The 55,413-nt window shown below is 66.3% G+C and carries 56 protein-coding genes (1 of these 56 only partly in view); 22 read left to right on the top strand and 34 right to left on the bottom strand.

All coding sequences use genetic code 11. The annotated features are described in order from the left end of the window. The 3 genes from ASC93_RS27140 to ASC93_RS27130 all read right to left on the bottom strand — a co-directional run. Positions 1–594, bottom strand: partial view of an IgA Peptidase M64 gene (locus tag ASC93_RS27140; protein WP_056450105.1) — the start only. It extends 825 nt beyond the left edge of the window; 594 of the gene's 1,419 nt are visible here — the first part of the coding sequence; the start codon lies at positions 592–594; its stop codon lies beyond the left edge, outside the window. A gap of 17 nt (positions 595–611) precedes the next feature. Continuing rightward, positions 612–1,280: a hypothetical protein gene (locus tag ASC93_RS27135; RefSeq protein ID WP_056450175.1), complete on the bottom strand. Its 669-nt coding sequence runs from the start codon at positions 1,278–1,280 to the stop codon at positions 612–614. A gap of 82 nt (positions 1,281–1,362) precedes the next feature. Further along, a complete protein-coding gene (locus ASC93_RS27130; RefSeq protein WP_056450103.1) occupies positions 1,363–1,761 on the bottom strand; it encodes a rhodanese-like domain-containing protein in 399 nt (132 codons plus the stop codon). A gap of 89 nt (positions 1,762–1,850) precedes the next feature. Here ASC93_RS27130 and ftrA point away from each other — a divergent pair, with 89 nt between their 5' ends. Next, positions 1,851–2,813, top strand: coding sequence for a transcriptional regulator FtrA (gene ftrA / locus ASC93_RS27125; RefSeq protein WP_056450101.1), 963 nt, complete (start codon positions 1,851–1,853; stop codon positions 2,811–2,813). Between the two features lie 9 nt (positions 2,814–2,822). On the opposite strand, the gene ASC93_RS27120 is transcribed toward ftrA, so the two are convergent. After that, on the bottom strand, positions 2,823–4,040 hold the full coding sequence (locus ASC93_RS27120; protein WP_056450100.1) for a cyanophycinase: 1,218 nt from the start codon (positions 4,038–4,040) through the stop codon (positions 2,823–2,825). Between the two features lie 82 nt (positions 4,041–4,122). Further along, on the bottom strand, positions 4,123–4,566 hold the full coding sequence (locus ASC93_RS27115; RefSeq protein ID WP_056450098.1) for a GNAT family N-acetyltransferase: 444 nt from the start codon (positions 4,564–4,566) through the stop codon (positions 4,123–4,125). 314 nt (positions 4,567–4,880) lie between these two features. On the opposite strand from ASC93_RS27115, the gene argH reads away from it, so the two are divergent. The 3 genes from argH to ASC93_RS27100 are packed head-to-tail and all read left to right on the top strand — an operon-like array spanning position 4,881 to position 7,237. Next, the gene (argH, locus tag ASC93_RS27110; protein ID WP_056450096.1) at positions 4,881–6,278 is read left to right on the top strand and encodes an argininosuccinate lyase; all 1,398 of its coding nucleotides are present in this window, start codon (positions 4,881–4,883) and stop codon (positions 6,276–6,278) included. A 45-nt stretch (positions 6,279–6,323) separates the two neighbouring features. Continuing rightward, positions 6,324–6,569, top strand: a complete 246-nt coding sequence (locus ASC93_RS27105) for a hypothetical protein (protein ID WP_056450094.1) — start codon at positions 6,324–6,326, stop codon at positions 6,567–6,569. Continuing rightward, entirely contained in the window at positions 6,566–7,237 is a 672-nt protein-coding gene (locus ASC93_RS27100) for an HAD-IA family hydrolase (protein WP_056450093.1), read from the top strand. The genes ASC93_RS27105 and ASC93_RS27100 overlap by 4 nt, the downstream gene beginning before the upstream one ends. Positions 7,238–7,255: 18 nt before the next feature. On the opposite strand, the gene ASC93_RS27095 is transcribed toward ASC93_RS27100, so the two are convergent. The 13 genes from ASC93_RS27095 to paaA form a co-directional block, all read right to left on the bottom strand. Beyond that, positions 7,256–7,849 carry a cupin domain-containing protein gene (locus tag ASC93_RS27095; RefSeq protein WP_082548375.1) on the bottom strand — a complete coding sequence of 198 codons (594 nt, stop codon included), beginning with the start codon at positions 7,847–7,849 and terminating at the stop codon, positions 7,256–7,258. An 85-nt stretch (positions 7,850–7,934) separates the two neighbouring features. Beyond that, a complete protein-coding gene (gene paaZ / locus ASC93_RS27090; protein ID WP_056450091.1) occupies positions 7,935–9,980 on the bottom strand; it encodes a phenylacetic acid degradation bifunctional protein PaaZ in 2,046 nt (681 codons plus the stop codon). A gap of 162 nt (positions 9,981–10,142) precedes the next feature. Further along, positions 10,143–10,736, bottom strand: coding sequence for a phenylacetic acid degradation protein PaaY (gene paaY / locus ASC93_RS27085; RefSeq protein ID WP_056450089.1), 594 nt, complete (start codon positions 10,734–10,736; stop codon positions 10,143–10,145). Between the two features lie 11 nt (positions 10,737–10,747). Beyond that, on the bottom strand, positions 10,748–11,953 hold the full coding sequence (gene pcaF, locus ASC93_RS27080) for a 3-oxoadipyl-CoA thiolase (protein WP_056450087.1): 1,206 nt from the start codon (positions 11,951–11,953) through the stop codon (positions 10,748–10,750). Positions 11,954–11,965: 12 nt separating this feature from the next. Beyond that, complete coding sequence (gene paaK / locus ASC93_RS27075; RefSeq protein WP_056450080.1) at positions 11,966–13,279, bottom strand: phenylacetate--CoA ligase PaaK; 1,314 nt, start codon at positions 13,277–13,279, stop codon at positions 11,966–11,968. 16 nt (positions 13,280–13,295) lie between these two features. Next, positions 13,296–13,733 carry a hydroxyphenylacetyl-CoA thioesterase PaaI gene (paaI, locus tag ASC93_RS27070; RefSeq protein ID WP_056450079.1) on the bottom strand — a complete coding sequence of 146 codons (438 nt, stop codon included), beginning with the start codon at positions 13,731–13,733 and terminating at the stop codon, positions 13,296–13,298. After that, entirely contained in the window at positions 13,723–15,261 is a 1,539-nt protein-coding gene (gene paaH, locus ASC93_RS27065) for a 3-hydroxyacyl-CoA dehydrogenase PaaH (RefSeq protein WP_056450075.1), read from the bottom strand. The genes paaI and paaH overlap by 11 nt, the downstream gene beginning before the upstream one ends. A gap of 2 nt (positions 15,262–15,263) precedes the next feature. After that, the gene (gene paaG / locus ASC93_RS27060; RefSeq protein WP_056450072.1) at positions 15,264–16,055 is read right to left on the bottom strand and encodes a 2-(1,2-epoxy-1,2-dihydrophenyl)acetyl-CoA isomerase PaaG; all 792 of its coding nucleotides are present in this window, start codon (positions 16,053–16,055) and stop codon (positions 15,264–15,266) included. Between the two features lie 15 nt (positions 16,056–16,070). Further along, positions 16,071–17,150: a 1,2-phenylacetyl-CoA epoxidase subunit PaaE gene (gene paaE / locus ASC93_RS27055; protein ID WP_056450070.1), complete on the bottom strand. Its 1,080-nt coding sequence runs from the start codon at positions 17,148–17,150 to the stop codon at positions 16,071–16,073. 7 nt (positions 17,151–17,157) lie between these two features. Continuing rightward, positions 17,158–17,679, bottom strand: coding sequence for a 1,2-phenylacetyl-CoA epoxidase subunit PaaD (gene paaD / locus ASC93_RS27050; RefSeq protein WP_056450173.1), 522 nt, complete (start codon positions 17,677–17,679; stop codon positions 17,158–17,160). A gap of 5 nt (positions 17,680–17,684) precedes the next feature. After that, a complete protein-coding gene (gene paaC, locus ASC93_RS27045) occupies positions 17,685–18,437 on the bottom strand; it encodes a 1,2-phenylacetyl-CoA epoxidase subunit PaaC (protein WP_056450068.1) in 753 nt (250 codons plus the stop codon). Positions 18,438–18,448: 11 nt separating this feature from the next. After that, positions 18,449–18,733 carry a 1,2-phenylacetyl-CoA epoxidase subunit PaaB gene (gene paaB / locus ASC93_RS27040; protein WP_036170214.1) on the bottom strand — a complete coding sequence of 95 codons (285 nt, stop codon included), beginning with the start codon at positions 18,731–18,733 and terminating at the stop codon, positions 18,449–18,451. Between the two features lie 188 nt (positions 18,734–18,921). Further along, positions 18,922–19,911: a 1,2-phenylacetyl-CoA epoxidase subunit PaaA gene (gene paaA, locus ASC93_RS27035; RefSeq protein WP_056450065.1), complete on the bottom strand. Its 990-nt coding sequence runs from the start codon at positions 19,909–19,911 to the stop codon at positions 18,922–18,924. A gap of 103 nt (positions 19,912–20,014) precedes the next feature. Here paaA and paaX point away from each other — a divergent pair, with 103 nt between their 5' ends. After that, positions 20,015–20,947, top strand: coding sequence for a phenylacetic acid degradation operon negative regulatory protein PaaX (gene paaX / locus ASC93_RS27030; RefSeq protein WP_056450063.1), 933 nt, complete (start codon positions 20,015–20,017; stop codon positions 20,945–20,947). A gap of 41 nt (positions 20,948–20,988) precedes the next feature. Here the strand turns inward: paaX and ASC93_RS27025 are convergent, their stop codons facing one another. Then, a complete protein-coding gene (locus tag ASC93_RS27025) occupies positions 20,989–21,243 on the bottom strand; it encodes a DUF2442 domain-containing protein (protein WP_157202139.1) in 255 nt (84 codons plus the stop codon). 158 nt (positions 21,244–21,401) lie between these two features. Between ASC93_RS27025 and ASC93_RS27020 the strand changes: the two genes are divergently transcribed. After that, a complete protein-coding gene (locus ASC93_RS27020; RefSeq protein WP_056450056.1) occupies positions 21,402–22,538 on the top strand; it encodes a M14-type cytosolic carboxypeptidase in 1,137 nt (378 codons plus the stop codon). A 76-nt stretch (positions 22,539–22,614) separates the two neighbouring features. Here the strand turns inward: ASC93_RS27020 and nfsB are convergent, their stop codons facing one another. The 3 genes from nfsB to pmbA all read right to left on the bottom strand — a co-directional run bounded on the left by nfsB (position 22,615) and on the right by pmbA (position 25,793). Next, positions 22,615–23,268, bottom strand: coding sequence for an oxygen-insensitive NAD(P)H nitroreductase (gene nfsB, locus ASC93_RS27015; RefSeq protein WP_056450054.1), 654 nt, complete (start codon positions 23,266–23,268; stop codon positions 22,615–22,617). Positions 23,269–23,345: 77 nt separating this feature from the next. Then, positions 23,346–24,386: a DUF4214 domain-containing protein gene (locus ASC93_RS27010; protein ID WP_056450052.1), complete on the bottom strand. Its 1,041-nt coding sequence runs from the start codon at positions 24,384–24,386 to the stop codon at positions 23,346–23,348. Positions 24,387–24,440: 54 nt separating this feature from the next. Next, positions 24,441–25,793: a metalloprotease PmbA gene (gene pmbA, locus ASC93_RS27005; RefSeq protein WP_056450050.1), complete on the bottom strand. Its 1,353-nt coding sequence runs from the start codon at positions 25,791–25,793 to the stop codon at positions 24,441–24,443. Between the two features lie 95 nt (positions 25,794–25,888). Between pmbA and yjgA the strand changes: the two genes are divergently transcribed. From yjgA to ASC93_RS26990, 3 genes are read left to right on the top strand one after another with little or no spacing between them, the layout of a single operon-like run. Continuing rightward, positions 25,889–26,497: a ribosome biogenesis factor YjgA gene (gene yjgA, locus ASC93_RS27000; protein WP_056450048.1), complete on the top strand. Its 609-nt coding sequence runs from the start codon at positions 25,889–25,891 to the stop codon at positions 26,495–26,497. Then, positions 26,481–27,098: a molybdopterin adenylyltransferase gene (gene mog, locus ASC93_RS26995; protein ID WP_056450044.1), complete on the top strand. Its 618-nt coding sequence runs from the start codon at positions 26,481–26,483 to the stop codon at positions 27,096–27,098. The genes yjgA and mog overlap by 17 nt, the downstream gene beginning before the upstream one ends. 19 nt (positions 27,099–27,117) lie before the next feature. After that, positions 27,118–27,786 carry an alpha/beta hydrolase gene (locus ASC93_RS26990; protein WP_056450042.1) on the top strand — a complete coding sequence of 223 codons (669 nt, stop codon included), beginning with the start codon at positions 27,118–27,120 and terminating at the stop codon, positions 27,784–27,786. A gap of 75 nt (positions 27,787–27,861) precedes the next feature. On the opposite strand, the gene ASC93_RS26985 is transcribed toward ASC93_RS26990, so the two are convergent. After that, entirely contained in the window at positions 27,862–28,416 is a 555-nt protein-coding gene (locus ASC93_RS26985; protein ID WP_056450037.1) for a carboxymuconolactone decarboxylase family protein, read from the bottom strand. A 91-nt stretch (positions 28,417–28,507) separates the two neighbouring features. Here ASC93_RS26985 and ASC93_RS26980 point away from each other — a divergent pair, with 91 nt between their 5' ends. Beyond that, positions 28,508–29,842 carry an aspartate aminotransferase family protein gene (locus tag ASC93_RS26980; RefSeq protein WP_056450035.1) on the top strand — a complete coding sequence of 445 codons (1,335 nt, stop codon included), beginning with the start codon at positions 28,508–28,510 and terminating at the stop codon, positions 29,840–29,842. A gap of 93 nt (positions 29,843–29,935) precedes the next feature. On the opposite strand, the gene ASC93_RS26975 is transcribed toward ASC93_RS26980, so the two are convergent. From ASC93_RS26975 to ASC93_RS26965, 3 genes are read right to left on the bottom strand one after another with little or no spacing between them, the layout of a single operon-like run. Then, a complete protein-coding gene (locus tag ASC93_RS26975; protein WP_056450033.1) occupies positions 29,936–30,787 on the bottom strand; it encodes a fumarylacetoacetate hydrolase family protein in 852 nt (283 codons plus the stop codon). Beyond that, positions 30,756–32,063, bottom strand: a complete 1,308-nt coding sequence (locus ASC93_RS26970; RefSeq protein ID WP_056450030.1) for an MFS transporter — start codon at positions 32,061–32,063, stop codon at positions 30,756–30,758. The genes ASC93_RS26975 and ASC93_RS26970 overlap by 32 nt, the downstream gene beginning before the upstream one ends. A gap of 16 nt (positions 32,064–32,079) precedes the next feature. After that, positions 32,080–33,486, bottom strand: coding sequence for a KamA family radical SAM protein (locus ASC93_RS26965; RefSeq protein ID WP_056450027.1), 1,407 nt, complete (start codon positions 33,484–33,486; stop codon positions 32,080–32,082). A gap of 295 nt (positions 33,487–33,781) precedes the next feature. Here ASC93_RS26965 and ASC93_RS26960 point away from each other — a divergent pair, with 295 nt between their 5' ends. Both ASC93_RS26960 and ASC93_RS26955 read left to right on the top strand, forming a co-directional pair. Continuing rightward, a complete protein-coding gene (locus ASC93_RS26960) occupies positions 33,782–34,237 on the top strand; it encodes a cache domain-containing protein (RefSeq protein ID WP_056450025.1) in 456 nt (151 codons plus the stop codon). Between the two features lie 58 nt (positions 34,238–34,295). Then, positions 34,296–35,975 (top strand): methyl-accepting chemotaxis protein, encoded by a 1,680-nt coding sequence (locus ASC93_RS26955; protein WP_082548374.1) that lies wholly within the window; start codon positions 34,296–34,298, stop codon positions 35,973–35,975. A gap of 41 nt (positions 35,976–36,016) precedes the next feature. Here the strand turns inward: ASC93_RS26955 and ASC93_RS26950 are convergent, their stop codons facing one another. Continuing rightward, positions 36,017–36,586 (bottom strand): DNA-3-methyladenine glycosylase, encoded by a 570-nt coding sequence (locus ASC93_RS26950; protein WP_056450023.1) that lies wholly within the window; start codon positions 36,584–36,586, stop codon positions 36,017–36,019. A 153-nt stretch (positions 36,587–36,739) separates the two neighbouring features. Between ASC93_RS26950 and ASC93_RS26945 the strand changes: the two genes are divergently transcribed. Further along, positions 36,740–37,612: an HDOD domain-containing protein gene (locus ASC93_RS26945; protein ID WP_056450021.1), complete on the top strand. Its 873-nt coding sequence runs from the start codon at positions 36,740–36,742 to the stop codon at positions 37,610–37,612. 83 nt (positions 37,613–37,695) lie between these two features. Further along, positions 37,696–38,874, top strand: a complete 1,179-nt coding sequence (locus ASC93_RS26940) for a tetratricopeptide repeat protein (protein WP_056450020.1) — start codon at positions 37,696–37,698, stop codon at positions 38,872–38,874. 16 nt (positions 38,875–38,890) lie between these two features. Here the strand turns inward: ASC93_RS26940 and infA are convergent, their stop codons facing one another. Then, positions 38,891–39,154 carry a translation initiation factor IF-1 gene (infA, locus tag ASC93_RS26935; protein WP_056450019.1) on the bottom strand — a complete coding sequence of 88 codons (264 nt, stop codon included), beginning with the start codon at positions 39,152–39,154 and terminating at the stop codon, positions 38,891–38,893. Positions 39,155–39,503: 349 nt separating this feature from the next. Between infA and ASC93_RS26930 the strand changes: the two genes are divergently transcribed. The 3 genes from ASC93_RS26930 (at position 39,504) to ASC93_RS31170 (ending at position 43,822) form a co-directional block, all read left to right on the top strand. Next, positions 39,504–42,476: an EAL domain-containing protein gene (locus ASC93_RS26930; RefSeq protein ID WP_056450015.1), complete on the top strand. Its 2,973-nt coding sequence runs from the start codon at positions 39,504–39,506 to the stop codon at positions 42,474–42,476. Positions 42,477–42,600: 124 nt separating this feature from the next. Continuing rightward, a complete protein-coding gene (locus tag ASC93_RS26925) occupies positions 42,601–43,107 on the top strand; it encodes a hypothetical protein (RefSeq protein WP_056450013.1) in 507 nt (168 codons plus the stop codon). Between the two features lie 265 nt (positions 43,108–43,372). Continuing rightward, the gene (locus ASC93_RS31170; RefSeq protein ID WP_157202138.1) at positions 43,373–43,822 is read left to right on the top strand and encodes a hypothetical protein; all 450 of its coding nucleotides are present in this window, start codon (positions 43,373–43,375) and stop codon (positions 43,820–43,822) included. A 14-nt stretch (positions 43,823–43,836) separates the two neighbouring features. Here ASC93_RS31170 and ASC93_RS26915 read toward each other — a convergent pair whose 3' ends face one another. The 6 genes from ASC93_RS26915 to ASC93_RS26890 form a co-directional block, all read right to left on the bottom strand. After that, complete coding sequence (locus ASC93_RS26915) at positions 43,837–44,340, bottom strand: DNA-deoxyinosine glycosylase (protein ID WP_056450009.1); 504 nt, start codon at positions 44,338–44,340, stop codon at positions 43,837–43,839. Positions 44,341–44,436: 96 nt separating this feature from the next. Then, positions 44,437–45,951: an efflux transporter outer membrane subunit gene (locus ASC93_RS26910; protein WP_056450007.1), complete on the bottom strand. Its 1,515-nt coding sequence runs from the start codon at positions 45,949–45,951 to the stop codon at positions 44,437–44,439. A 1-nt stretch (position 45,952) separates the two neighbouring features. Continuing rightward, a complete protein-coding gene (locus ASC93_RS26905) occupies positions 45,953–49,168 on the bottom strand; it encodes an efflux RND transporter permease subunit (protein WP_056450005.1) in 3,216 nt (1,071 codons plus the stop codon). Positions 49,169–49,180: 12 nt separating this feature from the next. Next, positions 49,181–50,392, bottom strand: a complete 1,212-nt coding sequence (locus ASC93_RS26900) for an efflux RND transporter periplasmic adaptor subunit (RefSeq protein ID WP_056450003.1) — start codon at positions 50,390–50,392, stop codon at positions 49,181–49,183. A gap of 139 nt (positions 50,393–50,531) precedes the next feature. Continuing rightward, on the bottom strand, positions 50,532–51,392 hold the full coding sequence (locus ASC93_RS26895; protein ID WP_056450000.1) for an alpha/beta hydrolase: 861 nt from the start codon (positions 51,390–51,392) through the stop codon (positions 50,532–50,534). Then, positions 51,389–51,604: a hypothetical protein gene (locus tag ASC93_RS26890; RefSeq protein WP_056449998.1), complete on the bottom strand. Its 216-nt coding sequence runs from the start codon at positions 51,602–51,604 to the stop codon at positions 51,389–51,391. Before ASC93_RS26890 ends, ASC93_RS26895 begins: the two co-directional genes overlap by 4 nt. 185 nt (positions 51,605–51,789) lie before the next feature. On the opposite strand from ASC93_RS26890, the gene ASC93_RS26885 reads away from it, so the two are divergent. The 5 genes from ASC93_RS26885 to ASC93_RS26865 are packed head-to-tail and all read left to right on the top strand — an operon-like array spanning position 51,790 to position 55,197. Further along, positions 51,790–52,755 (top strand): LysR family transcriptional regulator, encoded by a 966-nt coding sequence (locus ASC93_RS26885; RefSeq protein WP_056449996.1) that lies wholly within the window; start codon positions 51,790–51,792, stop codon positions 52,753–52,755. 45 nt (positions 52,756–52,800) lie between these two features. Next, positions 52,801–53,238: a DUF962 domain-containing protein gene (locus tag ASC93_RS26880; protein ID WP_056449994.1), complete on the top strand. Its 438-nt coding sequence runs from the start codon at positions 52,801–52,803 to the stop codon at positions 53,236–53,238. 24 nt (positions 53,239–53,262) lie between these two features. Next, positions 53,263–53,718 carry a glycine zipper 2TM domain-containing protein gene (locus tag ASC93_RS26875; RefSeq protein ID WP_056450171.1) on the top strand — a complete coding sequence of 152 codons (456 nt, stop codon included), beginning with the start codon at positions 53,263–53,265 and terminating at the stop codon, positions 53,716–53,718. A gap of 49 nt (positions 53,719–53,767) precedes the next feature. Then, complete coding sequence (locus ASC93_RS26870) at positions 53,768–54,709, top strand: DMT family transporter (protein ID WP_056449992.1); 942 nt, start codon at positions 53,768–53,770, stop codon at positions 54,707–54,709. Beyond that, on the top strand, positions 54,706–55,197 hold the full coding sequence (locus ASC93_RS26865; RefSeq protein ID WP_056449990.1) for a GNAT family N-acetyltransferase: 492 nt from the start codon (positions 54,706–54,708) through the stop codon (positions 55,195–55,197). Before ASC93_RS26870 ends, ASC93_RS26865 begins: the two co-directional genes overlap by 4 nt. The last annotated feature ends 216 nt before the right edge of the window (positions 55,198–55,413 follow it).

The raw sequence follows: 55,413 nt of genomic DNA, 5'->3' as shown, positions 1-55,413 counted from the left end.
CAGGCGGCGCACGGCGGCCTCGAATTTCGGCATCTCGGCCTGCGTATAGCCGTCGCCCAGCACGAGCAGGTCGACCTTGTGCGGCGACGGGCCGCTGACCCGGATCGGAATCGGCTTTGCCGGCGCCGGTCCCTGCGCGCGCACGACGTCCTGCGCATCCGGGTCGACGTCGACGCTCCACGCGACGGAAAACTGGTTGCGCTCGTCGCGCTTCAGGATGCGCACGCGCACCGGGCGGTCCGGCTTCGGGAAGCGCACGGATTCGTGGAAGCCGCGGCTGAGTGTGTTGGCTTCCGCGGTCGACTTCCACTCGCCGAACACGGTGGAAAAGTCGCGCGAATACAGCAGGTCGCCCGTCTTCGCATCGGCCACCTCGACGCGGTTGTTGCCGCGGTTGGTGTCGTCGAACGGGCGCGCCATGTCGCCCGGCCACGGCAGCGGTTCGATCAGCACGCGCTCGATGGCGTACTGTTCGGACAGCGCGTTGCCACTGTGGATGTAGTCGAGGCGGACGGTGGCGGGCTGGGTTGCCTGGGCAAGGGCCAGCGCCGGGAAGGCCCAGGCGGCCAGCAGGCGCAGTATCGATCGGTACATGAGGTCTCGATTCTTCATCAATGCGCCGCGGCCACGGCATTGTCGGCCTTCGGCAGGTCCCTCAGCAAGCTTTGCAGATTGCCGTCGATGCTGGCATAGGCGCTGCGCACCTGGGTCAGCGCCTTGAGCATCTCGTGCGGCGTCGCCGTGCCGATTTCCAGGTCGCTCATCATGTCCGTCATGCGCGGACCGTCGACGAAATGCGTGCCGCCGCCGGTCGACAGCGCCTGCACGTCGCGGATATCGGCATAGGCCGTCACATAGCGTTGCAACTGCTCGTCGGCCATCCACGTGACGGCCTGGTTGGCCACGGCGGCATCCCACGCTTCGTGACGCAGCGACGGCACCGTGATGCTGAGAACGAGTCCCGGCTTCCAGTCCGTCTGGAAGCGCGCCATCAACGCATCGTCGGCCACCTTGTCGCGGATGCCCTGCAGCAGTTCGGAACGAACCTTCTTGACCTGCGCCAGATCGCGCTCGTTATGCGCGAGCACGTCGTTGATTTCCCTGGCGTTGGCCCGCAATTCGGCCTCGATCTTCTCGCTGGCCTCGTGGGCGAGCTGCCGATGGTCAAATGCCTGGAAGGTGTGCTCGAGCGCCAGGGCGGTCAGGATACTGATGACGATCATCACGTATTCGCCGCCGAATTCCTTCAGGCGCTTTGATTTCGGAACTTCGAAGTGCATGGTCATACCCTGCGAAAGAAATAAACGTGCAATCTAGCGCAGGTTTGGCTTACTGACAATCAACAAAACCTTGTCGTGCCGATCATGGCCCCGTCAACAACTCGAACCCCTCGTCGATCCATCCCGTGATACCGCCGATCATCAGCTTCACGGGGCGCCCCAGCTTCGCCAGCCGGTACGCCGCGCGGTGCGCACCATTGCAATGCGGGCCCGCGCAATAAACCACGAACAAGGTGTCCAGCGGATAATCGCGCAGCTTCGCCTCGACGATCTTCCCGTGTGGCATGTTGATCGCCTGCGGCACATGGCCGCGCGCATACAGGTCGGGGCTGCGCACGTCGAACAGGACAAAATCCTGGGTTCCACTGGCGATCGCATCGTACACGTCCCAGCAATCCGTCTCGAATTCGAAAGCGGTGCCGAAGTGGACCATCGCGCGCTCGCCGGATGCCGCGGGGATGGTGGATACGGATGAAGTCATGGGTCTCTCCTGTCAGTGAGCCGCCAGTGTCGCAGCGCCGGCACGCCAGCGACAGTACCTTGCGTGACAGAAATTGGTAACATTGCGCCATGTCCCATCACGTCTCCATCATTGCCTACGATGGCCTGTGCACTTTCGAATTCGCCTGCGCCATCGAGCTGTTCACCCTGGAGCGCCCGGAGCTGGACGTGCGCTGGTACAGCCATACGGTCTGCGCCATCGAGCCCGGCCCCCTGCGTGCCAGGGGCGGCCTGACCGTGCAGGTGCCGCACGGCCTCGACGCGCTTGCGCAGGCCGACACGATCGTGATTCCCGGCTGGCGCGATCTGGCGGATGCGCCGCCGGCGCCCCTCGTCGACGCCCTACGCGCGGCGCATGCACGGGGCGCGCGCATCTGCTCGATCTGCACGGGCGCGTACGTGCTTGCCTACGCCGGCCTGCTCGATGGCCTCGTGGCGACCACGCACTGGCACTACCTGGACGATATGCGCGCCCGCTTTCCCGGCGTCGCGATCGATCCCGACGCGCTGTACGTCGACGCCGGGCGCATCGTCACGTCGGCCGGTTCCGCGGCCGGCCTCGACATGCTGCTGCATCTGGTGCGGTCCGACTTCGGCGCGGACGTCGCCAACAAGGTCGCGCAACGCCTCGTGATCCCGGCCCACCGCGACGGCGACCAGGCGCAGCGCGTCGCGCGTCCTCTCCCCGACGCCGGTACGGACACCATCGCCCGCCTCATGGACCAGGTACGCGAAAACATCCGCGCCGACCATACGGTGGCCTCGATGGCGGCCGCCGCATGCCTCGGGACGCGCACGTTCCAGCGCAGGTTCAAGGAAAGGACAGGCCTGGCGCCGCTCGGCTGGCTCGTGCGCGAACGCATCGCCCTGGCCGCGCAATTGCTCGAGTCGCGGCCCCAGCTTGCCATCGATGCGATCGCGGATCTGGCCGGGCTCGGCTCGGCCGAATCGCTGCGGCGCCATTTCCGCGCGCACGGCCTGGCGCCGCCCGGGCGCTACCGCAAGCGCGGCGGCGAGCGGGCGCCGGCCTAGCTAGGCCGGCTATTTGTACTGATACAGCGGGCGGCGGATGAGGATGGGCCGGATGTCCAGCCGCATGTTGTAGATCGAATAGGTTTCCATGGATGCCGACTGGTAGCCGACGCTGTCGTCCGTGCGGGTGAAGCGGAATTCGAAGCCGAGATCGGGCTGGACGCCGTTCGGGCTGCCGAGCGTGATGCCGATGGCGTCCGGCTGGTCGCTGTCGATCAGCTTGCTCATCAGGTCGACGACGGTGCTGTTGCCGAGGATGTCGGCGGTGAACAGGGGCTCGCGGTAGTACGGCCGCGAGGGGTCGAGCTTGCCGTCGGCCTTGTCCTCGGACGGCGTGTATTCGTGCGTGGCGATGTTGAAGCGGTCGCCGTTGTCGAGGTAGCTGACGCGCACGTTGGTCACGTTGAACGCGCCTTCGTGCACGGTCGCATCCGCCAGGTCGAGCACGAGCGCGCCCTTGTAGCCGATCACCTCGACGTCGCGGCTGGGCAGCACGACCATCGCCGTGTCCTCGTCGATGCCCAGCCCCAGTTTGTAGCCCTTCTTGAGCATGGCGGGCAGCATGCGCGCGAAGCGGCCGCGCACGAGCAGGTGCTGGTCAATGAACACGTCGTCGCCGATGAAGCCGAGCCCGTCCATGATCTCCTGCCCCTCCGCCACGCCCAGCTTGAGCGTGGCCAAAACGGCCTTGGGCCGGCCGAACATCGTGCTGCTCATGATGGCGGCGCCCGCGCTGGAGCCGGCGATCACGCCGCCGCCGCGGTACATGTCCCACAGGGCATCGAGCACGCGGGTATTGCTGCCGTCCTCGTGGCGCAGGGCGCGGGTGATGCGGCTCTGGTCGCCGCCAGCGAAGAACGCGCCGTTCGCGCCGCGCACCGCTTCGGCCAGGCCCGGATCGTCGGCCGCGGCCTGGTAGTCGCTGCCGGACAGCTTGACGGCGACGGGTACGAAGAACGCCTTGGCGCCATAGCTGTCGAGGCGTTCGACGAGGCTCTTGCCGGACCGTTCGGGCATCCCCGACGCCGACGCGAACACGGCGATGCGCGCGCCCTTGCCGCCCGCCAGCTGGATGATGCGTTCCCACACGGGGCCATTCGCGGGACGCAGATTCCCGCCGATGATGACGAGGGATCCCTTGGGCGGCGCCGCGTCGACGGCGGCGCACCAGGGCGCGCCGGCCAGCAGCAGCACGGCCAGCAGAAGTCGCAGCGCGGAGCGAACCATAAAATCCTTCCCAGATTCAACATTGAACCGACGGACAGATCGTAAGACTGATTCTAGAGGACTGTCGCCGTGTTGAGTCCGGTCAGGAAAGATATATGTTCGGGTAGTAGCGCTCCATCAGGCTGTCCGGACGTTGCGACGGCGCGAATCCGAAGCGGGCAAACAGGCTGTGCGCGTCGCTCGTGTTGAGGGTGAAGCGCCGCAGCCGCTGCAGGCTCGGATGCTCCATCACGACGCGGATCAACTGCTTGGCATAGCCGCGTCCGCGGTACTCCGGAACGACGAAGACGTCGACCAGGTGGGCCACGGTCGCATAGTCGGTAACGACCCGCGCAAATGCGATCTGGCGATCGTCGAGGTAGCCGCCGAAGCACAGCGAATTCTCGATCGAGCGCTCGACCACGGGACGCGAGATACCCACGGCCCAGGTCGACTGCTCGCTGAGGAAGCGGTAGATCATCGGAATATCGAGCCGCGTCCGGTCGGTGCTGACCTGGAAACTGGAATCGTTGGTGGTTGAAATCATGGACACGCCGCACCGTCAATCTGGTAAAAAAACCAATTCTAGCCCCGTTCCGGTCCGCGCGGACGATTCGGTCAATCGTGCGTGCATGATCGGATCAGCGCCGGGGCAGATAGCGCCCCGGCAAGCGCAGCGATGCAACCTCGACGCGCCACGGCACGTTCACGATCCGCCGGCACTTGCCGTACCCTTGCCCGCATGGTCGTCTCCGATCGTTATGTTTATCAACGGAAAAGTCGACGGTGCCGATTCGCCGGGGGCGCGTCTGCACAGTTTATAATCAGGAATCCAAGAAAATCCCCTCACCGTCTCCCATCATGACTGAACAATTTGCCAAAAAAGCGGAAGCCTGGTCGGCTCGCTTCTCCGAACCCGTCTCCGACCTCGTCAAGCGCTACACCGCGTCCGTCTTCTTCGACAAGCGCCTGGCCCTGTTCGACATCCAGGGTTCGCTCGCCCACGCCGAGATGCTGGCCGCCCAGGGCATCATCAGCGCCGAGGACCGCGCCGAGATCGAACGCGGCATGGCCCAGATCCGCGGCGAAATCGAAGCCGGCAAGTTCGAGTGGCTGCTCGACCTGGAAGACGTGCACCTGAACATCGAAAAACGCCTGACGGAACTCGTCGGCGACGCCGGCAAGCGCCTGCACACGGGCCGCTCCCGCAATGACCAGGTCGCGACCGACATCCGCCTGTACCTGCGCGCCGCCATCGACGACATCCTGACCCTGCTGAAAGGCCTGCGCGGCGCCCTGACCGATCTGGCGGAACGCAACGCGGACACCATCATGCCGGGCTTTACGCACCTGCAGGTGGCGCAGCCGGTGACGTTCGGCCACCACCTGCTGGCCTATGTGGAGATGTTCGGCCGCGACGCCGAGCGCATGGCGGACACGCGCCGCCGCGTGAACCGCCTGCCGCTGGGTGCCGCCGCCCTGGCGGGCACCACCTTCCCCATCGACCGCCTGCGCGTGGCCAGGACCCTCGGCTTCGAGGACGTCTGCCACAACTCGCTCGACGCTGTATCTGATCGCGATTTCGCGATCGAGTTCACGGCCGCCGCATCGGTCTTGATGATGCACATCTCGCGCATGTCGGAAGAGCTGGTGACGTGGATGAGTCCGCGCGTGGGCTTCATCGACATCGCCGACCGCTTCTGCACCGGCTCGTCGATCATGCCGCAGAAAAAGAACCCGGACGTGCCGGAACTGGCGCGCGGCAAGACCGGCCGCGTCTACGGCCACCTGATGGGCCTGCTGACCCTGATGAAAGGCCAGCCGCTGGCCTACAACAAGGACAACCAGGAAGACAAGGAACCGTTGTTCGACACGGTCGACACCGTGCTGGACACCTTGCGCATCTTCACCGACATGGCGTCCGGCATCTCGGTGAAGCCCGAGAACATGCGCGCGGCCGCCCTGCAGGGGTATGCGACGGCGACCGACCTGGCCGACTACCTCGTCAAGAAGGGCCTGCCGTTCCGCGACGCCCACGAAGCCGTGGCGCATGCCGTGCGCGCGTGCGACGACGCCGGGTGCGACCTGTCGGAGATGTCGCTGGAGCGCCTGCGCGAGTTCTCGCCGCTGATCGAACAGGACGTGTTCGCCGTGCTGACGCTGGAAGGCTCGGTCGCGGCCCGCGACCACGTGGGCGGCACGGCGCCGAACCAGGTGCGTGCGGCCATCGCGCGCGTGCGGGGCCAGTTGGCGGAATAAAAATGGGTAGAATCCGACCGGACAACCGTTCGGTCGGAGGACGCCATGCAACGCTACGGCAACCAGAGTCGTGAATCCGGCGTCGTCGCCTACGACATCGACGCCGGCCGGATCGTCGTCCAGTTCAGGAACGGCGACCGCTATCTCTACACGGAAGACAGTGCCGGCGCGGCCAATATCGCCAGGATGCACGAGCTGGCCCGGGCCGGGCGCGGACTGTCGACCTTCATCAGCCAGCACGCGCACGACCGCTACGAACGCAAGATTACCACCCACCAGAACGATCCATGACCGCAACGCCCGACCTGCCCCAACGCGATTTTTCCGCCTTCCTGTTCGACATGGACGGCACCCTCCTCACTTCCATCAAGGCCGCCGAGCGCGTCTGGGGCGACTGGGCCGCCGGCCACGGGCTCGACGTGGCCGCCTTCCTGCCCACCATCCACGGCAAGCGCACCGAGGACACCATCCGCGCCCTGGAACTGCCCGGCGTCGATCCGGTGGCGGAAGCCGCGCGCATCACCCTGGCCGAGATCGAGGACGTGGCCGGGATCGAAGCCATCGAAGGCGCCGCCGCCTTCGTCGCCAGCCTGCCGGCACGGCGCTGGGCCATCGTCACCTCCGCGCCGCGGGCGCTGGCCGAAGCGCGCATCGCCGCGGCCGGCCTGCCGCGGCCGGCCGTGCTGGTGGCCGCCGAAGACGTCGAGCGGGGCAAGCCGGCGCCCGATCCCTTCCTGCTGGGTGCGCGCAAGCTCGGCGTGGAACCGAAGGACTGCCTCGTGTTCGAGGACACGCTGGCCGGCCTGCGCTCGGCCGCGGCGGCCGGCATGGCGAGCATCGTCGTGACGGTCACGCATGCGCATCCGCTCGAGACGGACGTGAGCGCGGTCCTCGACTATGCGGACCTGTGCGCCGCGACGACGGCGGACGGCCTGCTGCGCGTGCAGCGCCGCGCGTGACGGCGGAACAGCGGTTGGCTAGCGCGGTTCGTCCGGACTGACGCCGGCCTGCTCCCCGTGGTCGGCGCGGAACACGCGCGGCTCCAGCGTTTTTTCGTCCGTTTCGATGGCCGCGCCCTCGCCCGCGCCCGGCATGGCCGACGTGCGCGTGTCGCGCTTGGGATAGGGCGTACCGTCGCGGTGAAAATAGCTGTCGGTCTTGCCGCTGTAGACGAGGTCGATGTCCGGATACTGGGCCTGGTCCTCCTGGTTACGGGAGCCGACGCACAGGAACAGCGCATTGCCCCAGCCCCGGTTGATGAGCTGGTGGCCGTTCGGCCGCCCGGCCGGAAAGGCCGCGCAATCGCCCGCGCGCATCAAGGTTTCGCCTTCGTCCGTGACCAGCGTCAGTTCGCCGGACACGACCATCACGAATTCGTCCTCGTGGCTGTGCCAGTGGCGTTGCGCCGAGGCCGCGCCGGGCTGCAGTTCGACGAGGTTGGCGCCGAACTGGGTCAGGCCGCCGGCATCGCCCAGCGACTGCCGACTGCGGCCGTTGACGGCTTCGGCAAAGGGATCGGGATACCCGGTACCGGTCAGCACGGGAATACTGCTCAGGTCTAGCCGCGACATGGATCACTCCTTTCACGGAACGTCGAAAACCTGGCGACGGTTTTTCGAGGTCCCTTTCAGTTTCACGCGCGGCTTCGGACCCTCCTCAGCCGCGTTTTTGCACCAGCGTCAGGATATCGTAACTTGCGACGAGTTCGTCGTTCTGATTCGTTACCTGCACGTCCCACGCGACCACGCCCTGCCCGCGCCCCTGGTCGTCCGTACGGTTGCGGTCGACCTTGCGCTTGCACGTGAGGCGCGCGCGGATCGTGTCGCCGATCGCCACCGGCGCCACGAAACGCAGGTTGTCGAGGCCGTAGTTCGCCAGCACGGGACCCGGTGCCGGCGACACGAACAGGCCCGCCGCCGCCGACAGCACGAAATAGCCGTGCGCGATGCGCTTGCCGAACTGCGTGTCGCGCGCCGCGATCTCGTCGAAGTGCATGTAGAAATAATCGCCCGACACGCCGCCGAAGTTGACGATGTCGGCCTCGCTGACGGTCCGGCGGTGCGTCAGCAGCGAGTGGCCGATCTCCAGGTCTTCGAAATAGCGGCGGAACGGGTGCACGTCCGATTCCTTGACGGCCGCGCCGCGCACGTATTCTCCCGTGACTGCGGCCAGCATCGTCGGCGACCCTTGCACCGCCGCCCGCTGCAGGAAATGTTTGACCGCGCGGATACCGCCGAGTTCCTCGCCACCGCCGGCGCGGCCCGGACCGCCGTGCTTGAGCATCGGCAGCGGCGAGCCGTGGCCCGTCGAATCGACGGCCGCGACGCGGTCGAGGATGTGCACGCGGCCATGCGATGCCGCCGCGATGGGCACGGCGTGCGCCGCGATGGCCGGGTCCTTCGTGACCAGCGTCGTCACCAGACTGCCCTTGCCGCGCGCGGCCAGCGCCAGCGCCTCGTCGATGTCGCGGTAGGCCATCATCGTGCTGACGGGGCCGAAGGCCTCGATATCGTGCACGGCGTCGTTATCCATCCCGTTGCGGCACAACAGGAGCGTGGGCGCGAAGAAGGCGCCGGCCGCGGCGCCTTCGCCGACGGGATCGAACCCGTCGCGGGCGCTGAACAGCACCTCGTTGCCGCGCGCGAGCATCTCCACGCGTTCGCTGACGTCGCGCTGCTGGTCCAGCGACGCGAGCGCGCCCATGCGCACGCCCTCGACCTTCGGATTGCCCACGACGATCTTCGCGAGGCGCGCGCGCAGGCGCTCGCCGACGACGTCGACGAGGTGCCCGGGCACGATCACGCGGCGGATCGCGGTGCACTTCTGGCCCGCCTTGCCCGTCATCTCGCGCGCCACTTCCTTGACGAACAGGTCGAGCTCCTCGTCGTCCGGCGTGACGTCGGGCGCGAGGATGGCGGCGTTGAGCGAATCCGCCTCCGCCGTGAACGGCACGGATTCGCGGATCAGGTTCGCATTGCCGCGCAGCTTGGCGGCCGTGTCGGCCGAGCCGGTGAACGTGACCGCGTCGAAGCCGTTCAGGCGGTCCAGCAGGTCCCCCGTCGAACCGATGACGAGCTGCAGGCAGCCTTCCGGCAGCAGGTTCGATTCCATCATCATCTTCACGACCGCATGCGTGAGATAGCTGGTGGCGGTGGCCGGCTTGGCGATGCAGGGCATGGCGGCGAGGAAGCTCGGCGCGAATTTCTCCAGCAGGCCCCAGATCGGGAAATTGAAAGCGTTGATGTGCACGGCCACGCCGCCGCGCGGCACGAGGATGTGCGTGCCCGCGAAGCCGCCCCGCTTGCCGAGCGCCATGGCCGGGCCTTCGTGCAGCACGTTCGACGACGGCAGCTCGCGCCCGCCGATGCTGGCATACGCGTACAGGGTGCCGATGCCGCCTTCGACGTCGACCCAGCTGTCCGGCCGCGTGGCGCCCGTCAGGTGCGAGATATCGTACAGCTCTTCCTTGCGCTCCATCAGGTACGCGGCGAGGGCTTTCAGGCGCTGGGCGCGCTGCTGGAAATCCATCCGCATGAGCGCCTGCACGCCCGTCTTGCGGGCATACGCGACGGCCTCGCCGAAGTCGATCCTGTCGGCGTGCGTGTGGTAGATCAGCTGGTTGTCCAGGGCGCTGTGCAGCGGCTGGTGCGCCTGGCTGCCGAGCCAGCGGCCGGCGATCAGGCTTTGCAGGGTGGGGGTCATTTCTTGTCTCCTCCGGGAGGTGGATCACATCGTTTATCGTGCGGTTTCTGTTGCTTGACTTGGGTCCCCGCCTCCGCGGGGACGACGTTCTTAAGCACGAGTCCTAAAATTACCGTCGTTCCCGCGAAGGCGGGAACCTAAGTTCAGCGTGTATCAACGCGGCTACTTTTTCGGCTTGTGCGGCTCATCGAACACGATGCGCTGCCGGTCCGGCTCCACGTCCGTGAACGCCTCGACTTCGCGCATCGTACGCATCGACCTGACGTTCAGGTCGTGGTACTGCCGCGTGCCATAACTCTTCCACGCGATTTCGTCGTCCGACACGGCGCGTACGATCTTCGCCGGCGCCCCCAGCACGAGGCTGCGCGGCGGGATGACCATGCCGGCCTTGACGAAGGCCGCCGCGCCGACGATCGATTCGCTGCCGACGACGGCCTTGTCCATCACGACGGCATTCATCCCGACCATGGCATTGCGTCCCACGCGGCAGCCGTGCAGCACGGCGCCGTGGCCGATGTGGCCATCCGCCTCGACGACCGTGTCGTCCTCCGGAAAGCCGTGCATCACGCACGTGTCCTGCACGTTGGCGCCCTCTTCCAGGATCAGGCGGCCGAAGTCGCCGCGCAGCGACGCGAGCGGCCCGACATAGCAGCGCGGACCGACGATCACGTCGCCGATCAGCACCGCCGTCGGGTGCACGTACGCCGTCGGGTGCACGACGGGACGCAGGCCGTCGATCTCGTAGACCTTGACCATGTCGTTCTTCCTTACACGCGTTCCACGATCAGGGCGATGCCCTGGCCGACGCCGATGCACATCGTGCACAGCGCATAGCGGCCGCCGGTGCGGTGCAGCTGGTTGACGGCCGCCGTCACGAGCCGCGCACCGGATGCGCCCAGCGGGTGGCCGATGGCGATGGCGCCGCCGTTCGGGTTCACGTGCGCGGCATCGTCCGGCAGGCCCAGGTCGCGCAGCACGGCCAGACCTTGCGACGCGAACGCCTCGTTCAGTTCGATCACGTCCATCTGGCCGATCGTCAAGCCCGTCATCGCCAGCAGTTTCTTCGTCGCGGGCGCCGGGCCGAAGCCCATGATGCGCGGCGCCAGGCCCACCGTCGTCATGCCGACGACGCGGGCACGCGGCGTCAAGCCATATTGATCCACGGCCGCGCCGGACGCCATCAGCAGCGCGCAGGCGCCGTCATTGACGCCGGACGCGTTGCCGGCGGTGACCGTGCCGTCCGGCGCCACGACACCTTTCAGGCGGGCCAGCGATTCCAGGCTCGTGTCCGGGCGCGGGTGCTCGTCGGTGTCGAACACGCGCGATTCGCCTTTGCGCCCGTGGATGGTCACCGGCACGATTTCGTCCTTGAACACGCCGGCCGCATGCGCCGCGGCCCAGCGCTGCTGGCTGCGCAGCGCGAACGCGTCCTGGTCGCCGCGCGCGATGCCGAATTCGCGCGCCACGTTCTCGGCCGTCTCCGGCATCGAGTCGATGCCATACTGCGCCTTCATCTTCGGGTTCACGAAGCGCCAGCCGATCGTCGTGTCCTCGATCTTCGCGGTGCGCGAGAATGCGCTGTCGGCCTTGGCCATCACGAACGGCGCGCGCGTCATGCTCTCGACGCCGCCGGCGACGATCAGGTTCGCCTCGCCGGCGCGGATGGCGCGCGCGGCGCTGCCGACGGCATCCAGGCTGGAGCCGCACAGGCGGTTGATCGTGGAGCCGGGCACGATTGGTGCCAGGCCGGCCAGCAGCGCGGCCATGCGCGCGACGTTGCGGTTATCCTCGCCGGCGCCGTTGGCGCAGCCGTACAGCACGTCGTCGACCTGCGACCAGTCGACGCCGGGATTGCGTTCGATGAGCGCGGCGATCGGCAGCGCGGCCAGGTCGTCCGCGCGTACGCCGGACAAGGCGCCCCCGAAGCGGCCGAACGGGGTGCGGATGGCGTCGACGATGAATGCGTCAGTCATGCTGGAATCTCCTCATTGGTGTTTGGGTCGCTTGTCGACCACGCGGCGCGCCTTGCCCGTCGGCGAGCGCTCGATGCCTTGCGCCGGCAACAGCGTCACGGCGGTCGTCACGCCGATGTAGGTCTTGATGCGGTGCTGCAGGTCGCGGGCCAGCGCATCGGCGTCCGCCGCCGCATCGCCTTCGCGCAGCTCGCAATGCACGGCCAGCGCGTCGAGGTGGCCGTCGCGCGTGACGACGAGCTGGTAGTGCGGCGCCAGCGCGGGCATCTGCAGGATGAGTTCCTCGACCTGGCTGGGGAATACGTTCACGCCGCGGATGATCAGCATGTCGTCCGAGCGTCCACTGATGCGGCCCATGCGGCGCATCGAGCGTGCGGTGGGCGGCAAGAGCCGCGTGAGGTCGCGCGTGCGGTAGCGGACGATCGGCAGCGCTTCCTTCGTGAGCGACGTGAATACGAGCTCGCCCTCTTCCCCGTCCGGCAGCACCTCGCCCGTGTCGGGGTCGATGATCTCGGGATAAAAATGGTCTTCCCAGATCACGGGGCCGTCCTTCGCTTCGATGCATTCGCTCGCCACGCCCGGCCCCATCACTTCCGAGAGCCCGTAGATGTCGACGGCGTCGATACCGGCGCGCGCTTCGATCTCGCTGCGCATGGCATTCGTCCACGGCTCGGCGCCGAAGATGCCGACCTTGAGCGACGACGCGGCCGGATCGAGGCCCTGGCGCCGGAATTCCTCGACGATGTTCAGCATGTACGACGGCGTCACCATGATGATCGACGGCTTGAAATCCTGGATCAGCTGGACCTGCTTTTCCGTCTGCCCGCCCGACATCGGCACGACCGTGCAACCGAGGCGTTCGGCGCCGTAGTGGGCGCCGAGGCCGCCCGTGAACAGGCCGTAGCCGTAGGCGATGTGCACCATGTCGCCGGGCCGGCCGCCGGCCGCGCGGATCGAACGGGCGACGACGTTCGCCCACGTGTCGATGTCGCGCCGCGTGTAGCCGACGACGGTCGGCTTGCCCGTCGTGCCGGACGACGCGTGCACGCGCACGACCTGCTCGCGCGGCACGGCGAACAGGCCGAACGGATAATTGTCGCGCAGCGTCTTCTTTTCCGTGAACGGGAATTTCGCCAGGTCGGCCAGCGTCTTCAGGTCGTCCGGGTGCACGCCCGCTTCATCGAACGCGCGGCGGTAGTGCGCCACGTTTTCGTAGGCGTGCGTCAGGCTCCACTTCAGCCGTTCCAGCTGCAAGGCCTGCAGTTCGTCGCGGCTGGCGCGCTCGATCGGCTCCAGTTCGCCGGGTTGCGGAATGCGTTGCACCATCGTTCTCTCCCAAGTTTTACATATCGACCGGCGCGACCTGGCCGGCGACGCGATGCGACTTCCCGCGCAGCAGCGCGACCTTGCGCCCGTCCCCGTCCGTCACGACGACGTCGTAGACACCCGTCTTGCCGGACAGCGCCTGCTCGACCGCTTCCGCCACGAGCACGTCGCCCGCGCGGCCGGGCGCCAGGTAATCGATCGTGCAGCCGGCGCCCACGGTATTCAAATTGTGCGAATTGCAGGCGAACGCGAACGCGCTGTCGGCCAGCATGAAGATGTAGCCGCCGTGGCAGGTGCCGTGGCCGTTCAGCATGTCGTCGCGCACCCGCATGCGCATGCGCGCGTAGCCGGGACGGATCGCGTCGAGCGTCATGCCGAGGGCCTGGCTGGCCGGGTCGCGTTCGTACATCGTCTTGCCGGCCAGTTCGGCCAGCGCTTGCGGATTACCGTGCATGGATGCGTGCTCCGTCGGGGTTGGCGGCCAGCTTGCGGCGCAGCAGCGGCGACACGCGGTAGCGGTCCTCGCCATACGCCGCGCCCAGGTTGGCCAGCACGGTGAACACGTGCCGCAGGCCGACTGCATCGGCCCACGCCAGCGGACCGCGCGGATAGTTCACGCCCTTCTGCATCGCGATGTCGACGGCGGCCGCGGAGCACACGCCCTGGTTGACGGCATCGAGTGCCTCGTTGGCCAGCATCGCGACGGTGCGCATCACGGCCATGCCCGGCACGTCGTCGAGGCGGGACACGGTGAAGCCGGCCTTCTGGAACAGGCCGACGGCGGCGTGCCAGGCGGCGTCGCTGCACTGGTCCGCGCGCGCCAGCGCGATGCGCGTGGCCTGGGACGGGTCGAGCAGCAGGTCGAACAGGATCGTGTCCGGGTTGCCGTCATCAAACGCGCGCTGCGTGGCGCTGCGGCCGTCCGTCAGGAAGATGGCGCCGCCCGCGTGGAAGGCCGGGACTGCGCCGTCCGCCGCCGTCACCGCGATACCGGCGTCGCGCAGGCGCGTCGCGAGCGCGTCGAACAGCGGATGGGCGCCGGCATGCGTCACGCGCACGTTCTCCTGGCACGCCTGCGCCGCTTCGGCCTGCGCCTGCGGCATCGCCACGCCCTCGCCATAGCGGTAGAATCCGCGCCCGGCCTTGCGGCCCAGGAAGCCGGCATTCACCAGTTCCTGCTGCACGACGGACGGCGCGAAGCGCGGATCGCCGTAGTAGGCATTGAAGACGGATTGCGTGACGGCGTAATTGACGTCGTGGCCGATCAGGTCCATCAGCTCGAACGGGCCCATGCGGAAACCGCCGCAGTCGCGCATCACGGCGTCGATCGTGGCCGGATCGGCGGCGCGTTCGAGCAGCAGGCGCAGCGCCTCGGCATAATAGGGCCGCGCCACGCGGTTGACGATGAAGCCGGGCGTGGACTGCGCATGCACCGGGTTCTTGCCCCAGGCCGCGGCCGTCGCGCAGACCGTGTCGGCACAGGCCTTGTCGGTGGCGACGCCGGAGACCACTTCGACCAGCGCCATCAGCGGCACCGGATTGAAGAAGTGCATGCCGAGGAGGCGTTCCGGGCGCTTCAGGGCGGCGCCGATGGCCGTGACGGAAATCGACGACGTGTTCGTGGCGAGGATGCAGCCCGGGCCCACGATGTCTTCCAGTTCGGCGAACAGGGCACGCTTGACGTCCAGGTTCTCGACCACCGCCTCGACCACCAGCGCGGCGTCGGCCGCCTCGTCGAGCGCGCGCATGGGCAGCACCCGTTCGCGCGCGAGATCCGCTTCCGCCGCGCCCATGCGGCCTTTTTCGACGAGCCGTGCAAGGGCCTTGACTATGCCGGCGATGGCCTGCCCGACGGCTTCCGGACGGGTGTCGTACAGGCGCACCCGGTGCCCGGCAACGGCCGCCACCTGGGCGATGCCCGCGCCCATCGCGCCGCTGCCGATGACGGCGACGACGCTGTTCTTGTCCAATCCCTCGGCCATGCTCACTCCCCTTTGAACTGTGGCTGGCGTTTGGCGATGAACGCGCTCACGCCTTCGCGGTAATCGTGGCTGTAGCCCAGTTCCCGCATCATGTTCCCTTCCAGCTGCAGTTGCTGTTCCAGCGTGTTCGTCCAGCTTTCCTGCATCGCGCGCTTGGTGAACGCCAAACCTTTCGTCGGCGCGCTCGCGAAGTGGCGGGCCATCGCCAGCGCTTCGTCCATCAGCGATTCATCCGGCACGCAGCGCCAGATGAGGCCCCATTCCTCGGCCTTTTCGGCCGGCAGCTTGTCGCCCAGCAGCGCGAGACCCATCGCGCGGGCCGGCCCGATCAGGCGCGGCAGCACCCACGTGCCGCCCGTGTCGGGGATCAGCCCCAGCTTGCAGAACGCTTCGATGAAGCTGGCCGACTTCGCGGCCAGCACGATGTCGCACGCGAGCGCCAGGTTGGCGCCGGCGCCCGCGGCCACGCCGTTGACGGCGCAGATCACGGGCAGCGGCAGGCTGCGCAAGGTGAGCACGAGCGGCGCATAGAATTTTTCGACGGATTCGCCCAGGTCGACGCCCGGCGCGCCCGGCTCGACGGCCCGGTCGTTCAAGTCCTGGCCGGCGCAGAATCCGCGCCCGGCGCCCGTCAGCAGCAGCACGCGCACGCTCTTGTCCTGTTCCACGCGCGCCAGCGCGTCGCGCACTTCGCCGTGCATGGCCTGGGTAAAACTGTTCAGGCGCTCGGGGCGGTTCAGGGTCAAGGTGGCGATGCCGGATTCGATGGCGAACCGGATGGTTTCGTAGGTCATGCGTGTCTCCTTTTTTTATTCGACCACGTCGAAATCGACGACGACCTTGTCCGTCACCGGAAAGCTCTGGCAGCTCAGCACGAAGCCGCGCGCGACTTCGTAGTCTTCCAGCGCATAGTTGACGTCCATGTCGACCTGCCCCTCGCGCACCTTGCAGCGGCACGTCGAGCACACGCCGCCCTTGCACGAGTAGCGCATGTCGATGCCCGCGCGCAGGCCGGCGTCGAGGAGCGATTCCTTGTCGCGGTCCATCGTGAAGCTGGCGTGGTTGCCGTCCATGATCACGGTGACTTCGGTCAGGTGGTGCGCCTCGCTTGCCGCCTCGCGGCGCGGCTTGCGCGGCTCTTGCGCGCCGCCTGCCGCGAACAGTTCGATGCGGATGCGCTCTTTCGGCATGCCCGCTTCCTGCAGCGCGGCGGACACGCCGTGCATCATGTCTTCCGGGCCGCAGATGAAGGCGTAGTCGACGTCTTCCACGCGCAGCCAGCGCTGGAACAACTGGCGGCATTTGTCCTGCGTGATGCGGCCGCTGAACAATTCGATGTCCTGCTGCTCGCGGCTCATCACGTAGACGAGGTTCAGGCGTTCCAGGTACTGGTCCTTCAGCTCGGCCAGCTCGTCGCGGAAGATCACGGACGACGTTGCGCGGTTCCCGTACAACACGGTGAAGCGGCTGTGCGGCTCGGCGATCAGGGTCGTCTTGACGATCGAAAGGATCGGCGTGATGCCGCTGCCGGCCGCGAAGGCCAGGTAGTGGCGGCGGCTGTCCGGTTCGAGCGGCAGGTTGAACCGGCCTTCCGGCGGCATCACGTCCAGCGTGACGCCGGGCCGGATGCATTCGTTGGCCCAGGTCGAGAACAGCCCGCCCTGCACGCGCTTGATGGCGACGCGCAGGCGGTCGTCCTGCACGGCCGAGCAGATCGAATATGAGCGGCGCACCTCGTCGCCGTCGATCGTCGCGCGCAACGTCAGGTGCTGGCCCTGGCGGTACTGGAACGCCTCACGCAGCGGCATGGGCACGTCGAAGGTGACGGCGATGGCGTCGCGCGTCTCGTGCTTCACGTTCGCCACGGTCAATGGGTAGAACTTGCTCATGTGGGCCTCAATGGCATTTAAAGTAGTCGAACGGCTCGCGGCAATCGAGGCACTGGTAGAGCGCCTTGCACGGCGTCGAGCCGAACTGGCTGGTCAGGCGCGTGTGCATCGAGCCGCAGTGCGGGCACGCGACGTCGGGCGGCCGGATCGCGTGGCGCTTCACGCCGTGAGCCAGAGCGCTGATGTCGATCACCTGCTGCACCGGCGGCGCGATGCCGTAGCCCTTCAGTGCGGCCTTGCCCGCGTCGCTCATCCAGTCCGTCGTCCATGCGGGCGACAGGCGGGTGGCGATGCGCAGGCGGTCCACGCCGCGTGCGCGCAGGGCCCGTTCGATGTCTTCCGCGATGACGTCCATGGCCGGGCAGCCGGAATACGTCGGAGTGATCGTGACGACGCATGCGCCGTCGCCGGCCACCGTCACGTCACGCACGATGCCCAGGTCGACGACGGAGATCACCGGGATCTCCGGGTCGGGCACCTCGCCCAGCCAGGCCCGGACCTGGTCGGCGGTGACGGTCGGCGCGTCCATGGTCGTCACCATTCCACGCCGGGATAGGCGCGCTGCAGGAACTGCATCTCGGCCAGGATGTAGCCGAGGCGCTCCGTGTGGCGGCCCTGCTTGCCGCCGCGCTGCACGTAGGCGTCGACCGGCGGCATCGTCAGGGTCGCCTCTTCCAGCACCTCGGCCACGTGGCCCAGGAACGCGGTGCGCAGCGGCCCGGCGGCCGGTGCGACCCCCTGCTCGACCATGGCGAGATCGACGTCGTCGTAGATGAACATCTCGCCGGCATACGTCCACAGCTCGTCGAGCGTGTCCTGCATCTTGCGGTGGCTGACGTCCGTACCGTCGCCCAGGCGCACGACGAGGTCGCCGCTGCGGCGCAGGTGGTACGTCACTTCCTTGACCGATTTTTCCGCGATCCCGGCGATGCGGCGGTCGCTGGAATCCAGCAGGCCGCGCATCAGGAAGTAGTGCCACGTATCGAACAGGAACTGGCGCGTCAATGTCTGCGCGTAGTCGCCGTTCGGCTGCTCCACCAGCAGGCAGTTGCGGAATTCGCCGGCATCGCGCAGGTAGGCGAGACGGTCCTCGTCGCGGCCGCGGCCTTCGATCTCGCCGGCATACGTGAGCCACATGCGCGTCTGGCCGAGCAGGTCGAGGGCGACGTTGGTCAGCGCCATGTCCTCTTCCAGCGCCGGGCCCTTGCCGCACAGCTGCGACAGCTGCTGCGACAGGATCAGCGCGTTGTCGCCCTGGCGCAAAAGGTATTCGAGCTTCGCGTCCATGCGCCGTCCGCTCACAGGTTCTTGACTTCTTCCGGCATCGGGAAGAAGGTCGGGTGGCGATAGACCTTGCTGTTCGACGGTTCGAACAGCGCATCCTTGTCGGCCGGGCTGGAGGCGACGATGTCGGCGGCCTTGACGACCCAGATCGACACGCCTTCGTTGCGGCGCGTGTAGACGTCGCGCGCGTTGTTGATCGCCATTTCGGCATCCGGTGCGTGCAGGCTGCCCACGTGTTTATGGGCGAGGCCGTGCTGGCTGCGGATGAAGACTTCCCACAGGGGCCATTCTTTGCTCATTTGTGTCTCCGTTAAGACCATCGTTCCAGCGCAAGACCGTCATTCCCGCGCAAGACCGTCATTCCCGCGCAGGCGGGAACCCAAGTTTTTCGAACCGCACGAACATTGGGTCCCCGCCTGCGCGGGGACGACGGTTTCACGGGTCGACGGTTTCGCGGGGATGACGGTGTCGATATAGTGTTTGATTCTTATGCGGCGGCCTTCCTGGCGGCCTGTTTGTCCGCGTGTGCCACGAGCGCCTCGCGGAACCACGCGCCGTCCTCGTACGCTTTTACCCGCGTACGCAGGCGCTCCTTGTTGCACGGCCCGTTGCCCTTGAGGACGTTATAAAACTCGTCCCAGTCGATCGCGCCGAAGTCGTAATGGCCGCGTTCCTCGTTCCACTTGAGGTCCGGATCGGGGACGGTCAGGCCGAGGAATTCGGCTTGCGGCACGGTCTGGTCGACCATGCGCTGGCGCAGCTCGTCGTTCGAGAACAGCTTGATGCGCCAAGCGGTCGACTGCGCGCTGTTGACGGATTCCGCGTCCGACGGGCCGAACATCATCAAGGAAGGCCACCACCAGCGGTTCAGGGCGTCCTGCGCCATCGCCTTCTGTTCGGGCGTGCCCTGGGCCAGCTTCATCATGATGTCGTAGCCCTGGCGCGCGTGGAACGACTCTTCCTTGCAGACGCGGATCATCGCCCGCGCATACGGGCCGTACGAGCAGCGGCACAGCGGGATCTGGTTGATGATGGCCGAACCGTCCACCAGCCAGCCGATGGCACCGATGTCGGCCCAGGTCAAGGTCGGGTAATTGAAGATGCTCGAATACTTGGCGCGGCCCGCGTGCAGGGCCTCCAGCAGTTCGTCGCGCGACACGCCCAGCGTCTCCGCGGCGCTGTACAGGTACAGGCCGTGGCCGGCCTCGTCCTGGATCTTGGCCAGCAGGATGGACTTGCGCTTCAGGCTCGGCGCGCGCGTCACCCAATTGCCTTCCGGCAGCTGGCCGACGATCTCGGAATGGGCGTGCTGGGAAATCTGGCGGATCAGCGTCTTGCGGTACGCCTCGGGCATCCAGTCCTTCGCTTCGATCTTCACGCCGGCGTCGATGCGCGCCTGGAACGCCTGCTCTTCGGCGCTCATGTCGGCGCGGGCCTGGACCTGTTTCAGGCCGGTTTCCACCATCTGGGCATACATGGTCAGTCTCCGTTTGTCATCTGCTCCGATTCATAATACGATACAAGAATCGTGATGTATAGCGAAATTTTGAATCATATCGAGACCGGGTAAAATCGCCGCCATGACCGAACCCAGCAGCCTTCAGTGGATCAACCACTTCCTCGGCACCGACCCGCCGCGTTCCAAATCGCTCGTAATGACGATCTTCGGCGACGCCATCGCGCCGCACGGCGGCCGCCTGTGGCTGGGCAGCCTGATCGAACTCGTGGCGCCGCTGGGGGCGACGGACCGGCTCGTGCGCACGAGCGTGTTCCGCCTCGTCCAGGAAGGCTGGCTGGTGGCCAATCGCGAGGGGCGGCGCAGCAGCTACGCGCTGCAGCCCGACGCCCAGCCCCGCTTCGCGCGCGCCAACCGCCGCATCTACGCGCCGCCCGGCGTCGACTGGGACGGCCGCTGGACCCTGCTGCTGGCGCCCAACGGCAGCATCGACAGCGCGCTGCGCGCGACGGTGCGCAAGGAACTCGAATGGGAAGGCTTTGCCATGCTGGCTCCCGGCCTGCTGGCGCATCCGGCGGCCGACCAGGACGGCGTGGCCGAGGTGCTGCGCCGCGTGGACGGCGCCGGCAAGGTGTTCGTTTGCGCCGCGACGGAACTGCCGGGCGTCGGGGCGCGGCCGCTCGCGGAACTGGTGCGCGAAGGCTGGGACCTGTCCGGCGTCATGGCCGGCTACCGCCGCTTCATCGCGGATTTCACGCCGCTGCTCGACCTGCTGCGCACGGAGCCGGCGCCGGACCCGCAGCAGGCCTTCATCGTGCGCACGCTGCTGATCCACGCCTACCGCCGCGTCCAGCTGCACGATCCGATGCTCCCGCTGGCCCTGCTGCCGCGGCCATGGCCGGGGTCGGAGGCGTATGCGCTGGCGCAGGCGATCTACCGCCTCGTGTGGGCGCCGGCCGAGCGGCACCTGATGGATGTGCTGCGGCGCGAGGATGCGGAAGCGCCGGGCGCGGATGCGGGGTTGGCCGAGCGGTTCGGCGGGCTGCAACTTGAATAAACAACGTCGCCCCCGCGAAGGCGCGGGAACGACGAGCCAACTCAACAATCCAGCGCAAACTGCGCCGCCGCCATCGGATGGCGGATCCGGTCCAGGGCCAGCTCCAGGTCCAGCCCGGGCCAGTACAGGCACTCGCGGCCCAGTTGTTCGATGCGGCACAGCTGCGCCACCGTGGCGTGCTCGAACCAGGGGAACAGGGCGAACGGCAGATACAATTCCTCGTCGCGCCAGCGCAGCCAGAAGCCGCGCCGGTCGATGCTCGTGATTTCCGGCCGCGCCACACGAATATCCTTCATCGCCTATCCTCCCGTGCCGCATCGATACGATACGGCCAAGCAAGAACGGTAACAAATGCGCCGGCACGACGCATTGAGCGGCAGCAGAGCATCTGGTTTCCCGCGGCGAAAGCGGTATCATGCTCGCCTCACACCCAACAAGAACAGGACGACACACCATGTCTATCAAGATCAGCAGCCAGTTCGACGCTGGCGCCATCGAGGTCGTGAACGCCACGAGCGCGAACGCCATCGACCTGAACATCCGCAAGGACTCGCACGCCGACATCACCCAGTGGTTCTACTTCCGCCTGCAGGGCGCGCAAGCGCAGCCGTGCACGATCCGCCTGCTCAACGCCGGCAAGTCCGCCTACCCGAAGGGCTGGGAAGACTACAACGCGATGGCCAGCTACGACCGCGTCAACTGGTTCCGCGTGCCGACGAGCTTCGACGGCCAGGCGCTCACCATCGAGCACACGCCGGCCATGGACAGCGTCTATTACGCCTATTTCGAGCCGTATTCGTGGGAGCGCCACCTGGAGCTGCTCGACCGCGCCCAGCTGTCCGAGCACGTGCGCATGCTGGACCTCGGCTCGACCGTCGACGGCCGCGACCTGAACCTGCTCGTCATCGGCGACGAAGGCGCGGGCAAGAAGAACGTGTGGGTCATCGCGCGCCAGCACCCGGGCGAGACGATGGCCGAGTGGTTCGTCGAAGGCATGCTCGACGCCCTGCTCGACCCGGCCCACCCGTTCGGCCGCCAGTTGCTGAAGGAGTCCGTGTTCTACGTCGTGCCGAACATGAACCCGGACGGTTCCGTGCGCGGCAACCTGCGCACGAACGCGGCCGGCGCCAACCTGAACCGCGAGTGGCTCAACCCGTCGATGGAACGCAGCCCGGAAGTCTTCCTGGTCCGCAAGAAGATGGAAGAAACGGGCGTCGACCTGTGCCTCGACGTGCATGGCGACGAGGGCCTGCCCTACGTCTTCATCGCCGGCAGCGATGCCCTGCCGACCTTCACCGCCGAGCAGGCCGCCGCGCAACAGGCATTTTCGGACGCCTTCATGATCGCCAGCCCCGACTTCCAGGACGTCCACGGCTATCCGAAGGAGCCGTACACGGACGAGGTGCTGACGATGGGTTCGCCGTACGTCACGCACGCCTTCGGCTGCCTGTCGCTGACCCTGGAACTGCCGTTCAAGGACAATGCCAACGACCCGGATCCGCAGGTCGGCTGGGACGGCGCCCGCAGCGCGCGCCTCGGCGCCGCCGTGCTGCAGCCGGTGCTGCAGGCGATCCGCAAACTGCAGAAATAAAAAACGGGGCGCAGGCCCCGTCCAGGAAAGACGAACGCCACGGCCGCTTGCCGCACCGTGGCGTTTTTTATTGCGCTTACAGGAACGTGAACACCTGGTCCTGCGCCAGCCGCGACTTCGGCAGGGCGGCATTGAAATCGCTGTCGGCATGGTAGCCGAAGGCCAGCAGCACGAGGCTGGACAGGCCCTGTTCGTGCAGGCCCAGTTCCGCGTCGAGCGCGCCCGGGTCGAGGCCTTCCATCGGCGTCGTGTCCACGCCCAGCGCGCTGGCGGCCAGCATGGCGTTGCCCAGGGCGATATAGGCCTGCTTCTCGAACCACTGCGGCAAGTCCTTCAGCGTGTAGCGGTGCAGGTTGACGTAGCCCAGGCGGCCCTTGGCCTGGCCAGCCCTGGCGGCATCGTCCTTGAAGCGGCCGTCGCGCTGTTCCTGCTCGAGCAGGCGCTCCAGGTGGCCGCCTTCGGCATCGACGCGCGTGCAGAACAGGATCACGTGCGACGCATTGAGGATCTTCGCCTCGTTGTAGCTGTACGGGCCCTGCACGCCCTTGGCCAGGCGTGCCTTGGCTTCCGGCGTACCGGCGACGATGAAGTGCCAGGGTTGCGAATTCACCGACGACGGGCTGTTGCGCAGCACTTCGTAGATCTGCTGCATCGTTTCTTCCGGAACGCGGCGGGTCGGGTCGTAGGCCTTGGCGGCGTAGCGTTTGCGGGCGGCGGCGAGAATGTCCATATGGGTTCCTTTCGTACTTGAACCCGCGATTATCGCAGCTGAGCGCCGATCGTGCAGACGCCCCGCTGCGCCGGGCGTCAGGTCATGAGCGGCTGGTCGAGCACCAGCCCGTTGCCGATCAGCGCCGCCGTGCCGTCGATGTTTTCGTGGCTTTCGCTGATCGCGGCCAGCACCTGGGCGCTCGTCGCCGCATGGCTGTCGAGGGCGCCGGTCCAGAAGTCCAGGCCGGCCTGGTCGGCGGCGCGGTGCAGCACGTTCTCGTAGAATTTCGCGACGAGGTCGTGGTTGCTCAGCCCCGTGCCGTAGTGCGTCTGGAATTCGCCCGACTTGATGAAGGCGTCCGCCATCGCGTCCAGCTTGACGTCGTGCCCGATCTCATGGGTCCAGTACAGCAGCCCGGCGTTGTCCGGCAAACGGTCGAACGCGGCGCGGTACAGGCGGAAGATCTGGCCGCCGGGGCTGTCGGGCGTGACGTCGGCGGCGATCAGCTTGTCGTCGAAATCGAGGCGTTCGACGTTCGTCACCGTATCGACGCTGCCGTCCTTCAGGCTCGTGACGGTATAGACGTCGCCGCTGCGCGCCACCTTGTAGTCGGACAGCGCCCCCGTCCAGATCGCTTTGTCGAAACCGCTGCCGCCATCGATGGTGTCATTGCCGCCACCGTCGTAGATGGCGTCGTCGCCCGCACCGGCGTCGATGCGGTCGTCGCCCGCACCTGAATGGATGACGTCATTGCCGCCACCGGCGAGCAGCACGTCGTTGCCCGCGCTGCCGGTGAAATAGTCGCGCTCGTCGAACATGCCCGTCAACGCGAGCCACTCCTTGAGCGTGCCGGCCAGGGGCGCATGCGACACGTCATAGGGATCGCCCGATCCGGTGTCAATCCGCAGGATTTCCCCGGCACCGTTGGACAAGTGGATTTCGCCTACGCCGCCGGTCAATTGTCCGTTCTGGTAGGACAACAGGGAAATGGGCGATGCGCCTTTGCTGTCCAGTTCGAGCCGCAGGGTCCCGCTCGTAAAGACGAGCTGCTCGACATTCTGCGCGGGCGCGGGCGGCGTCCAGTCGTTCGGGACGACGGACATGTCGAAAGGCTGGGAAAAGGTAACGACGGCCATGGTGTTTTTAACGATTTGTTAAAAACACCACGCTACCATTTCAATATCGAACGGTCAATTACCCGCCACGACCATCTTCTCGAGCAGGATGGACCCGGTCGACTTGTTCCCGCGCGTCAGCACATCGTTGCCGACGCCGACGATAGCCTGGAACATGTCCTTCATGTTGCCGGCGATGGTGATTTCCTCGACCGGGTACTGGATGACGCCGTTCTCGACCCAGTAACCGGACGCGCCGCGCGAGTAATCGCCCGTGACGTAGTTCGTGCCCTGCCCCATCAGCTCCGTGACGAGCAGGCCGGTCCCCATCTTGCGCAGCATGCCTTCGAAGTCGTCGGCGATCGTCGTCTCCCTGGAGATGATTTCCAGGTTGTGCGAGCCGCCCGCGTTGCCCGTCGTCTGCATGCCCAGCTTGCGGGCCGAGTAAGACGACAGGAAATAGCCCTGCAGCACGCCGTCGCTGACGACGTTGCGGCGCTGGGTGCGCACGCCCTCTTCGTCGAACGGGGCCGAGCCCACGCCGCCGATCACGTGCGGGTCTTCCACGATCTGGATGTGGGACGGGAAGATGCTCTGGCCCAGCGAATCGAGCAGGAAGCTCGATTTACGATACAGGGCGCCGCCCGAAGTTGCCTGGACGAATGCACCCAGCAGGCCGGCGGCCAGCGGTGCCTCGAACAGCACGGGGCACGTGCGGGTGTCGAGCTTGCGCGCGTTCAGGCGCGCGAGGGCGCGTTCGGCGGCGTAGCGGCCGATCTTTTCCGGATCGCCCAGGTTCTTGGGATCGCGCGCCGAAGAATACCAGTCGTCGCGCTGCATGTGGGCGCCCTTGCCGGCGATCGGCGCGACCGACAGCGTGTGGCGCGAGAACGGGTAGCCGGCGCAGAAGCCGAGCGAGTTGGCGGCCACGAAGTGCGATTGCTGCACGTAGACGCTGGCGCCCTCGCTGTTGGTGACGCGCTTGTCGACGGCGAACGCGGCCGCCTCGCAGCGCTGGGCGATGGCCACGGCGTCCGCGGCGCTGATGTCCCACGGGTAGCACAGGCGCAGGTCGCGCGGGTTCGTTTCCAGCAGGTCGGCGTCGGGCAGGCCGGCGGCCGGGTCCTCGGCCGTGAAGCGGGCGATGTTGTACGCCGCCTCGACGGTGGCCCGCAGCGAATCGCGCGAAAAGTCGGACGTGTTGGCATGGCCGCGGCGCTGGCCGCAGTAGACGGTGACGCCGATGCCCTTGTCCTTGTTCTGCTCGATGGTTTCGATCTGGCCCTTGCGCACTGTCACCGCCAGCCCGCTACCCTCGCTGATCTCGACCGACGCATTGGTGGCGCCCGTTTCCTTGGCAATGGCCAGCACGTCCTGTGCGAGCTGCTTGAGCTGATCCTGGGTATGGGTGAAGACGGTGTCGTTCATGTGTGTTTTTCGAAAGCAGAGCCCTAAAACAGTTATCATAGCAGCCGTTTACTGTTTTTACCGACGGGCCGTGCGCCTGTCGAATCTAGATCATCATGCCAAATGCAAACCGCGGCTCCGTCGGCTTCCGCTCCGACGAGTTCGACCAGGAATACGACCGCCCCTCCAAGTCCGAACTCAAGCGCCAGAGTAACGAGTTGCAGAAGCTCGGCGAACAGCTCATCGAGGCGCCGCGCGACCGCGTCAAGCGCGTCCCGATGCCGGACGACGTCCGCGACGCCATCCTCATGTGCCAGACCATCACCAACCACGAAGGGCGGCGCCGCCAGCTGCAGTTCGTCGGCAAGTTGATGCGCACCCTCGACGAGGAAGAGGTTGCCGTCATCCAGCGCACCATCGAAAGCTGGAAAGGCACCTCGAAGGCCGAGGCGGCTGCCCTGCACGCGCTGGAACGCCGCCGCGACAAGCTGCTGGCCGACGACAAGGCCCTCACCCAGCTGCTGGAAGAGCATCCGCATCTCGACGTGCAGCACCTGCGTACCCTGATCCGCAATGCGCGCAAGGAACAGGCCGAGAACAAGCCGCCCAAGGCCTATCGCGAAATCTTCCAGATCCTGAAGGACCTGGCCAAGGCGCCGAAAGCCGCCGCCGGCGACGACGAAGCCGATACCGGGGACGACGAAGACGATGAGTCTGGAGAATAAGGTCGAGGAACTGGTCGTCGGCCTGGTATCGGTCTCGGACCGTGCCAGCGGCGGCGTGTACGAGGACAAGGGCATCCCCGCGCTGCGCGAATGGCTCGACGCGGCGCTCGTCACCCCGTTTCGCGTCGAGACCCGCCTGATCCCGGACGACCGCGCCAGCATCGAACAGACGCTGGTCGAGCTGGTGGATACCGTCCGCTGCCACCTCGTGCTGACGACGGGCGGCACGGGCCCGGCGCGGCGCGACGTCACGCCGGAAGCGACCATCGCCGTGGGCACGAAGGAAATGCCCGGCTTCGGCGAACAGATGCGCCAGATCAGCCTCCACTTCGTGCCGACCGCGATCCTGTCGCGCCAGACGGCCGTGATCCGCGAAACGCTTGATCACGCCGCGCTGATCATGAACCTGCCGGGCCAGCCGAAGTCGATCAAGGAAACGCTGGAAGGCCTCAAGGACGCCGACGGCAAGACCGTCGTGGGCGGCATCTTCGCGGCCGTCCCGTATTGCATCGACCTGATTGGCGGCCCGTACGCCGACACCAACCCGGACGTCTGCAAGGCCTGGCGCCCGAAATCGGCGCAGCGTCCTGCCGCATCCTGATCACACACGAGGACTCTGCATGAGCGAACTGCTCGAACACATCCAGATCGAGACCAACGACAGCCCGGAAATCGCCATTATCTGGATGCACGGCCTGGGCGCGGACGGCAACGACTTCGTGCCGATGGTGCGCGAGCTGGACCTGGCCGGCCTGCCCGGCATCCGCTTCATCTTCCCGCACGCGAAGACGATGCCCGTCACCGTCAACAACGGTTACGTGATGCGCTCGTGGTACGACATCACGAACGCGGACCTGACGCGGCGCGAGGACGAGGGCGGCCTGCGCGCATCGCAGCAGGACATCGAAGCCTTCATCGAGCGCGAAAAGGCGCGCGGCATCCCGGCCTTGCGCATCATCCTGGCCGGCTTCTCGCAAGGCTGCGCGATGGCCATCCAGACGGGCCTGCGCCATCCGGAAACGCTGGCGGGCCTCCTGTGCCTCTCCGGCTACGTGCCGCTGTCCGCCAGCCTGGTGACCGAATGCACCGAAGCCAGCAAGGCGACGCCGATCTTCATGGCGCACGGCCGCTACGACAACGTGGTGCCGTTCAACCGCGCCGAAGCGTCGCGCGACCTGCTCGTCTCGCTCGGCTACCGGCTCGAATGGCACGAATACGCCATGCAGCACACGCTGTGCCTCGAGGAAGTCGAGCATATCTCGGCGTGGCTGAAGACCGTGCTGGGCTGACGCGCGGGCGCGACCCGCGCGCGTGAACGAACGGCGGCCCGGTGCCGCCGTTTTGTTTTTTGCCCTCGGCTGACCCTAGTCCGGCAACGGCGCCGCGCTCGACGGCGGCACCGCGGTGCGCGCCGTGTTCATCACCATCGCCAGAAACGTGTAGTAGCCGTTCACGCCCATCAGGTCGACGACGCCCTGCTCGCCGAACAGCGCCAGCGCGTCGTCGTAGACGCGGTCCGACACGCGCTTGTGGCGATGCAGTTCGACGCAGAAATCGTACACTACCGCTTCGTCGACGAGCAGCGCGGCCGGCCGCTCGCGCCGGGCGATGGCGTCGATGACGTCGGGCGGGACGCCCACCTGCTGCGCGATCGGCGCGTGGATCGCCCACTCGACCTGCTGGTCCCACTCGCGCGCGGTGACGAGGATCGCCAGTTCCGACAATCTGACGCCGATGGCGCTGCGGTAGCGCAGGTATTCGCCGAGCTTTTGCGCATAGCCCATCAGCTCGGGGCTGCGCAGCAGCGGCACGAACGGACCGTACAGCGCGCCACGCGGGCCGTTGATGATGTCCTGGGCGGCGGCGCGCTGGGCGTCGGTCCAGTCTTCCGGCGGAATCGGGCGGAGGCGGTCGTTCATGGCGAAAATATTCGCATGCCTTGAGGCAAAAATCAAAAGAATCCGGACAGTTCTCCTTTATTGTCAATCGTCAACTTTTTAGGGAGCGTTCATGACTCACATCCTGCACCGCAGCCTGCGCCAGACGCCGCCCGTCGCGGTCGGCGGCGCGGGCGTCTATCTGTACGATCGTGACGGCCGCAGCTATCTCGACGCCAGCGGCGGGGCGGCCGTGTCGTCGCTCGGGCACGGCCATCCGGACGTGATCGCGGCCATGCACCGCCAGATCGATCGCTGCGCGTATGCCCACACGGCCTTTTTCACGACCGAGGTGGCGGAAGAACTGGCCGACTGCCTCGTGGCGAACGCACCAAGCGGGGTCAAGGGCGTGTACCTCGTATCGGGCGGATCGGAAGCGATGGAGACGGCGCTGAAGCTGGCGCGCCAGTACGTCGTCGAAGGCGGAGAAAGCAAGCGCTCGCTGTTCATCGCGCGGCGCCAGAGCTACCACGGGAATACCCTCGGCGCGCTGGCCGTGGGCGGCAATGAATGGCGCCGCCAGCCGTTCGCGCCCCTCCTGATCGACGTCGAGCGGGTATCGGCGTGCTACGAATACCGCGGCCGCGCCGACGACCAGACCGTCGAGCAGTACACGGCGATGCTGCTGGACGAACTGGAAGCGGCGATCCTGCAGGCAGGGCCGGAACACGTGATTGCATTCTGCGCCGAGCCTGTCGTGGGCGCGACGGGCGGCGCGATCCCGCCCACGCCCGGCTACTTCCGCGGCGTGCGCGCACTGTGCGACAAGTACGGCATCCTGTTCATCGCCGACGAGGTGATGTGCGGGATGGGCCGCACGGGCACCATGTACGCGATCGAGCAGGACGGCGTGGCGCCCGACCTGATCGCCGTGGCCAAGGGCCTGGGTGCGGGCTACCAGCCGATCGGCGCGGTGCTCGTGAACGGCGCCATCGTCGAACGCCTGCGCAACGGCAGCGGCGCGTTCCTGCACGGGCACACCTATATCGGGCATCCGGTGGCGGCGGCGGCGGCCCTCGCCGTCCAGCGGGTGATCGAGCGCGACGACCTGTTGACGCAAGTCCGCCTGCGCGGCGCGACGCTGCGCGCCATGCTGGACGAGGAATTCGAGGACCACCCCCACGTCGGCGACATCCGCGGCCGCGGGCTGTTCCTGGCGCTGGAACTGGTGCGCGACCGCGAGAGCAAGGCGCCGTTCGCGCCGGAGCTGAAATTGCACGCGGCGATCAAGGCGCGCGCGATGGAGAATGGATTGCTGGTCTATCCGATGGGCGGCACGATCGATGGCCGCCACGGCGATCATGTGCTGCTGGCGCCGCCGTTCGTGGTCACGCAGGGGGATCTGGGCGAGATCGTGGGGCGATTGAAAGAATCGGTCGAACAGGCGCTGAAATCAGTGGCTGTCTAAAACAACGTCGCCCCTGCGCAGGCAGGGGCCCAAGTATTCGGCTCAGCGACGAACTTGGGTCCCCGCCTCCGCGGGGACGACGTTTCATGCGTCTCAGGCCTTCGGATACGCCACCACTTCCTGCTGCTGCTCACCCAACCCGGCGATACCGAGACGCAGCTTGTCGCCCTTCTTGAGGAAGCGCTGCGGGCTGCGGCCGAGGCCCACGCCCGGCGGCGTGCCCGTGCTGATGATGTCGCCCGGCTCCAGGGTCATGAAGCGCGACAGGTAGCTGACGATGTGCGCCACGGTGAAAATCATCTTCGACGTGTTCCCGGTCTGCATGCGCTTGCCGTTCAGTTCCAGGTACAGATCGAGGTCCTGCACGTCGAGGATCTCGTCCTTCGTCACGAGGAACGGACCGACGGGACCGAACGTGTCGCAGCCCTTGCCTTTGTCCCACTGCGAACCCAGTTCGAACTGGTAGGCGCGCTCGGAGACGTCGTTGACGACGCAGTAGCCGGCCACGTACTTGAGCGCATCCGCCTCGTCCACGTACTGGGCGCGGGTGCCGATGACGACGCCCAGCTCGACTTCCCAGTCCGTCTTCTTCGAGCCTTTCGGCAGCTGGACGGGATCGTCGGGGCCGGACAGGCACGACGTCGCCTTCATGAACATGATCGGTTCTTTCGGGATCGGCGCGCCGACCTCGGACGCGTGGTCGGAGTAATTCATGCCGATGCCGATGAACTTGCCGACGCCCTTGACCGGCACGCCCAGGCGGGGATTGCCGCGGACCAGCGGCAACGTCTTCCAGTCGACCTTGGCGAGCTTGCGCAGCGCCTTTTCCGACAGCACCGCCGCATCGACATCCTCGATCACGCCGGACAGGTCGCGCAGGCGGCCTTCCTCGTCGAACAGGCCCGGCTTTTCCTTACCGGGGCGACCGTAACGAACCAATCTCATATTCTTCCTTCTGGGTGAGCATAACGATGCCGCATTTTACTTGACGGCGCTGAAGGAAGTTGAGGACATAGCCGACGAGGCCAGGCAGCTGCAGCACCACCAGCACGCCGAACGCGACGCGGTAGGCCACCGCCGGGAAGTGGCTGGCCGCGTCGGGACGCCACAGGCCGACGATCAATCCGAAGCCCGCCTGCACGAGGAAGGCGCCGATGAAGATCAGGAGGTTCAGGCACGTGGCGGCGCGTCCGGTCAGCGCGCGCGGCAGGCTCTGGGCGACGATCGCGTATTCGATGCCGGTGATCGTCCCCACGAGCGTGAACAGCACCGACAGCAACTGCAGGCTGGGCCGCCAGTTGCAGACGATCGCCAGCTGCACGAGCACGAACAGCGCGACGCCGACGGCGGCCACGTCCAGCGCCTCGATGCCGCGCCGCCCGGCCCATTCCGTGATCATGCCGACGGCGATGGCGCCGAAGATCACGGACGCCATTCCCATGTACAGCAGGTAGGCGACGGCGCCGTCCGGAAAGCGGGCCACGTCGGACAGCCAGCGCCCGATCCACAGGCCCTGGATGCCGAAGAAGATCGCATGCGGCACGAGCACCAGCGAGATCGTCGTGCGGAACGCCGGCGCACGGTACACGTCCAGTACCGAGCGCACGGTCGGCAGCGCGCCGCCGGGCGCCTTCGAGCGGGGCGTGACGAGCCAGATCAGCAGGCCGCAACAGGCGACCAGCGCGGCCAGCAGCACGAACAGGCCGCGCCAGTCCGTGTGCTGCAACAGCATGCGCACCGGCATGGTGCTCGAGGCCGCGCCCAGGCCGCCCACGGCGATCAGGTAACCCTGCACGGACGGCAGGCGCTTGGGCGAGATCCACGTGGAGATCGCCTTCACGGCCGACATGAAACAACCGCCCAGGCCACAGCCGATGACGGCGCGCGCCAGGACCAGCTGGCCGAACGAATGGCCCGTGGCGAACAACAGCGTGCCCAATGCCGCCAGCAGCATCAGTACCAGCTGCACCTTGCGCGGGCCGTAGCGGTCGAGCGCGATCCCGACCGGCAGCTGGACGAGGGCGAACGCGAAAAAGAACGCGCTGGTGAGGAGGCCGAGCTGGCCCGGCGTCAACGCGAGTGCGCCGACCAGATGCGGTGCCAGCACGGCGTTCACATTGCGCAGCAGCGAGGACAGGTAATGCCCCAGCGCGAACGGCAGGAACACGTAGAAAAACACTGCCATCCCGGAAAGGCGCGGCTGGCTCTGGTCGGCTTCCATGGGCACCTCCTGCGGCTCAAGCCGCGTCGGGTTGGCTGTCGCTGGCGCGCGCATCGTGCGTGCGCGCCGGCTGGATCGGAATCACGCGGCCCAGCGCTTTGAGGTCGTCGTGGTCGTCCTCCCCGCCTTCGAAGAAGAACTTCTTGCGGCCGAACGCGGGTTTCAGGTGATCGAGCCAGGTGGCATGGGGGTCGTATTTCGCGAAGAACGGCCGCCGCACCCATTCCGGATTACGCGCTTGCAGGAACTGCAGCGCGAACAGCTTCTCGCCGTTGATCGTGACGACGCCGTCGATCACGACCTTGCCCGGGAAGGCGCTCATCGACGGCCCGCGCACGGTACGCGACAGGCCGGAGACCATGCTGTACGCGGCCTGGAAGATCTCGTGCGCGCGCGCCAGCGGCAGCGCGAAGTACTCGCGCGGGCCGGTATCCCGCTCGACGAACATGTAATAGGGAATGGCACCGAGGCGCACGCCCGTCGTCCACAGTTCGGCCCAGCTGTTCGGGTCTTCGTTGATGTGGCGGATCAGCGGCCCCTGCATGCGCAAGGTGGCGCCCGTGCCGACGATGCGCTTGACGGCCTGCTGGGCGATAGGCTGGCGCAGCTCGACGGCGTGGTTGTAGTGCCCCATCAGCGCGAGGTTCTTGCCGGCCTTGACGACTCTTTCGAACAGGCGCATCAGGTCGTCGCTGTCCTTGTCCGACACGTAGCGCTGCGGCCAGTACGCGACGGATTTCGTGCCGATGCGGATGTTCTGGATGTGCGCCAGTTCGGGCGCCAGCAGCGGCTCGATGAACTCGGCCAGCGAACGCGTATTCATGATCATCGGATCGCCGCCCGTGATCAGGACGTCCGTCACGTCTGGATGCGTGGCGAGGTAGGACACCAGCTCCGTGCACTCGCGCGCGTCGAACTTCATCTCTTCCATGCCGACGAACTGCGGCCAGCGGAAGCAGAACGTGCAATAGGCATGGCACGTCTGGCCCGCGCTGGGGAAGAACAGCACGGTTTCCTTGTATTTGTGCTGCAGGCCCTTGAGCGGGGCGTCGTTTACGCGCGGCACATTGTGCGTCATCTGGCCGGCCGGGTGCGGGTTCATGCGCATGCGGATCTCGTGCACGAACTTGGCGCTCGCGGCGGCGTCCTTCTTGACCAGCACCAGGTCGCGCAACTGCTCGTATTCGCGCGCAGGCAGCATGTCGCGATGGGGAAACGTCAGGCGGTAGATGGGATCGTCAGGAATATTGTTCCAGTCGATCAGCTGATCCATCACATATTCATTCGTACGGAACGGCAGGACATGGGAGACCACCTGCACCGCTTCCTGAAGGTCGGGGCTCATCCATTGCCATTGGCGGGCACTCTGGATCGACTGGCGGGTATAGGGCTTGAATTTGGCGGGCGTCGCGTCGAGGGTCACGGGAGTTCTCCTGAGGGAAGTGGTTGATGGCAGCAAAAGGTGACGCATGGAAATAATTGCCGACAGGAACTGATGGTAGGCAAGCGACATCGCCACTGAGTTGCCGCGAGTCAAGTTCACGTGCCCGTTTCTCACCCATTTCCACATGCACTGCGAAAGATCAGCGTTGCCATTGCGGCCGCACATCGGAGGCCGCTTGCGTTAGCACAACAGGACGGCCGGGGCCGAGGCGTAAAGTAGGAAATGCAAATAGGCAACATTTAGACCTATCCATTTTTCCCCGAAAGGACGTCCTATGAAAACGACCGCAACCGTAACCGCTGCCGTCCTGTGCCTGTCCTGTGCCGGCGCATTGGCTTCCGAACCGACCGAAAAAGATGCGATCGCCATGGCCGAGCGCGGCGCCGCCATGGTCAAGACGAAGGGCAAGGAAGAAGTGATGAAACGCATCTCGGCCAAGGACCCGGAGTTCGTCCAGGGCTCGCTGTATATCGACATGCGCGACGTCAAGACCGGCATCGTGCTGGCCCATCCGTACAACCCGTCGATCGTCGGCAAGGACTTGACGGACGTCCCCGATGCCAACGGCAAGAAATACCGCCGCGAGATCATCGAACTGGCTGCCGCGAAGGGCAAGGGCTGGGTCGACTACCAGTATAAAAATCCGACCAGCGGCAAGATCGAGCCGAAGACGACATACATCCTGCTCGTCAACGGCGTCGTGCTGGAGGCGGGGCTGTACAAGAAGTAAGGCGCAGTGAACGCGGGCGGCTGACCGCCCGCGTTTGTCTTGTCGAGCGGAGCGCAACATGCTGAAAAAACTACGGATCGGTCCCAAGCTGCTGCTGGCGCCCGGCATGGTGCTGGTGCTGCTGTTGATGCTGTCCGGTGCCGCCTGGTACGGGATGGTGCGCCAGAACGCGTCGCTGGAAAACATCGTGCAGGTCCGTGCCGCGCGCCTGAAAAGCGTGGCCGACGTGGCGGGCGACGCCAAGTACGTCCACGCCAACGCCTACCAGCTGCTGGCCTGGATCAACGGCAGCTTCGCCAAGAACCGCCTCGATGCCCTGATCGCCGACATCGGCAAGCGCCACGCGGCCGTGCAGGCGCAGTTGCAGGAACTGGCGCGCACGACCGCCGGCGCCGAACGCAAGCCGGTGGAGGCGTCGCTGGCGGCGCTCGCGGCCTACCGCAAGGCCGTGCAGGACACGATCGAGATGGCGCAGGTCGACCAGTCGATCGCCACCAACTCGATGCAGAAGGCGGAAAAGGAATTCATGGTGCTGAACCAGCAGCTGGCCCAGCTGGCCGCACTGGAAAAGACGCTCAGCGAACAGGCGTACGACGCCGCGCGCACGGAATTCCACGACCTGGGCACGTGGATGGCCGTGCTGGTCATGCTGTCGATCGCCGTCTCGCTGGCCGTGACGATGTTCGTGCGCCGCGCCATGCTGCGCGACATCGGCGCCATCTCGGCCGTCATGGGCGAGCTGGCCGAAGGCCGCCTGTGCGCCAGCGCCCACAACGACGGCCGCGACGAGATCGCAGACACCGCGCGCGCGCTCGACCAGACCATCTCCAACCTGAACACGACGCTGCGCAGCGTGCTCGATTCCGTGCGTTCGATCGACACGGCGTCGCAGGAAATCGCCACCGGCAACCTGGACCTGTCGACCCGCACGGAGCTGCAGGCCGGTTCGCTGCAGCAGACGGCGAGCGCGATGGAGACGCTGACCCAGGCCGTCAAGGGCAATGCCGACAACGCCCGCCTGGCGACGGAACTCGCGGCCGAGGCGGCCCGGCTGGCGGCCGGCGGCGGCCGGGCCGTCGACCGCGCCGTCGCCACGATGGAATCGATCCGCGCCAGCTCGCGCAAGATCGTCGAGATCACCGGCGTCATCGACGGCATCTCGTTCCAGACCAACCTGCTGGCGCTGAACGCCGCCGTCGAAGCGGCGCGCGCCGGCGAACAGGGCCGCGGCTTCGCCGTCGTCGCCAGCGAAGTGCGCACGCTGGCCCAGCGCTCCGCCTCCGCCGCCAAGGAAATCAAGGCGCTGATCGCCGATTCGGTGGCGATCATCGACAACGGCAGCGTCGCCGTGGGCGAGGCCGGATCGAGCATGGGCAGCGTGGTCGCTTCCGTGCAGCAGGTGAACGACATCATCAACCGCATCAGCGCCGCCAGCACCGAGCAGGCCGACGGCATCGCCGAAGTCAATCTCGCGGTCGGGCAGATGGACGACATGACGCAGCAGAACGCCGCCCTCGTCGAACAGGCCGCGGCGGCGGCGGCGAGCCTGCACGAGCAGACCGTCAACCTGGCGCGCGCCGTGTCGATCTTCCGCATCGAGGACGGCCAGGACGAGACAGCGGCCGCGCTCGAGCGGCGCGCCCCGGACAGCCCGCTGCGCGGCCGTCCCGTCCTCGAACACCGGACTGCGCGCGGCGACGCGGAGACGCCCCGCCCGCGCCGCGCCGCCAACGGCTGACGGCCAACGGCTGACAGCTGACAGCTGACAGCTGACAAGCCTCAGCGGAACGGCTTGCTGACCCAGCGCGAGCCGGCGAGGCCGAAGCGCCAGGCCACGTCGACTGCCTTGGAAATCCCGATGCGCGGTCCGCTGACCACCTCGATGCCGGCGGGCGCCGGCGCCAGTTCGAACGGCGCCGCGGCGAGCGACCGGCCGTTCAGGGCGCGCGTCACGCCCAGTGCCTGGCATAACTTGCCGGGCCCGGAACACAGCAGCCAGTGGTCGCGCGTGCCGCGCCGCTCGCACATCGTGTCCAGTCCCGTCACGGGTTCGAGCGCGCGGACCAGGACCCCGGCGCCATGCCCCTCTTCCCGGCAGACGAAATTCAGGCACCAGTGGATGCCGTAGGAGCGATAGACATACGCGTGGGCCGGCGGTCCGAACATCGCGAAGTTGCGGTCGGTCGGGCCGGAATAGCTGTGCGAGGCGGGATCTTCGCCGTCATAGGCTTCCGTCTCGACGATGCGCCCGCCGACGCCGTCGACGAGCACCGTGACGCCGATCAGCTGGCGTGCGACCAGGTGGGATGGAGCGGAAAAATCGATGCCGGCGAGGATGGTTGAAGACATAAAGCAATTCTATATTGTTAAGATTCGGCCGGTCGCACTGTCTGTTTTGCTACACAAAAGCAATACTTTGCTGCAACTTCCACAGCACTGGTTTATAGTGACAAACTTCGCACGTATTTCCGTGCAGCATCATCCGTTCTTCCCCGTCCAGTCATGAGTACAGCAGCTGCCCAGGCGCGTTCGAGCGCCGCCGCCGAGGATCCCGTCGACGCCCTCATCAAGTCGATCCGGATCCCGCCCCGTCCCAGCCTGCTCGCAGACCTGCAACGGGAACTCGCGTCGCCCGACCCGAGCCCGGCCGTGATCGGACGCATCGTCGCCAGCGACGTCGGCATGTCGGGCGCCCTGCTGAAACTCGCCAACTCGTCCATCTTCGGCGGCCGCCGCAAGGCCAAGTCGATCGAGCAGGCGATCCTGTTCCTCGGCATTAACCAGGTCGCGGCCCTGATGACGGGCCTGCTCGCACGCCAGGCGATCCCGGCGAACTGCGCCGCGCTGGCCAGTTTCTGGGAAGTCTCGAGCCGGCGTGCCGAGGCGATGGTCTTCCTGTCGCGCCGCCTGCGCATCGGCGAGACGGACGTGGCGCACACGTTCGGCCTGTTCTGCGACACCGGCGTGCCACTGTTGATGGACCGCTTCGCCGACTACGAGAGTACGTATGCATCTGCCTCGCTGGAAGCGGAACGTCCGTTCACGGCGCTGGAAAACGAACGCCACAACACGAGCCACACGGCCATCGGCACCCTGCTGGCGCGCAACTGGGGCCTGTCGGAAGATGTCGCCTGGTCCATCCTGCACCACCATGATTATGCGGTCCTCGACGATGCCGACACGACGTCGACGGTGCGCTCGCTCGTGGCGTTGTCGCTGCTGGCCGAAAGCGCGATCCGCAAATACCAGGGCGACGCCGAATCGCTCGAATGGAACAAGGGCGGCGCGCGGGCGATGGCCTATCTCGGCCTCTCGGACGAGGAAACGGCCGAGCTGCTCGACGAACTACACGAAGCCTTCCACGTCGACCAATAGCGCGTCTTTACTTCCGCCCCGGACCGGCAGATACTTCAAGTCATAAGACCGATAATCGACGAATCGCCGGCCGAGGAGGAGATATGAACCGCCTGGCGTCCCTGTTCATCCTGATACCCCTGTTGCTGGGCGGCTGCGCCAGCACCCCGCAACTTGCCGCGCCGCCGCCGCTGTTCGCCGACGCGTCCTTCAAGCCGCCGTCGGAAACCATCGGCGCGCGCGACCTGTTCACGCTGAGCCCCGCGATGCAGGCGTATATCCACAGTCCGGCCTTCGAAGCGCATTTGCGCAACAAGGGACTCGAACGCGGCCTGATCGACGCGCTGTACAGCAAGACCGACCTGAAACTCGAATACGATTCCAGCCGCACCCGCACGGCCGCCGAGACGTATGCGGCGCGCGCCGGCAACTGCCTGTCGCTCGTCGTCATGACGGCCGCCTTCGCGCGCCAGCTGGGCATGACGGTGCACTTCCGCAGCGTGATGGCGGACGAGACGTGGAGCCGCGACGGCGGCATCTACCTCGTCTCGTCCCACGTCAACATCGCCCTCGGCCACCGCCGGCCCGCCGGCCTGCTGTACGACGAAACCTCCGAGCACGAACTGGTCGTCGACTTCCTGCCGCCGCCGGACGCGAGCCGCCTGCGCAGCCGCCAGCTGGAGGAAGAAGACATCGTCGCGCTCTACCTCAACAACCGCGCCGCCGAATCGCTCGTGCAGGGCAAGATCGACGACGCCTACTGGTGGGCGCGCGCCGCGGTGGCGACCAATCCGCCGAACGCCATCGCCTACAACACGCTGGGCGTGATCTACCAGCGCCACGGCGATCTCGTCATGGCCGAACGGGCGCTGCGCACCGCGCTCGAGCGCGAGCCGGAAAGCATCGTCGTGATGCAGAACCTGGGGCCCCTGCTGGCGGCGACGGGCCGCCCGGCCGAAGCGGCCGAGATGGCGCGGCGCGTGGCCGCCGTCGAACCGGTCCCGCCGTTCCAGTACTTCGACAAGGGCATGGTCGCGCTCAAGGCCGGCGATTACGACGCCGCGCGCAAGCTGTTCGAACGCGAGGTCAAACGCGCGCCCTACTACGACGAATTCCACTTCTGGCTGGCGGTGACGCTGCTGCGCCTGGGCGAGGCGAAGGCGGCGCGCGAACAGCTCGCGCAGGCGATCGACACCAGCACGAAGTCCGACAACCGCCAGCTGTACTCGGCCAAGCTGGCGCACCTGCGGCGCCAGAGCGCGAACAGCGTGCAGTTGTACTGAGTCCGGTCCGGGTCGATCAGCGGCGGCGCTGGCGCGCGGCCGACGGCGCGGGCATGCCGCGGGTTTCGAGATGGCGGAACACGATCCTGCCCTTGCTCAGGTCATACGGCGACATCTCCAGCGTGACGCGGTCGCCGGCGATGATGCGGATGTGGTTCTTCTTCATCCGGCCGGACGTGTACGCGACCAGCTGATGACCGTTCTCGAGGTCCACCCGGAAACGCAGCTCCGGCAGCACCTCGGTGACCTTGCCATGCATTTCGATCAGCTCTTCTTTCATGGTTTTCCTTTCGATGCCATCCCTCCCGGCATCGGCACGCGCACTCGATGATGAAATAGCCATCGCAGCGTCATCCTCGGGACGCTGGTCACGCATTGCCTGCTGGGGTCGGGAAAAAGCGGCGCCGGCCTGGTTCGCGGCGCCGTGAATGGGGATGCATCCGATATGGGGCCGTTGCCGCGAAAAAAAAGGGGACGAATAGTCCGCCGGCGCAATCGTGATCAACAGGCAATACACCGCCGAACCGCCCGATATCCATGTTAAGCTTGTATCCAGAGAAAGATCGGGCGCAGCAGATGACGCCACGGTCGACGTGGAGGGGAAGACAATGGGCTCAATGTGTTGCGCCATGCCGTGGAACGTCATCCGGCGCTGGATCGCGGCCGCGTTCGCGCTCCTGGCATTCGCGTCGCACGCCGACGCCAAACCCCTGCGCGTCGTCGCCGACAACAACTACCCGCCTTTCCTGTTCGTGAACCCGGACGGACGTCCCGAGGGATATATCGTCGACCTCTGGCACCTCTGGGAACAAAAAACCGGCGTCCACGTCGATCTCCAGCCCATGCAATGGGCGGATGCGCAACAGGCACTGCGCGACGGCCGGGCCGACGTGATCGACATGATTTTCCGTACCCCGGCACGCGAACCGCTCTACGATTTCTCCCCGCCATACGACCGCCTGTCGGCCAGCATCTATGTCGATCCGTCGATTTCCGGCATCCACGACGTGCGCTCGATGAGCGGCTTCGTCGTGGGCGTACAGCGCGGCGACGCCTGCGTGGAACAACTGGCGAAGCAGGGCATCACGAACCAGGTGACCTACCCCAGCTATGTCGCCATCCTGAACGCGGCCCGCTCCGGCGACATCAAGATCTTCTGCATGGACGACCGTCCGGCGAACTACTATCTCTACCTCTATCGCGACCAGAAGAAGTTCACCAAGGCGTTCACGCTGTATTCGGGACAGTTCCACTGGGCCGTCGCCAAGGGCGACACGGCGACCTTCGCACTCGTCGCGGAAGGCATGGGGCGCATTACGCCGGCCGAGCGCGAGGCGCTGCGCAGCAAGTGGTTCACCCGGCCGGTGGAGTTCCAGCCTTACCTGCGCCTCGTGGCGATCGTGGTGCTCGGTGCGCTGGCGGCACTGGCCGCCACCCTGCTGTGGATCCGGATCCTGCGCCGCGCCGTCCATGCGCGCACCGCCGAAATCCAGCAGAAGAACGCGCAACTGGAGCAGACCGCACGCGCGCTCGGCGTCGAGCAGGCCCAGTTGCGCACGCTCGTCGAAAACAGCCCGGACGCGATGGCGCTGAAGGACAGGAACAACGTCTACGTCCACTGCAACGCCGGCGCCCAGGCCCTGCTCGGCCTGCCGCGCGACAGGATCATCGGCCGCACCGACGACGAGCTGTTCACCGACAAGGCGTTCGCCGCGTTCATCAAGGAAAACGACGAGGATGTGCTGCGCACCGGCCAGCCGCACAGGTACGAGGAAACCATCGCGGCACCGGACGGCGCCATGCGCGACCTGGAAGTGATCAAGGTGCCGATCCACGCCGCGGACGGCGAGGTCGCGGGCGTCCTCGCCGTCGCGCGCGACATCTCGGAACGCCGTCGCGCCGACCGCGAACAGCGCATCGCCTCGGTCGCCTTCGAAAGCCAGGACGGCATGCTGATCACCGACGCCGACGGCAACATCGAGCGCGTCAACGCCGCCTTCACGCGCATCAGCGGCTATGCGGCGGCAGACGCCATCGGCCAGAATCCGCGCATCCTCCGCTCCGGGCTGCACGACGCCGCCTTTTACGAATCCATGTGGACCACGCTGACGGCGACCGGCTACTGGACGGGTGAAGTGATCAACCGGAACCGCGACGGCAGCCTGTACACGGCCCGGCTCTCGATCACCGCCGTACCGGACGCGCAGGGCCGGACGATCCGTTACATCGGCAACCTCCAGGACATCTCCGCGGAAAAACAGGCCCACGCGCTGGCCGAACACCTCAAGCTCTTCGATCACCTGACCGACCTGCCGAACCGCGTCCTGCTCGCGGACCGCATGAGCCACGCCATGGCCCGCGCCGCGCGCACCCAGGAATTCGGCGCCGTCATGATGGTGAACCTCGACCACTTCCAGAAGCTGAACGATTCCCTGGGCCATGCGGTCGGCGACCAGCTGCTCGTGGAAATCGCGCGGCGCATCCGTTCGATCAAGCGCGAGGACGATACGCTGGGCCGGTTCAGCGGCGACAGTTTCGTGCTGCTGGCCGAACGCCTCGGCACGGACTGGCATGCCGCGGCGGCGCGCGCCCTGGCCACCGCGGAAGCCATCCGGACGACGATCGCCGAGCCGACGATCATCGACGGGCATCGGCTGACCTGCACCGGCTCGCTCGGCGTCACCCTGTTCCGCGACGGCGAGGGTGCCCCGGATACCCTGCTGTGCCAGGCCGAACTCGCCCTGTACAAAAGCAAGCGCAGCGGACGCGATACGGTCCGCGTCTTCGCGGACGAGATGCAGTCCGAACTCGCCGACCGCAACTGGCTCGAAAAGGCACTGCGCGACGCGATCCGCGACAACCGGCTGACCCTGCATTATCAGGTCCAGGTCGACGCCCACGAGCGCCCGATCGGTGCCGAAGCGTTGCTGCGCTGGACCCACCCCGAGCGCGGCGCCATCCCGCCCGCCGCCTTCATTCCGCTGGCCGAGGAAACCGGACTGATCGAACCGATCGGACGCTGGGTGCTCGCCACGGCCTGCCGCCAGCTCGCCGCGTGGGCGCGCCATGACACCCTGCGCGGCCTCACGCTGGCCGTGAACATCAGCCCGCGCCAGTTCGAGTCCGCCAGCTTCGTCGACGACATCCTGGCCGAAATCCGGCACACGGGCGCACCGGCGGACAAGCTGAAGCTCGAAGTGACCGAAAGCCTGGCGATCGGCGACCTCGAATCCTCGATCTTCAAGTTACACACGCTCAAGGCCAGCGGATTCAGCATCTCCCTCGACGACTTCGGCACCGGCAATTCCTCGCTCAATTACCTGACGAAGCTGCCGCTCACGCAACTCAAGATCGACAAATCCTTCGTCGACGACCTGCCGGCCAGCCATCGGGATGCCATGGTGGCCCAGACGATCATCGCCATGGGACGGGGCCTGGAACTGGACGTGATCGCCGAGGGCGTGGAGACGACCGCGCAACGCGATTTCCTCGCCGCCCACGGCTGCCATTCGTTCCAGGGCTACCTGTTCGGCAAGCCCTTGCCGGTCCACGAATTCGAAGCGCAGATACAGGCTGCGCTGCTTTCAGCGGAGGTGCCGTAGGCCAACATGAAGGGGCCGCGCGCGACGCGTGCGTAGCAAAGTCGTCTGTCTGGCTACACTGGCTTGCCGGATTCGATCCGCTTGGCGGTTCGAGAACCCTTCACTTGCACAGGAGCCAGTCAAGATGACATTTCGCAGCCTGCTCTCTTCCGCTTTGATCGGCGCCGTTGCCAGCGCGCGCTCGATGACGCCCATGGCCAGCCTCGCGGCGGCACGCCTCGCGCACCGCCGTACGACGGGGCAACTATTCCTCCTGAATCGCCCTCTCTTTACGTTCGGCGCGCTCGCGATGGGCGTTGGGGAACTGTTCGGTGACAAGATGAAGACTGCGCCCGACCGCACCGTCTTCCTGGGCCTGCTGGCGCGCGTCATGAGCGCGGGGATCGCAGGCGCGGCGCTGGCGCCACGGGGCCGGGAAGAAGCCGGCGCGGCGGTCGCGGTCGCAACCGCCGTCCCGCTTGCGTACTGCACCCTCGCCGTCCGCAAACAGGCGATGGCGCGTATCGGCCAGACCCGCAGCGGACTGATCGAAGACGCGCTGATCGTCGCTGCCGGGGCTGCGGTCGTGGCGCTGGCCACAAGACCGGCACGCGTCCGTCACGTGTCCGCTACGCGGCCAGGATCGATCTGAGTGATTTGTTTCGCCGGCAGTAAGATCGTCGCCCCTGCTTGTTGCGCAGGAATCAACCGGCGTTGTCGGCGTGCGCAATCATCACTCGACAGCGCGTGGCCTGTTTCAGCTATTGCGCGCACAATATGCGCTGAATCCGAAGGGTGAAAAGTCATTCGGCGACCTAGTGGAAGAGTGCCAGGGCGGCATCCGTTATGTCATCGGTCGTTATCATTCTGCGAACGCAGCCAAGATATTTTGGCAACAACATCATTGGTATTGAACAATGAACTCGACTCGAATCCTTGTTGTCCTGTTGGCGGTCGCTTCCCAACAGGCACTGGCTGCGCCGCGTTTTGTAGACTTTCCGGCAACCCCATATCGCGGAAAGCCAGCCGGCGTTCATTTGCGAGACGCGAAAAGCCGCGAGTATGCGAGCGCACTCAGGACGGCATCTCATCAGCCCACGAATTTTGCAGGCCGCTACGTCCTGGCGACCTGGGGCTGCGGTGCGTCCTGCATCATGGGCGCCGCGATTGATGCCAAGACCGGGGCTGTCGCCTGGGTTCCGTTTACGGTCTGCTGCTGGAACCTCGAGATCACGGAGCCGCTGGAATATCGGCGAGAGAGCCGCCTGCTGATCGTACACGGCAGCCTGGACGAACAAGGTGCCGGCAGCGCGGTGCATTACTACGAATTCGATGGGACGCGCTTTGCGCCTGTCGCAGTTCGCTAAGAATGCCTTCGCGCTCAATCCTTATCGATTAACCCCCGCCACACGTCCAGCTTTTGCTCGAACGTCATCGCCATATGCGCCGGAGAACTCGACGGCAGCACGACGGTGCGGTAGCCGTGCTGTTCAAACTGCGGCGCGACCTTGCCCGACGTCTGGCCGTTGAAGCCGACCGTGTCCAGTTCGGGACACAGCCGGTGCAGCCTGTCGAAATCATTGGCCGCTGGCTTACGGATGCTTGAGTCGAGACTGCCTTCGCGCTCGCATCCGGCCAGCACGTCCCACAAGCCGAAGCGGTGCACCAGCAGGCGCGGCAACCGCTCTTCGTAGGGTAGCGAATACAGGTCTTCGCCGGTCAACGCACCGACCAGCTTCCAGAACTGGTTACGCGGATGCGCATAATACTGCTGCGCCGCAAGCGACGCGGCACCCGGAAAGCTGCCCAGGATGAGGATGCGCGTGTCGGGCGCGATGACGGGCGCGAGGCCGGTGAGTTGGGACGAATCGGATGATGTCGGCATGGAGCGATTCTAGCGCCCGCGCCAGAAAAAAGCGGCAGTACGCTTTCACGTACCGCCGCAAAGGGCATTACCGGAATCACAGTAAAGCCAGGGACTTCAGTTCCTTGCCTGCGCCGTATCGTCGGCCTTCGCCACGGCCGGTGCAGCATCCCAGCCGCCGCCCAGCGCGCGGATCAGCGCCACGGTGGTGACCGCGCGGTCGCCACGCAGCTGCACGGCGGTGCGTTCGACGTTCGCCAGGTTGCGCTGCGCGTCCAGCAGTTCGAGGTAGCTGCCGCGGCCCGCGTCGTACAGCTTCTGCGCCAGGTCGGCCGAACGGCGTGCGGACATCACCGCTGCTTCGATCTCGGCGCTCTGCCCTGCCAGGATGCGCAGGCCGGCCAGGTTGTCCTCGACCTCGGCGAAGGCCGTCAGCACGCTCTGGCGATACGAACCGACGGCTTCTTCCAGCGCCGCCTCGCTGCGCACGACGTTGTTGCGGTTGCGGCCACCGTCGATCAGCGGCATCGACAGCGCGGCGCCCAGCAGCCATGAACGGCTGCTCCATTTGAAGACTTCGGCGAAGCTGGTGCCGACGCCGCCGGCGCCCGCCGACAGGTTCAGCGCCGGGAACATCGCGGAACGGGCGACGCCGATGCGGGCATTCGCCGCTTCCATCGAGCGCTGGGCGCTGGCGATGTCGGGACGGCGCTCCAGCAAGGTCGATGGCAGGCCGGCCGGAATCAGCGGCAGCGCGCTGGCATCCTGCAGCGGACGCGAAGGCGCGGCGAAGTTCGATGCGGGCTTGCCCAGCAGGACCGCGAGTGCGTGTTCCGTCGTCGCGCGCTGGCGTTGCAGGCCGATGGCCTCCGAACGCGCCGTCGCCAGTTCCGTCTTTGCCCGCGACAGGTCGAACTCGCCGATGTCGCCCGCGTCAAAGCGGCGGCCCGTCACGCGCACGCTCTCGTCGCGCAGTTGCACCGTGTGGTTGACGGTCGCGATTTCGGCATCCAGCGAACGCAGACGGAAGTACGCCTGCGCCACGTCGGCCTGCAGCGACAGCAGCACGGAGCGGTACGTCGCTTCGACGGCGCCGGCATCGCCGCGCGCCGCCGCCACGTTCGACGACACGCGCCCGAACAGGTCGACTTCGTAGCTGGCCGACAGCCGCGCGGAGTAACTGTTGGCCGCCGCGACCGGCGTGCCCTGCGGCAGCGACGCTTCCAGCGGCGACAGGCGGGCGCGCTGGGCACCGGCGCCGACGCCGATCTGCGGGATGCGGTCCGCTTCCGCGATGCCGGCGATGGCGCGGGCTTCCTTCACGCGGGCGGCGGCCACCGTCAGGTTCTGGTTGTTCGCCGTCGCGTCAACGATGAGACCATTGAGCGTCTCGTCGTTGAAGGCGCGCCACCATTCGCCGCGCGGCTGGGCTTCGGCCGGGCGGCCGACGGTCCAGGTGGTGCCGTCGGCGGCGCTGCGCACATCATTCGCGGCAGCAGCCGGCGTGGTCTGCGATTCCTTGAACGCCGTCGGCGTCGCAATCGTCGGTTGCTTGAATTCCGGGGCGGCGCAAGCCGTGAGCAGCAGTGCCGCCATCAGCGGTGCCACACCCCTTGCAATCATCGTTTTCATATCAGTTTCCTTCCAGTGCAGCCGTATGGTCGCCGCTGGCGGCATTCGGTGCCGCGTCGTGGGCGTGGGCGTGGGCATGTTTCGGTCGTTCGAAACGCTTGGCCAGGGTGCGCAGCAGGACGTAGAACACCGGCGTCAGGAACAGGCCGAAGAACGTCACGCCCAGCATGCCGGCGAACACGGCGACGCCCATCGCATGGCGCATCTCGGCACCGGCGCCGTGCGACAGCACCAGCGGCACCACGCCCATGATGAACGCGATCGACGTCATCAGGATCGGACGCAGGCGCAGGTGGCAGGCTTCCAGCGCGGCGGCCACGATGCTGCGGCCATGGTGTTCCAGCTCCAGGGCGAATTCCACGATCAGGATCGCGTTCTTCGATGCGAGACCCACCAGCACGAACAGGGCGATCTGCGTGAAGATGTTGTTGTCGCCGCCGGTGAGCTTCACACCGATCAGGGCGCACAGGATCGACATCGGCACGATCAGGATCACGGCCAGCGGCAGGGTCCAGCTTTCGTACTGCGCGGCGAGCACGAGGAACACGAGCAGCACGCACAGCGGGAACACGTAGATCATGGTGTTACCGGCCAGGATGTCCTGGTACGTCAGGTCGGTCCATTCGTACGAGATCCCTTTCGGCAGCGTGGCCTTGACGATTTCTTCCATCGCGGCCTGGGCCTGGCCCGACGACACGCCCGGTGCCGGGCCGCCATTCAGCTCGGCGGCGACGTAGCCGTTGTAGCGCTGGACGCGGTCAGGTCCGTAGGTGTCCTTGATCTTCATGATCGAGGACAGCGGGATCATCTCGCCCTTGTCGTTGCGGACCTTCAGCTGTGCGATCTGTTCGCGCTGCGAACGGAACGGCGCGTCGGCCTGCACGCGCACCTGGTAGGTGCGGCCGAACTGGTTGAAGTCGTTCACGTACAGCGAACCAAGGTTGATCTGCAAGGTCTGGTTGATCTCGGCCAGCGGCACGCCCAGCTGCTTGGCCTTCACGCGGTCGACGTCGGCGAACAGCTGCGGCACGTTGATCTGGTAGCCCGAGAACACGCCCTGCAGGCGCTTGTCGGTGGCGGCCTTGGCCTGGATGGCCTGGATCGCCTTGTACAGTTCATCGTAGCCGACGCCGGCACGGTCCTCGATCATCATCTTGAAGCCGCCGGTGGTGCCCAGGCCGTTCACGGGCGGGGGCGACAGCACCATCACGAACGCGTCCTCGATGGAACCCATGCGCTTGTTGATCTCGGCGGCGATCGCCTCGGCGCTCTGCGCCTTGCCCTTGCGCTCGTCGAACGGTTTCAGCGTTGTGAACACGATGCCGGCGTTCGGCGCGTTGGTGAAGCCGTTGATCGACAGGCCGGGGAATGCGACCGACGATTCCACGCCCGGGATCTGCTTGGCCACGTCGGACATCTTGCGGATCACGGTGTCCGTGCGGTCGAGCGAGGCGGCATCCGGCAACTGCGCGAAGCCGATCAGGTAGGCCTTGTCCTGCGACGGCACGAAGCCCGGCGGCACGGCCTTGAACATGAAGATGCCGGCGATACCGAGCAGCACGTACACGCCCAGCGTGGCGCTCTTGCGCTTCAGGACGCCCTGCACGCCGCGTTCATACCTGTGCGACGAGCGGCCGAAGAAGCGGTTGAAGGCGGCGAAGAAGCGGCCGAACACGGCATCCATCAGGCGCGTCAGGCCGTCCTTCGGCGCGTGGTGCGACTTCAGCAGCGCGGCCGACAGGGCCGGGGCCAGCGTCAGCGACGAGAACGCGGAGATCACGGTCGAGATGGCGATGGTCAGCGCGAACTGGCGGTAGAACTGGCCGGTCAGGCCCGACACGAACGCGATCGGGATGAACACGGCGCACAGCACCAGGGCGATCGCGATGATCGGGCCCGAGACTTCCTTCATCGCCTGCACGGTCGCATCATGCGGATTCAGGCCGTTGGCGATGTTGCGTTCGACGTTCTCCACCACGACGATCGCATCGTCCACCACGATACCGATGGCCAGCACGAGGCCGAACAGCGACAGCGTGTTGATCGAGAAGCCGCAGGCGAGCATCACCGCGAACGTGCCGACGACGGACACCGGCACCGCCAGCAGCGGGATCACCGACGCACGCCACGTCTGCAGGAACAGGATGACGACGAGCGCCACCAGGATCACCGCCTCGACCAGCGTGTGGATCACGGAGTCGATCGACTCACGCACGAATTGGGTCGGGTCGTACACAATGCTGTATTCGACGCCTTCCGGGAAATTTTTCGACAGTTCCTTCATCTTGGCGCGCACGTCGGCCGACAGTTGCAGCGCGTTGGCGTTCGGCGCCTGGAAGATGGGGATGGCCACGGCCGACTGGTTGTCCAGCAGCGCGCGCAGGGCGTACGAGTTCGAGCCCATTTCCAGGCGCGCGACGTCCTTCAGCAGCGTGGTCGCGCCGTCGGCATTGGTCTTGATGACGATGTTGCCGAACTCCTCGACCGACTGCAGGCGGCCCTGCGTGTTGACGGTCAGCTGGAAGTCCGCGCCTTTCGACGGGCCCTGGCCGACGACGCCGGCTGCCACCTGCACGTTCTGCTCGCGGATCGCGTTCACGACGTCGCCGGCGGTCAGGTTGCGCGCGGCGACCTTCTGCGGATCGAGCCAGACGCGCATGGCGTAGTCGCCCGAACCGAACAGCTGGACTTCGCCCATGCCGTTGATGCGCGCCAGTTCGTCCTTGACGTTCAGCGTCGCGTAGTTGCGCAGGTACAGGTCGTCATAGCGGCCGTCCGGCGATTTCAGGTGCACCACCATCGTGATGTTGGGCGAGCTCTTGACCGTCGTGACGCCGATCTGGCGCACCTCGTCCGGCAGGCGCGGGAGCGCGCGCTGGACGCGGTTCTGCACGGCCGTCTCGGCCTGCTCGACGTTGGTGCCGATCTTGAAGGTCACCGTCAGCATCAGCGCGCCGTCCGACGTGTTTTGCGACGTCATGTACAGCATGTTTTCGACGCCGTTGATTTCCTGCTCCAGCGGCGTGGCGACGGTTTCCGCGATGACCTTCGGGTTGGCGCCCGGGTACTGGGCACGCACCACCACGGAGGGCGGCACGACGTCGGGGTACTCCGAGATCGGCAACTCGAAGATCGAGATGAGGCCGGCCACGAAGACCAGCACCGACAGCACGGCCGCGAAGATCGGCTTGTCGACGAAAAAGCGTGAGATGTTCATGTGTTCTTGTCCTTATTTGCTGTCTGCCATGGCCAGCGCCGCATCCTTGGCGGGCGCCTTGCCCGTATCGAGCGTCGCGACCATCGGCACCATCTGCGCCGTGATGGGCGAACCCGGACGCACGCGCTGCAGGCCGTTGACGACGATCTTCTCGCCCGGTTTCAGGCCGGTGCGCACCACGCGCAGGCCGTCGACGACGGGGCCGAGCTTCACTTCGCGATACTCGGCCTTGCCGTCCGCGCCCACGACGAACACGAACTTGTGGCTCTGGTCCGTGCCGATCGCGCGGTCCGTGATCAACAGGGCGGGCTTCGCGTCGCCGCCGCCGATCTGCACGCGGGCGAACAGGCCGGGCGCCATGGCGCGGTCCTTGTTCTCGAACGTGGCGCGCATGCGCACGGAACCGGTCTGCGCGTCGAGCTGGTTGTCGACGAATTCCAGCTTGCCCTGGTGCGGGTAGCCGTCCTCGTTGACGAGGCCCACGTTCACCGGCACCGCTTGACCGTCGTGGGCCAGCTTGGCGACGCGCAGGTAGGTTTCCTCGTCGCCGTCGAAGCTGGCGTAGATGCGGTCCAGCGACACGACGGACGTCAGCACGTTCGACGCGTCGACCAGGTTGCCGAGGGTGATCTCGGCCTTCGACACGCGACCGTCGATCGGCGAGATGATGCGGGTGTACGACAGGTTCAGGCGCGCCGCCTGGGCCTGCGCTTCCGCGGCGCGCGCGTTGGCGTCGAGTTCCTTCTGGCTGGACAGGCTCGCGTCGTATTCGCGCTGCGCGATCGCCTTGTCGCCCAGCAGGCGCTCGGCGCGGGCCAGTTCGGTGCGGGCCAGGTCGGCCTTGGCGCGGGCGGATTTCGCGGCCGCCTCGGCGCGCTCGGCTTCGGCCTGGTACGGACGCGGATCGATCACGAACAGCACGTCGCCTTTCTTGACTTCCGCGCCCGGCTTGAAGTTGACGGCCGTGATATAGCCGGACACGCGCGGACGGATCTCGACGTGCTCGATGGCTTCCAGGCGGCCCGAGAATTCCTGGGTTTCGGCGATCGACTTCTCGAGCACGGTCGCGGCCGACACCGGCGGACCGGCCTGCGCCTGGGTCTGCGCTTCGGCGGCCTTGCCGGTTGCGTCCGAGCAGCCCGCGATCAGGGCCGCGATGCCTGCGGCACCCAGCGCCAGCACGACGGGACGCACAGCCATCTGGAATTGTTGAATCGGTTTCATGGTTAGCCCTCCGGTTATTAACTATTTATTAATGATTGGACGAAAACGGTCCTTCCCAGGCTTCTTCAGGAAAAGACAGGTCTCCCGTGCCTCAAGGGCACGTTTTTATCGTGGGTGGTGGATTACTTGATCCGCGGGATCAACAACTGGCCGGCTCTTCTTCCTCGTCGAGTCCGGCAATGAAGTTGGCGATCTCGCTTAATGCGTGGCCCCGACAGGCACACGTATTGCGTGCATTCGGTTCTTGCAGGCCTTGTTCCGCCTGCAAGCGCCTGACCGTCGTCGGCACGCCCGACTGGATCAGTTTGCCGCCGTAGGCTTCCGCTTCGTCGCGCAGCGGGTCGTCCTCGATCGACAGGATCAAGGCCGGCGGCAGATTCTTCAAACGGCTCGACTGCAGCGGCGATGCATACGGATGGCTGCGGTCGGCCGCGTGCGGCAGATAACCCCGGTAGGCGGCGGCGCACTCGTCGAACACCTTCGCCCGCTCGGAGCAGGTCGGCATCTCGCGCATCGAGCAGGTCGACAGGCCCGGGTCCAGCATCGGCATCAGCAGGATCTGGCCGGCCAGTTGCGGCGCCCCCCGGTCGCGCGCCATCAGGGCGCACACGGCGGCGAGGTTCGCGCCCGCCTCGATGCCCGCGACCAGCATGCGCTTGCCCGTCCAGCCGAGCTTGCTCTTATTCTTCTTTGCCCACATCAGCACGGCATGCGCATCCTCGGCGGCGGCCGGGAACGGCTTCTCCGTCGCCAGCGTATAGGCCGACGACAGCACCACCGGGTAACCGCTCGCCTCGGCCAGGTGGCGCAGGAACGGGTCCGAGCATTCCAGGTCGCCGTCGACGAAGCCGCCGCCGTGGAAGAACACGATCAGCACGTCGCGCTTGCCGTCGACCGCCGCCTTGTACAGGCGCGCCGCCAGCGGTCGTTCCGCGCCTACGACCTGCAGGTCACGTACCGCCAGCGTATGGCCGTTCTCCAGCTTGCGCGCGACGGTCATCGCACGGCCTCGTTGGACGCCACCAGCACGGCCGGGATCGCGTTCGCACCGCATTGTTCGCCCGTCGCGACGACGTGGAACAGCGCATCGTAGCCGCGCGCCTCGGCACCGGCCGCATGCGCGTACTCGTCGGTGAGTACCGTGCCTGCCATGGCCGCCACGCCGAGCACCAGTCCGAACACTGCCGCGACTGCATCGCGATGCGCTTTCATGATCCGCTCCTGTCGTTGGGTTTTACAAATATCGCATTTACCAGCTACCGTACCGACACTATAGTCTTCATCTACAATCCAATAAATAGTCCATTTGCGAATCCATTGTTCAGATTTTTGAACAATCATGCATACTCGCGATCAAAACCCGACTTCAAGGGTGTCCTTACAGACAAGGTTGTGTCATGAACAAGTTACAAGCCATGGAAGTCTTCGTGCAGGTCGTCGATGCCGGCAGCTTTACGCGCGCGGCCGACTTGATGAACCTGCCCAAGGCGACGGTATCGACGCTCGTGCAGGCGCTCGAGGCGGCGCTGTCGGCCAAGCTGCTGCACCGGACCACGCGCCAGGTGACGGTGACGACGGACGGCGCCGCCTATTACGAACGGTGCCTGCGCATCCTGTCCGACGTGCGCGACGCCGAGGAATCGCTGTCGCGCACGCGCCTGTCGCCCAGCGGCCGGCTGCGCGTGGACGCGCCGACGGGGTTGTCGAGCGAGATCCTCGTGCCCGCCCTGCCCGCGTTCTTCGAGCGCTATCCGGACATCATGCTGGAGCTGGGCAGCTCGGACCGTCCCGTCGACCTCGTCGAGGAAGGCGTCGACTGCGCCGTGCGCGGCGGCACGTTGACCGATACGAGCCTGATCGCACGGCGCGTCGGCGTCCTCAACTTCCTGACGGCGGCGTCGCCCGGGTACATCGCGCGCTACGGCATGCCGCAGCATCCGCGCGACCTCGACCGCCACCGCTGCGTCAATTATTTCTCGGCCAAGACGGGCAAGATCTACGACTGGGATTTCAGCCGCGGCGACGAACGCATCGAAGTGCCGATGCGCGGCGTGATCGCGCTGAACGATTCCAACGCCTACGTCGAAGCCGGACTGGCGGGCCTCGGCGTCATCCAGATGACCGATTACATGCTCGACAAGCACGTGGAGGCCGGGCGCATGGTGCAGGTACTGGCGGACTGGCGCAGCGATGCGGTGCCGGTCCACCTCGTGTATCCGCAGAACCGCCACCTGTCCGCCAAGGTGCGCGTGTTCGTCGAGTGGGTGGCCGAATTGTTCGCCGCGAACCCGTATATGCACATGGGGGCGATGCCGCGCGTGCAGGGCGCGCCGGCGCCGTTGCTGGTCCCGCTCACGGCATGAAACCGAGTGTAGAATCGAAAACACAATAACGGACCGGAGACCCCGATGACCCAGCCGCGCACCATCGACGTGCTGCTCGACCAATACAGCGACAGCCACCGCAACCCGACCAACGAGCTGATCCATTTTGTGTGCGTGCCCGTGATCGTGTTCACCTTGCTGGGCATCCTGTGGAGCATCCACCCTCTGCTTGCCGTGGTCGCCGTGCTCGCGGCGCTCGTGTATTACTTCCGGCTGTCGCCGCCGTTCGCGTTCGGCATGCTCCTGATGAGCGCCGTGATGCTGGCCGTGCTGGCGCTGATGCCGCCGTTCACCGTGCTGCCGCTGTCGATCGCGATCTTCGTCGTCGCCTGGATCGGCCAGTTCATCGGCCACAAGATCGAAGGCAAGAAGCCGTCGTTCTTCGACGACCTGCGCTTCCTGCTGATCGGTCCGCTGTTCGTGCTGGGCTTCCTGTATCGCCGTCTGCATGTCGCCTATTGAATTGGAGTCTGAATGGAGTCGACCATGAAACGCCTATCCGTCCTCGCCCTCGTCCCGCTGACCGCCCTGCTCGCCGCCTGCGCGGGCCCGTCGAACTCGGGCAGCGTCTACAGCAGCTACCAGACGATGAATGAACAGTCGGTGCGCATGGGCACCGTGGAATCCGTCCGCAACGTCACCATCGCCAACCCGGAATCCGGCGTCGGCACGATGGCCGGCGCCGCGCTGGGCGGCCTGGGCGGGTCCCAGGTCGGCGGCGGCAACGGCTCGGCCGCCGTCGGCATCCTGGGCGCCGTCGCGGGCGGCATCATCGGCAACCGCGTCGAGAACCAGGCGAACAACCGGCCCGGCTTCGAAATCACCGTCAAGCTCGACAACGGCGAACTGCGCTCCATCACGCAGGCGGCCGACGAGATGTTCAGGCCGGGCGAGCGTGTGCGGCTGCTCAGCAACGGCTACACGACGCGGGTGACGCACTGAGTATTGGCCACCGGCCACATCGGGAGGACGATCGCGATATACTTTCGCGATGCCCTCCTACGCCCTGTTCACCATCGCCTCCCTGATCTGGGGATCGACTTTCTTCGCGATCACCCTCGAGCTGGGCGAAGTCCCGCCCGCCGTGTCGGTCGTCTACCGGTTCGCGCTCGCGTCGCTGGCGCTGTTCGCGTTCTGCCTGCTGCGCGGCGACAAGCTGCGGCTGCGCTGGCGCGTGCAGCGCTGGGCCTTGCTGCAAGGCTTCTTCACGTTCTGCGTATCGTATGTCTGCACCTATAACGCCGAACAATACGTCGTCTCGGCCCTCGTCGCCGTACTGTTCGCGCTGATGGTGTTCTGGACGCCGATCTGCGCGCGCATCGCGTTCGGCACACCGATTCCCGGCCGCACCTGGGGCGCGGGCGCGGCCGCGGTCGCCGGCGTCACGCTGCTGTTCTGGCACGCGATCGGCAACGCGCTGCGCGAACTGCACCAGGGCGGACAAGGCCATTTCATCTTCGGCCTCCTGCTCGGCATCGCCGCGTCGATCGCCAGCTCGGCCGGCAGCATCGTCGTCGGCAAGGTGCGCGAGGAATCCAGCAACCTGGTGCTCACGACGGGCTGGTCGATGTTCTGGGGCACGTGCATGGTCGCGGCGTGGTGCCTCGCGACGGGCCAGGCCTTCATCATTCCGCGCACGGCCAGCTATGTGCTGGGCTTGCTGCACCTGTCGATCTTCGGCTCGGTCGTCGCGTTCATCTGCTACTTCACGCTGATCAACCGCATCGGCTCGAACAAGGCGGTGTACATCGGCGTCATCACGCCCGTGATCTCCGTGCTGCTGTCGATCAAGCTCGAACATTACCGGCCCGGCCTCACCGAATGGCTGGGCATGGCCGTCTGCCTGGGCAGCGTCGCCTGGGCCTTGCGCGCCCCGGCCGCCAGGCTGGCCCCATCCGTCAACCTCAACGATGCAATCGAAACGACTCCATGACTCTTGAAACGACCTTCGCGATCCGCCCCGCCACGCCGGCCGACGTTACCCACATCCAATCGATGATCGTCGAGCTGGCCGTGTTCGAAAAGCTGGAACACCTCGTCGTGGCGACAGAAGAAAAATTGCACGAGGGCTTGTTCGGCGCCCATCCCGCCTGCGAAGCCATCGTCGGCGAGCTCGACGGCGAAGTCGTGACGTTCGCGCTGTTCTTCCATAATTTCTCGACCTTCCTCACCAAGCGCGGCCTGTATCTGGAAGATCTGTATGTGCGACAAACGCACCGTGGCAAGGGCATCGGCAGCCGCATGCTCAAGCACCTGGCGCGCCTGGCCGTCGAGCGCGGCTGCGGCCGTTTCGAGTGGTCCGTGCTGGACTGGAACACGCCTGCGATCAATTTCTACAAATCGATGGGCGCCGAGATCTTGCCGGACTGGCGCATCTGCCGCGTCACGGGCACGCCCCTGGAAGCGCTGGCCGGGGCCTGATGCTTTCCGCAAACGGACAAAGAAAAACCCACGGGCTGCGTGGCAGCGCCGTGGGTGAACCCATTCGTCATGGGGAGGGGAGACTTGAATCCAACGGTTTCAATATAAGCCTCTGTCCGCCGCATTTGCAGGTTCCTTACAAATGCTTACCTCGGTAACAGAATGCTGTATTTTGGTTGGCCGGGCCCGATTGAGTGATCACAAATGCAAGAACGC

This window comes from Massilia sp. Root335 (assembly GCF_001425685.1).
GTDB lineage: Bacteria > Pseudomonadota > Gammaproteobacteria > Burkholderiales > Burkholderiaceae_D > Telluria > Telluria luteola.
The sequence above is the reverse complement of the archived record's forward strand: the minus strand, read 5'-3'. Positions and strand labels throughout refer to the sequence as shown.

Coding starts and splice junctions, on each gene's coding strand:
- ASC93_RS27135 (WP_056450175.1), bottom strand. CDS start 1,280: ATGCACTTCGAAGTTCCGAAATCAAAGCGCCTGAAGGAATTCGGCGGC.
- ASC93_RS27130 (WP_056450103.1), bottom strand. CDS start 1,761: ATGACTTCATCCGTATCCACCATCCCCGCGGCATCCGGCGAGCGCGCG.
- ftrA (WP_056450101.1), top strand. CDS start 1,851: ATGTCCCATCACGTCTCCATCATTGCCTACGATGGCCTGTGCACTTTC.
- ASC93_RS27120 (WP_056450100.1), bottom strand. CDS start 4,040: ATGGTTCGCTCCGCGCTGCGACTTCTGCTGGCCGTGCTGCTGCTGGCC.
- ASC93_RS27115 (WP_056450098.1), bottom strand. CDS start 4,566: ATGATTTCAACCACCAACGATTCCAGTTTCCAGGTCAGCACCGACCGG.
- argH (WP_056450096.1), top strand. CDS start 4,881: ATGACTGAACAATTTGCCAAAAAAGCGGAAGCCTGGTCGGCTCGCTTC.
- ASC93_RS27105 (WP_056450094.1), top strand. CDS start 6,324: ATGCAACGCTACGGCAACCAGAGTCGTGAATCCGGCGTCGTCGCCTAC.
- ASC93_RS27100 (WP_056450093.1), top strand. CDS start 6,566: ATGACCGCAACGCCCGACCTGCCCCAACGCGATTTTTCCGCCTTCCTG.
- ASC93_RS27095 (WP_082548375.1), bottom strand. CDS start 7,849: ATGTCGCGGCTAGACCTGAGCAGTATTCCCGTGCTGACCGGTACCGGG.
- paaZ (WP_056450091.1), bottom strand. CDS start 9,980: ATGACCCCCACCCTGCAAAGCCTGATCGCCGGCCGCTGGCTCGGCAGC.
- paaY (WP_056450089.1), bottom strand. CDS start 10,736: ATGGTCAAGGTCTACGAGATCGACGGCCTGCGTCCCGTCGTGCACCCG.
- pcaF (WP_056450087.1), bottom strand. CDS start 11,953: ATGACTGACGCATTCATCGTCGACGCCATCCGCACCCCGTTCGGCCGC.
- paaK (WP_056450080.1), bottom strand. CDS start 13,279: ATGGTGCAACGCATTCCGCAACCCGGCGAACTGGAGCCGATCGAGCGC.
- paaI (WP_056450079.1), bottom strand. CDS start 13,733: ATGCACGGTAATCCGCAAGCGCTGGCCGAACTGGCCGGCAAGACGATG.
- paaH (WP_056450075.1), bottom strand. CDS start 15,261: ATGGCCGAGGGATTGGACAAGAACAGCGTCGTCGCCGTCATCGGCAGC.
- paaG (WP_056450072.1), bottom strand. CDS start 16,055: ATGACCTACGAAACCATCCGGTTCGCCATCGAATCCGGCATCGCCACC.
- paaE (WP_056450070.1), bottom strand. CDS start 17,150: ATGAGCAAGTTCTACCCATTGACCGTGGCGAACGTGAAGCACGAGACG.
- paaD (WP_056450173.1), bottom strand. CDS start 17,679: ATGGACGCGCCGACCGTCACCGCCGACCAGGTCCGGGCCTGGCTGGGC.
- paaC (WP_056450068.1), bottom strand. CDS start 18,437: ATGGACGCGAAGCTCGAATACCTTTTGCGCCAGGGCGACAACGCGCTG.
- paaB (WP_036170214.1), bottom strand. CDS start 18,733: ATGAGCAAAGAATGGCCCCTGTGGGAAGTCTTCATCCGCAGCCAGCAC.
- paaA (WP_056450065.1), bottom strand. CDS start 19,911: ATGTATGCCCAGATGGTGGAAACCGGCCTGAAACAGGTCCAGGCCCGC.
- paaX (WP_056450063.1), top strand. CDS start 20,015: ATGACCGAACCCAGCAGCCTTCAGTGGATCAACCACTTCCTCGGCACC.
- ASC93_RS27025 (WP_157202139.1), bottom strand. CDS start 21,243: ATGAAGGATATTCGTGTGGCGCGGCCGGAAATCACGAGCATCGACCGG.
- ASC93_RS27020 (WP_056450056.1), top strand. CDS start 21,402: ATGTCTATCAAGATCAGCAGCCAGTTCGACGCTGGCGCCATCGAGGTC.
- nfsB (WP_056450054.1), bottom strand. CDS start 23,268: ATGGACATTCTCGCCGCCGCCCGCAAACGCTACGCCGCCAAGGCCTAC.
- ASC93_RS27010 (WP_056450052.1), bottom strand. CDS start 24,386: ATGGCCGTCGTTACCTTTTCCCAGCCTTTCGACATGTCCGTCGTCCCG.
- pmbA (WP_056450050.1), bottom strand. CDS start 25,793: ATGAACGACACCGTCTTCACCCATACCCAGGATCAGCTCAAGCAGCTC.
- yjgA (WP_056450048.1), top strand. CDS start 25,889: ATGCCAAATGCAAACCGCGGCTCCGTCGGCTTCCGCTCCGACGAGTTC.
- mog (WP_056450044.1), top strand. CDS start 26,481: ATGAGTCTGGAGAATAAGGTCGAGGAACTGGTCGTCGGCCTGGTATCG.
- ASC93_RS26990 (WP_056450042.1), top strand. CDS start 27,118: ATGAGCGAACTGCTCGAACACATCCAGATCGAGACCAACGACAGCCCG.
- ASC93_RS26985 (WP_056450037.1), bottom strand. CDS start 28,416: ATGAACGACCGCCTCCGCCCGATTCCGCCGGAAGACTGGACCGACGCC.
- ASC93_RS26980 (WP_056450035.1), top strand. CDS start 28,508: ATGACTCACATCCTGCACCGCAGCCTGCGCCAGACGCCGCCCGTCGCG.
- ASC93_RS26975 (WP_056450033.1), bottom strand. CDS start 30,787: ATGAGATTGGTTCGTTACGGTCGCCCCGGTAAGGAAAAGCCGGGCCTG.
- ASC93_RS26970 (WP_056450030.1), bottom strand. CDS start 32,063: ATGGAAGCCGACCAGAGCCAGCCGCGCCTTTCCGGGATGGCAGTGTTT.
- ASC93_RS26960 (WP_056450025.1), top strand. CDS start 33,782: ATGAAAACGACCGCAACCGTAACCGCTGCCGTCCTGTGCCTGTCCTGT.
- ASC93_RS26955 (WP_082548374.1), top strand. CDS start 34,296: ATGCTGAAAAAACTACGGATCGGTCCCAAGCTGCTGCTGGCGCCCGGC.
- ASC93_RS26950 (WP_056450023.1), bottom strand. CDS start 36,586: ATGTCTTCAACCATCCTCGCCGGCATCGATTTTTCCGCTCCATCCCAC.
- ASC93_RS26945 (WP_056450021.1), top strand. CDS start 36,740: ATGAGTACAGCAGCTGCCCAGGCGCGTTCGAGCGCCGCCGCCGAGGAT.
- ASC93_RS26940 (WP_056450020.1), top strand. CDS start 37,696: ATGAACCGCCTGGCGTCCCTGTTCATCCTGATACCCCTGTTGCTGGGC.
- infA (WP_056450019.1), bottom strand. CDS start 39,154: ATGAAAGAAGAGCTGATCGAAATGCATGGCAAGGTCACCGAGGTGCTG.
- ASC93_RS26930 (WP_056450015.1), top strand. CDS start 39,504: ATGCCGTGGAACGTCATCCGGCGCTGGATCGCGGCCGCGTTCGCGCTC.
- ASC93_RS26925 (WP_056450013.1), top strand. CDS start 42,601: ATGACATTTCGCAGCCTGCTCTCTTCCGCTTTGATCGGCGCCGTTGCC.
- ASC93_RS31170 (WP_157202138.1), top strand. CDS start 43,373: ATGAACTCGACTCGAATCCTTGTTGTCCTGTTGGCGGTCGCTTCCCAA.
- ASC93_RS26915 (WP_056450009.1), bottom strand. CDS start 44,340: ATGCCGACATCATCCGATTCGTCCCAACTCACCGGCCTCGCGCCCGTC.
- ASC93_RS26910 (WP_056450007.1), bottom strand. CDS start 45,951: ATGAAAACGATGATTGCAAGGGGTGTGGCACCGCTGATGGCGGCACTG.
- ASC93_RS26905 (WP_056450005.1), bottom strand. CDS start 49,168: ATGAACATCTCACGCTTTTTCGTCGACAAGCCGATCTTCGCGGCCGTG.
- ASC93_RS26900 (WP_056450003.1), bottom strand. CDS start 50,392: ATGAAACCGATTCAACAATTCCAGATGGCTGTGCGTCCCGTCGTGCTG.
- ASC93_RS26895 (WP_056450000.1), bottom strand. CDS start 51,392: ATGACCGTCGCGCGCAAGCTGGAGAACGGCCATACGCTGGCGGTACGT.
- ASC93_RS26890 (WP_056449998.1), bottom strand. CDS start 51,604: ATGAAAGCGCATCGCGATGCAGTCGCGGCAGTGTTCGGACTGGTGCTC.
- ASC93_RS26885 (WP_056449996.1), top strand. CDS start 51,790: ATGAACAAGTTACAAGCCATGGAAGTCTTCGTGCAGGTCGTCGATGCC.
- ASC93_RS26880 (WP_056449994.1), top strand. CDS start 52,801: ATGACCCAGCCGCGCACCATCGACGTGCTGCTCGACCAATACAGCGAC.
- ASC93_RS26875 (WP_056450171.1), top strand. CDS start 53,263: ATGAAACGCCTATCCGTCCTCGCCCTCGTCCCGCTGACCGCCCTGCTC.
- ASC93_RS26870 (WP_056449992.1), top strand. CDS start 53,768: ATGCCCTCCTACGCCCTGTTCACCATCGCCTCCCTGATCTGGGGATCG.
- ASC93_RS26865 (WP_056449990.1), top strand. CDS start 54,706: ATGACTCTTGAAACGACCTTCGCGATCCGCCCCGCCACGCCGGCCGAC.